This is a genomic window from Lentisphaera araneosa HTCC2155 (assembly GCF_000170755.1).
Lineage (GTDB): Bacteria > Verrucomicrobiota > Lentisphaeria > Lentisphaerales > Lentisphaeraceae > Lentisphaera > Lentisphaera araneosa.
On record NZ_ABCK01000015.1, the window covers coordinates 57,672 to 115,342 of the forward strand.

The 57,671-nt window shown below is 41.9% G+C and carries 49 protein-coding genes (2 of these 49 cut by a window edge); 21 read left to right on the top strand and 28 right to left on the bottom strand.

Translation table 11 applies throughout. The annotated features are described in order from the left end of the window. On the bottom strand, window positions 1-609 hold the 5' portion of the coding sequence (locus LNTAR_RS15240) for a tRNA threonylcarbamoyladenosine dehydratase (RefSeq protein ID WP_007279620.1). 183 nt of this gene lie to the left of the window's left edge; 609 of the gene's 792 nt are visible here — the first part of the coding sequence; its start codon is at window positions 607-609; its stop codon lies beyond the left edge, outside the window. Window positions 610-755: 146 nt separating this feature from the next. Further along, window positions 756-1,226, bottom strand: a complete 471-nt coding sequence (locus LNTAR_RS15245; protein WP_083800052.1) for a thioredoxin family protein — start codon at window positions 1,224-1,226, stop codon at window positions 756-758. 78 nt (window positions 1,227-1,304) lie between these two features. On the opposite strand from LNTAR_RS15245, the gene LNTAR_RS15250 reads away from it, so the two are divergent. Together LNTAR_RS15250 and LNTAR_RS15255 are read left to right on the top strand one after the other, a co-directional pair. Further along, a complete protein-coding gene (locus LNTAR_RS15250) occupies window positions 1,305-2,336 on the top strand; it encodes a Gfo/Idh/MocA family protein (RefSeq protein ID WP_007279622.1) in 1,032 nt (343 codons plus the stop codon). Window positions 2,337-2,345: 9 nt separating this feature from the next. Further along, window positions 2,346-3,293: a D-2-hydroxyacid dehydrogenase gene (locus LNTAR_RS15255; RefSeq protein ID WP_007279623.1), complete on the top strand. Its 948-nt coding sequence runs from the start codon at window positions 2,346-2,348 to the stop codon at window positions 3,291-3,293. Window position 3,294: 1 nt separating this feature from the next. On the opposite strand, the gene LNTAR_RS15260 is transcribed toward LNTAR_RS15255, so the two are convergent. Further along, window positions 3,295-4,899, bottom strand: coding sequence for a sulfatase family protein (locus tag LNTAR_RS15260; protein WP_007279624.1), 1,605 nt, complete (start codon window positions 4,897-4,899; stop codon window positions 3,295-3,297). Then, entirely contained in the window at window positions 4,886-6,433 is a 1,548-nt protein-coding gene (locus tag LNTAR_RS15265; protein ID WP_157473615.1) for an outer membrane protein assembly factor BamB family protein, read from the bottom strand. Before LNTAR_RS15265 ends, LNTAR_RS15260 begins: the two co-directional genes overlap by 14 nt. Window positions 6,434-6,688: 255 nt before the next feature. Here LNTAR_RS15265 and LNTAR_RS15270 point away from each other — a divergent pair, with 255 nt between their 5' ends. Together LNTAR_RS15270 and LNTAR_RS15275 are read left to right on the top strand one after the other, a co-directional pair. Next, a complete protein-coding gene (locus LNTAR_RS15270) occupies window positions 6,689-7,468 on the top strand; it encodes an IclR family transcriptional regulator (RefSeq protein ID WP_007279626.1) in 780 nt (259 codons plus the stop codon). Window positions 7,469-7,554: 86 nt separating this feature from the next. Beyond that, entirely contained in the window at window positions 7,555-8,304 is a 750-nt protein-coding gene (locus LNTAR_RS15275; RefSeq protein WP_007279627.1) for an AraC family transcriptional regulator, read from the top strand. A gap of 16 nt (window positions 8,305-8,320) precedes the next feature. On the opposite strand, the gene LNTAR_RS26695 is transcribed toward LNTAR_RS15275, so the two are convergent. The 3 genes from LNTAR_RS26695 to LNTAR_RS15290 all read right to left on the bottom strand — a co-directional run bounded on the left by LNTAR_RS26695 (window position 8,321) and on the right by LNTAR_RS15290 (window position 11,839). After that, window positions 8,321-9,595 (bottom strand): heme-binding protein, encoded by a 1,275-nt coding sequence (locus LNTAR_RS26695; RefSeq protein WP_007279628.1) that lies wholly within the window; start codon window positions 9,593-9,595, stop codon window positions 8,321-8,323. A gap of 293 nt (window positions 9,596-9,888) precedes the next feature. Further along, entirely contained in the window at window positions 9,889-10,854 is a 966-nt protein-coding gene (locus LNTAR_RS15285; RefSeq protein WP_007279629.1) for a beta-propeller domain-containing protein, read from the bottom strand. Between the two features lies 1 nt (window position 10,855). After that, window positions 10,856-11,839 carry a Gfo/Idh/MocA family protein gene (locus LNTAR_RS15290; protein ID WP_007279630.1) on the bottom strand — a complete coding sequence of 328 codons (984 nt, stop codon included), beginning with the start codon at window positions 11,837-11,839 and terminating at the stop codon, window positions 10,856-10,858. 132 nt (window positions 11,840-11,971) lie between these two features. On the opposite strand from LNTAR_RS15290, the gene LNTAR_RS15295 reads away from it, so the two are divergent. From LNTAR_RS15295 to LNTAR_RS15305, 3 genes are all read left to right on the top strand, one after another. Then, window positions 11,972-15,202 (top strand): DUF1553 domain-containing protein, encoded by a 3,231-nt coding sequence (locus LNTAR_RS15295; RefSeq protein WP_007279631.1) that lies wholly within the window; start codon window positions 11,972-11,974, stop codon window positions 15,200-15,202. A 10-nt stretch (window positions 15,203-15,212) separates the two neighbouring features. Beyond that, window positions 15,213-16,646 carry a DUF1501 domain-containing protein gene (locus tag LNTAR_RS15300; protein WP_007279632.1) on the top strand — a complete coding sequence of 478 codons (1,434 nt, stop codon included), beginning with the start codon at window positions 15,213-15,215 and terminating at the stop codon, window positions 16,644-16,646. A 67-nt stretch (window positions 16,647-16,713) separates the two neighbouring features. Beyond that, entirely contained in the window at window positions 16,714-16,977 is a 264-nt protein-coding gene (locus LNTAR_RS15305; protein WP_007279633.1) for a hypothetical protein, read from the top strand. A 557-nt stretch (window positions 16,978-17,534) separates the two neighbouring features. On the opposite strand, the gene LNTAR_RS27980 is transcribed toward LNTAR_RS15305, so the two are convergent. From LNTAR_RS27980 to typA, 3 genes are all read right to left on the bottom strand, one after another. Beyond that, window positions 17,535-17,954 carry a group II intron maturase-specific domain-containing protein gene (locus tag LNTAR_RS27980; protein ID WP_238527774.1) on the bottom strand — a complete coding sequence of 140 codons (420 nt, stop codon included), beginning with the start codon at window positions 17,952-17,954 and terminating at the stop codon, window positions 17,535-17,537. Then, window positions 17,881-18,876 carry a group II intron reverse transcriptase/maturase gene (gene ltrA / locus LNTAR_RS15310; protein WP_007279636.1) on the bottom strand — a complete coding sequence of 332 codons (996 nt, stop codon included), beginning with the start codon at window positions 18,874-18,876 and terminating at the stop codon, window positions 17,881-17,883. The genes LNTAR_RS27980 and ltrA overlap by 74 nt, the downstream gene beginning before the upstream one ends. Before the next feature lie 1,045 nt (window positions 18,877-19,921). Continuing rightward, window positions 19,922-21,721 (bottom strand): translational GTPase TypA, encoded by a 1,800-nt coding sequence (typA, locus tag LNTAR_RS15315; RefSeq protein WP_007279637.1) that lies wholly within the window; start codon window positions 21,719-21,721, stop codon window positions 19,922-19,924. Between the two features lie 184 nt (window positions 21,722-21,905). On the opposite strand from typA, the gene LNTAR_RS25875 reads away from it, so the two are divergent. Then, on the top strand, window positions 21,906-22,460 hold the full coding sequence (locus LNTAR_RS25875) for a TetR/AcrR family transcriptional regulator (RefSeq protein ID WP_007279638.1): 555 nt from the start codon (window positions 21,906-21,908) through the stop codon (window positions 22,458-22,460). A 109-nt stretch (window positions 22,461-22,569) separates the two neighbouring features. Here the strand turns inward: LNTAR_RS25875 and LNTAR_RS15325 are convergent, their stop codons facing one another. Then, the gene (locus LNTAR_RS15325; RefSeq protein ID WP_007279639.1) at window positions 22,570-23,961 is read right to left on the bottom strand and encodes a S1 RNA-binding domain-containing protein; all 1,392 of its coding nucleotides are present in this window, start codon (window positions 23,959-23,961) and stop codon (window positions 22,570-22,572) included. A 178-nt stretch (window positions 23,962-24,139) separates the two neighbouring features. On the opposite strand from LNTAR_RS15325, the gene LNTAR_RS15330 reads away from it, so the two are divergent. The 4 genes from LNTAR_RS15330 to dnaG are packed head-to-tail and all read left to right on the top strand — an operon-like array spanning window position 24,140 to window position 29,196. Further along, window positions 24,140-25,804 carry a sigma 54-interacting transcriptional regulator gene (locus LNTAR_RS15330; RefSeq protein WP_007279640.1) on the top strand — a complete coding sequence of 555 codons (1,665 nt, stop codon included), beginning with the start codon at window positions 24,140-24,142 and terminating at the stop codon, window positions 25,802-25,804. 14 nt (window positions 25,805-25,818) lie between these two features. Beyond that, window positions 25,819-26,541 carry a 16S rRNA (cytidine(1402)-2'-O)-methyltransferase gene (gene rsmI, locus LNTAR_RS15335; RefSeq protein ID WP_007279641.1) on the top strand — a complete coding sequence of 241 codons (723 nt, stop codon included), beginning with the start codon at window positions 25,819-25,821 and terminating at the stop codon, window positions 26,539-26,541. A gap of 7 nt (window positions 26,542-26,548) precedes the next feature. Beyond that, window positions 26,549-27,358, top strand: coding sequence for a tetratricopeptide repeat protein (locus LNTAR_RS15340; RefSeq protein ID WP_007279642.1), 810 nt, complete (start codon window positions 26,549-26,551; stop codon window positions 27,356-27,358). Window positions 27,359-27,360: 2 nt separating this feature from the next. Next, complete coding sequence (dnaG, locus tag LNTAR_RS15345) at window positions 27,361-29,196, top strand: DNA primase (protein ID WP_007279643.1); 1,836 nt, start codon at window positions 27,361-27,363, stop codon at window positions 29,194-29,196. Here dnaG and LNTAR_RS15350 read toward each other — a convergent pair. Next, window positions 29,183-29,779: an REP-associated tyrosine transposase gene (locus LNTAR_RS15350; protein ID WP_007279644.1), complete on the bottom strand. Its 597-nt coding sequence runs from the start codon at window positions 29,777-29,779 to the stop codon at window positions 29,183-29,185. The two genes, dnaG and LNTAR_RS15350, sit on opposite strands and share 14 nt — an antisense overlap. A gap of 200 nt (window positions 29,780-29,979) precedes the next feature. Next, entirely contained in the window at window positions 29,980-31,830 is a 1,851-nt protein-coding gene (locus LNTAR_RS25880; protein WP_007279645.1) for an MFS transporter, read from the bottom strand. Between the two features lie 208 nt (window positions 31,831-32,038). Here LNTAR_RS25880 and LNTAR_RS15365 point away from each other — a divergent pair, with 208 nt between their 5' ends. After that, on the top strand, window positions 32,039-32,815 hold the full coding sequence (locus LNTAR_RS15365) for a substrate-binding periplasmic protein (protein ID WP_007279646.1): 777 nt from the start codon (window positions 32,039-32,041) through the stop codon (window positions 32,813-32,815). Here LNTAR_RS15365 and LNTAR_RS25885 read toward each other — a convergent pair whose 3' ends face one another. The 8 genes from LNTAR_RS25885 to LNTAR_RS15400 are packed head-to-tail and all read right to left on the bottom strand — an operon-like array spanning window position 32,816 to window position 42,081. Next, window positions 32,816-33,805 (bottom strand): GntR family transcriptional regulator, encoded by a 990-nt coding sequence (locus tag LNTAR_RS25885; RefSeq protein ID WP_007279647.1) that lies wholly within the window; start codon window positions 33,803-33,805, stop codon window positions 32,816-32,818. 18 nt (window positions 33,806-33,823) lie between these two features. Beyond that, the gene (locus tag LNTAR_RS15375; RefSeq protein WP_007279648.1) at window positions 33,824-36,139 is read right to left on the bottom strand and encodes a PVC-type heme-binding CxxCH protein; all 2,316 of its coding nucleotides are present in this window, start codon (window positions 36,137-36,139) and stop codon (window positions 33,824-33,826) included. Then, window positions 36,129-37,037, bottom strand: a complete 909-nt coding sequence (locus LNTAR_RS15380) for a sugar phosphate isomerase/epimerase family protein (protein WP_007279649.1) — start codon at window positions 37,035-37,037, stop codon at window positions 36,129-36,131. The genes LNTAR_RS15375 and LNTAR_RS15380 overlap by 11 nt, the downstream gene beginning before the upstream one ends. Window positions 37,038-37,047: 10 nt before the next feature. Beyond that, entirely contained in the window at window positions 37,048-38,145 is a 1,098-nt protein-coding gene (locus tag LNTAR_RS15385; protein ID WP_007279650.1) for a Gfo/Idh/MocA family protein, read from the bottom strand. 8 nt (window positions 38,146-38,153) lie between these two features. Further along, a complete protein-coding gene (locus tag LNTAR_RS15390) occupies window positions 38,154-39,572 on the bottom strand; it encodes a sulfatase (RefSeq protein WP_007279651.1) in 1,419 nt (472 codons plus the stop codon). Beyond that, on the bottom strand, window positions 39,565-39,690 hold the full coding sequence (locus tag LNTAR_RS28255) for a hypothetical protein (protein WP_007279652.1): 126 nt from the start codon (window positions 39,688-39,690) through the stop codon (window positions 39,565-39,567). Before LNTAR_RS28255 ends, LNTAR_RS15390 begins: the two co-directional genes overlap by 8 nt. Beyond that, window positions 39,683-41,377 carry a divalent metal cation transporter gene (locus LNTAR_RS15395; protein ID WP_007279653.1) on the bottom strand — a complete coding sequence of 565 codons (1,695 nt, stop codon included), beginning with the start codon at window positions 41,375-41,377 and terminating at the stop codon, window positions 39,683-39,685. Before LNTAR_RS15395 ends, LNTAR_RS28255 begins: the two co-directional genes overlap by 8 nt. After that, window positions 41,377-42,081 carry a 3-keto-disaccharide hydrolase gene (locus tag LNTAR_RS15400; protein WP_007279654.1) on the bottom strand — a complete coding sequence of 235 codons (705 nt, stop codon included), beginning with the start codon at window positions 42,079-42,081 and terminating at the stop codon, window positions 41,377-41,379. Before LNTAR_RS15400 ends, LNTAR_RS15395 begins: the two co-directional genes overlap by 1 nt. Window positions 42,082-42,260: 179 nt before the next feature. On the opposite strand from LNTAR_RS15400, the gene LNTAR_RS15405 reads away from it, so the two are divergent. Then, window positions 42,261-43,388, top strand: a complete 1,128-nt coding sequence (locus LNTAR_RS15405; protein WP_007279655.1) for an AraC family transcriptional regulator — start codon at window positions 42,261-42,263, stop codon at window positions 43,386-43,388. A gap of 370 nt (window positions 43,389-43,758) precedes the next feature. Here the strand turns inward: LNTAR_RS15405 and LNTAR_RS15410 are convergent, their stop codons facing one another. From LNTAR_RS15410 to uxaC, 4 genes are read right to left on the bottom strand one after another with little or no spacing between them, the layout of a single operon-like run. Further along, on the bottom strand, window positions 43,759-45,018 hold the full coding sequence (locus LNTAR_RS15410) for a nickel-dependent putative hexonate epimerase (RefSeq protein WP_007279656.1): 1,260 nt from the start codon (window positions 45,016-45,018) through the stop codon (window positions 43,759-43,761). After that, window positions 45,008-45,487, bottom strand: a complete 480-nt coding sequence (locus LNTAR_RS15415; RefSeq protein WP_007279657.1) for a gluconokinase — start codon at window positions 45,485-45,487, stop codon at window positions 45,008-45,010. The genes LNTAR_RS15410 and LNTAR_RS15415 overlap by 11 nt, the downstream gene beginning before the upstream one ends. 2 nt (window positions 45,488-45,489) lie before the next feature. Beyond that, a complete protein-coding gene (locus LNTAR_RS15420) occupies window positions 45,490-46,317 on the bottom strand; it encodes an SDR family oxidoreductase (RefSeq protein WP_007279658.1) in 828 nt (275 codons plus the stop codon). Window positions 46,318-46,326: 9 nt separating this feature from the next. Further along, window positions 46,327-47,727: a glucuronate isomerase gene (uxaC, locus tag LNTAR_RS15425; protein ID WP_007279659.1), complete on the bottom strand. Its 1,401-nt coding sequence runs from the start codon at window positions 47,725-47,727 to the stop codon at window positions 46,327-46,329. A gap of 185 nt (window positions 47,728-47,912) precedes the next feature. Here uxaC and LNTAR_RS15430 point away from each other — a divergent pair, with 185 nt between their 5' ends. Beyond that, entirely contained in the window at window positions 47,913-48,257 is a 345-nt protein-coding gene (locus LNTAR_RS15430; protein WP_007279660.1) for a cupin domain-containing protein, read from the top strand. Here the strand turns inward: LNTAR_RS15430 and LNTAR_RS15435 are convergent. From LNTAR_RS15435 to uvrA, 3 genes are all read right to left on the bottom strand, one after another. Next, window positions 48,254-48,457, bottom strand: a complete 204-nt coding sequence (locus LNTAR_RS15435; RefSeq protein ID WP_007279661.1) for a hypothetical protein — start codon at window positions 48,455-48,457, stop codon at window positions 48,254-48,256. The genes LNTAR_RS15430 and LNTAR_RS15435 overlap by 4 nt on opposite strands. Before the next feature lie 381 nt (window positions 48,458-48,838). Beyond that, the gene (locus LNTAR_RS15440) at window positions 48,839-49,036 is read right to left on the bottom strand and encodes a TIGR02450 family Trp-rich protein (RefSeq protein WP_007279663.1); all 198 of its coding nucleotides are present in this window, start codon (window positions 49,034-49,036) and stop codon (window positions 48,839-48,841) included. Then, entirely contained in the window at window positions 49,033-51,852 is a 2,820-nt protein-coding gene (uvrA, locus tag LNTAR_RS15445) for an excinuclease ABC subunit UvrA (RefSeq protein WP_007279664.1), read from the bottom strand. The genes LNTAR_RS15440 and uvrA overlap by 4 nt, the downstream gene beginning before the upstream one ends. A 213-nt stretch (window positions 51,853-52,065) precedes the next feature. Here uvrA and LNTAR_RS15450 point away from each other — a divergent pair, with 213 nt between their 5' ends. The 6 genes in view from LNTAR_RS15450 to LNTAR_RS25890 are tightly spaced (at most 13 nt apart) and all read left to right on the top strand, a layout consistent with a single transcriptional unit that may run on beyond the window. Then, on the top strand, window positions 52,066-52,764 hold the full coding sequence (locus tag LNTAR_RS15450) for a hypothetical protein (protein ID WP_007279665.1): 699 nt from the start codon (window positions 52,066-52,068) through the stop codon (window positions 52,762-52,764). Window positions 52,765-52,777: 13 nt separating this feature from the next. Then, a complete protein-coding gene (locus tag LNTAR_RS15455) occupies window positions 52,778-54,019 on the top strand; it encodes an SH3 domain-containing protein (RefSeq protein ID WP_007279666.1) in 1,242 nt (413 codons plus the stop codon). Window positions 54,020-54,021: 2 nt separating this feature from the next. After that, window positions 54,022-55,128, top strand: coding sequence for a biotin synthase BioB (gene bioB / locus LNTAR_RS15460; RefSeq protein WP_007279667.1), 1,107 nt, complete (start codon window positions 54,022-54,024; stop codon window positions 55,126-55,128). Continuing rightward, entirely contained in the window at window positions 55,106-56,263 is a 1,158-nt protein-coding gene (gene metX / locus LNTAR_RS15465; RefSeq protein WP_040915057.1) for a homoserine O-acetyltransferase MetX, read from the top strand. The genes bioB and metX overlap by 23 nt, the downstream gene beginning before the upstream one ends. Then, on the top strand, window positions 56,256-56,852 hold the full coding sequence (metW, locus tag LNTAR_RS15470; RefSeq protein ID WP_007279669.1) for a methionine biosynthesis protein MetW: 597 nt from the start codon (window positions 56,256-56,258) through the stop codon (window positions 56,850-56,852). Before metX ends, metW begins: the two co-directional genes overlap by 8 nt. Further along, window positions 56,853-57,671, top strand: the 5' portion of a protein-coding gene (locus tag LNTAR_RS25890) for a CCA tRNA nucleotidyltransferase (RefSeq protein WP_007279670.1). 339 nt of this gene lie beyond the right edge of the window; only the first 819 of its 1,158 coding nucleotides appear in the window; it begins with the start codon at window positions 56,853-56,855; the stop codon falls past the right edge of the window. It begins immediately after the preceding gene.

The following is a 57,671-nucleotide window of genomic DNA, read 5'->3' on the forward strand; positions in this document are numbered from 1 at the left end:
TACTGCTTCAACTTTGAACTTTTTCTTTTCGTAACGGGTAAATCCATACTCGTTGCGAAGTTTCTTGCGCACTCGCGCTAAGAGCGGATCATATTTTGTGCGTGATAAATCTTCCACTTCGATCCGGGAAGGATCTAAACGACCACCTGCAGACCCCGATACAACAAGTCCAATTTTGCGTTTTCTACATTCCGCAATAAGGTGGCATTTTGGGCTCAAGCTATCGATGGCGTCAACGACATAATCAAAATCGTGGGTGAATATATCGTCAGCATTATCTTTTGTATAGAAATCGCGAACGGCGTGAACTTGGCATTCTGGATTAATAAGAGCAATGCGTTCTTTGAGAATATCGACTTTAGCTTTACCAGCCATGCCAGTCATCGCTTGTAACTGGCGATTAGAATTGGAAAAGCAAACATCATCCCAATCCACGAGAGTTAATTGTCCAATACCTGTACGGGCTAAAGCTTCTACAGCCCAACAGCCCACACCGCCAACTCCAACAACTAAAACATGCGCTTTTCGCACAGCTTCTGCACCTGCTTTACCATACAAGCGTTGGATCCCGCTAAAACGGTGCTCAAATGAACCTATTTCAAGTTCCATAAATCTTCCAATAAAAAAATTCTGTCATCTCAAATAGAATGACTCTAATGGCGACAAAATAAGCTCATTTACGAAAGTTCCAATTCCATCTGAGCACAAAAAAAGTGCTCAATAAATGAGCACTTTTAAAGCGAGCGGAATTAAGTTTATTTCATGGCAGCTTCAATATCTTTCCCAATACTTTTTGCATCGCGTCCTTCGACAACTTTTACCACTTTACCATCTTTATATAAAACCACATGTGGAATATATTTAATATCTTTTGAGGCTTTAGGGGCTTTATCCACATCCACTTTTACTATAGTAGCTTTGCCTTTGTATTTTTCAGCCAATTTGGTGATTTCAGGACTTAACTTTTTGCAAGGTCCGCACCAAGTCGCGTGGAAGTCAACTAAAACAATGCCTTCTTTTTTGATCACGTTTTTATCAAAGTCTTTATCTGTTACATCAATAATGTTCTTATCTGCAGCACTGAGGCCAAGGCTTAAAAGTAATGCACATGCGATTAAAATTGTCTTGAGTTTCATCTGTCTTATCCTTATTTGTTTTTTGTTGTTCCTACTGCTATTTCTAATTTTTGAGCTAATCATTACATACTTTTCTAAAAAAAGATCCATTTTTTTTATTCTGACTTCATAAATCCTCTTTTCTCGTGCTTAAGTAAGCGATCAATCAATTTCCAAAGAAGGACTCAAATGAAAATTCGCATTGGCATTATTGGCGCTGGAGAAAACACTCGCCTTAAACACATCCCTGGCTTTCAAGCCCTAGAAGATGTGGAAATCATAGCCGTCTCTAATCGTAGTCTTGATTCCGCACAAAAAGTCTGTGCACAATTTAATATCCCCCATGCCTATGATGATTGGACACAAGTAATCCATCACCCTGAAGTCGATGCGATTATGATTGGAACTTGGCCCAACATGCATGCCAAATTAACTCTCGAAGCTCTCAAAGCCGGCAAACATGTTCTTTGCGAGGCTCGCATGGCGCGGAACTTAGATGAAGCTCAGGCAATGCTTGATGAAGCGCGTTTGCGCCCCTCGCAAAGAACTCAAATTGTCCCTGCTCCCTTTAGCTTCAAATACGATGCTGAACTCACAAAACTTATTCAGGATAATTATTTTGGCGATATACTTGCCGTGAATGGTCGTTTTAATTTCAATACTTTCTATGACAAAAACGCTCCCATGCACTGGAGAGAAAATCGTGAGATCTCTGGTGATAATATCATGCTCATGGGAATCCTCTACGAGAGTATGTCGCGTTGGCTCGGCCCTGCCAAGTCGCTCTTGGCTTCTGGCAAAGTATTTAGTGATCGCAAATTTTATGAGGGCAAAGAAGTCAAAGTGAAAATCCCCGAGCACCTCAATATTTTGGCCGAACTCGAAAATGGTGCGGAAGCTCATTTGCAGTTTTCCTCGGTAAGCGCTCTTGAAGATACACCACAATCCGTGTGGATTTTTGGTTCGGAAGCTAGTGCCCATCTCGACTTCAAAAAGGATAAACTCTTTCTCGGGAAAAAGGGTGACACTGAACTTCATGAGCATCAGTTTACTCCCCCCAAAAACGCTGTATGGCGTGTGGAAGAAGAATTCATCAATGCGATTCGCGGTTTAGAAGAAGTAAAATTAACTTCATTCGAAACGGCAATTGATTACATGAAATTTACGGATGCAGTTCAACGCAGCCTGCAAAACCATAAAAGAATTAATTTAGTTAAATAGGACTTATACATGAAAACGATTATTCTCGACGCTTTTACTGCCAACCCCGGTGATTTAAACTGGGATGCAATAGATCAAATTACTGAACTCGTGCAATACCCTAGAACCGCTCCCAATGAATTACTCGAACGCATCCAAGGAGCCGAAGCCCTCTTGACCAACAAAGTAATTATTTCTTCAGAAACTATGGATCAGGTTCCAAGTTTAAAATATATTGGTGTCCTCGCCACTGGAACCAATGTGGTTGATCTTGAAGCCGCAACAGCTCGCGGTATCACTGTGACAAATATCCCTGCCTACTCAACTCCCTTTGTCGCACAACATAGCTTTGCTCTCATCCTCAATATTTTTAATAAAGTGGCTCAGCATTCGGAATCGGCTAAAGCTGGTGCATGGGCCGATTGCCAAGACTTTTCTTATACACATGGCGTGCTTAATGAGCTTCAAGGAAAAACTTTGGGAATTATTGGGCTTGGTTCCATCGGCAAAAAAGTTGCGGAGATCGCAAAAGCTTTTGGCATGAAAATTGTTGCGCTCAAATCTGCGCGCCCCGCAAAAGATCCGATCGAGCGTTTAGAGTTTAATGATTTCTTCTCCCAGAGTGATATCATTAGTCTTCATTGCCCATTGAGCCCAGAGAGCCAGGAAATTATCAATGCTAAATCACTCGCCTTAATGAAAAAGTCCGCCGTAATTATTAATACGGGTCGTGGTCCACTCATCAATGAGGCCGATTTAGCACAAGCACTTAATGAAGGTCAAATTGCCGCTGCGGGACTCGATGTTTTAAGTTCTGAGCCCCCTGCCGCAGACAACCCCCTACTCTCTGCAAAGAACTGCTTTATCACGCCACATATTGCTTGGGCAGCTCAAGAATGCCGCGAGCGCCTCATTCAAATTGCGGCCGATAACATCAAAGCCTTCTTATCAGGAGAAGTTTTAAACAAAGTCAATTAAACTACTTAATACCGTCAACTTTGACATTTTTATCCACTTTCCTTGGGAGTTTTGCAGAGAGCTCTGCAAAACCCTTAGGTAGGAAAGGAGTTTCACCAGTGTTCTTCTGGGCTTCACCTGGAGTGCTTCTGCCTTCATCTATATACTTCTGCATTTGAACGGTGAGGCGATCGACAATATGCGGGTATTTAGCATAAAGGTTCACGGTTTCAGCTGGGTCGGATTTCAAGTTATAGAGCTGAATAACGGGTAGCCCCTGAGCCGACGCCATTTCAGGTGTAAGGTCACTCTTAGGCCATCCGCCTGAACCCGCACAAAAAATCAATTTCCAATCACCTTGGCGAATCGCATAAGACCCATTGATTGAATGATGCACAGTCGCGGGACGTTTAAAGTCATAAGGCCTATTTATAAGCAAGGGTAAAGTAGAATAGGAATCCTCTCCTGCATTCTCTGGTAATTTCACTTCGAGGATATCCGCCAAAGTCGCCAACATGTCTGTGGTGCAAATAGTTTGTTCTGAAACAGACCCCGCTTGCACTCCGCCATTTGGCCAAGTGACGATATAGGGAACGCGATGACCACCTTCAAAAATATCGGCCTTGCGACCGCGAAATCCATTACTCGGAAAATGTCCGGCATTATTAATTTCTACGATATCCGCCCGAGGAGAAATTCCGTTATCTGCAGTAAAAACAAGAAGTGTGTTATCAAAGATATTATTATCTTTTAAAGTTTTGATAAGCTCCCCCATGTGGGAATCTATCTGCAAGATAAAGTCAGCGTACTCATTGACACCACTCTTTCCCTGAAATTTTTTAATGGGAAGGATCGGTGTATGCGGAGATGGCAGAGGTAAATACAGAAAGAATGGTTTGTCTGATTTTGCGTTTTTCGCAATAAATTGATTGGCTCGACGAAAAAAGTTTGGGGTCACATCCTCGATATCAAAATCGGCCGACATGGGTCCCCCACGCCAGAGACGTTTACCTTCTTCGCCTTTTCTTTCGCTAATATCCAAGTTTGTGACGCGACCGTTTTCCACATAAACATAAGGCGGGATATCTAAGGAACTCGGAATAGAATAGTAATAGTCAAAGCCATGAACATCAGGACCATTTTCCACTCCTTTAGCATAGTCAATTTTTGTCCCAGGAGTATACCCCCAATACAAGGGATCAATTTTTACACTATCGGGGTGAAAACTAAAGTCCCAGCCCAAATGCCACTTACCGATCATGCCCGTATGATAGCCCTGACCTTTCAAGAGTGAGGCTAGAGTCATGCGACCTGGTTTAATGAGAGATGGTGAGGTGCCGCCAATCACGCTCTTTTTCAGATGCGTGCGCCAAGCATAGCGCCCCGTAAGAATTCCGTATCGCGTTGGAGTACACACTGAAGAATTGGTATGGGTATCAGTAAACATCATGCCATTTTTTGCCAAGGCATCTATCTGCGGCGTATGAATTTTTGACGAAGGATTAAAACAGCTCACATCGCCCTGCCCCATGTCATCCATGAGTACATAAATTATATGAGGTTTCTCCATAGCCTGGAGACCAAGGATGAAAAATAGATAGGCGATTAAAAACTCACTTTTTTGCATTAACTTCTTCCTTATTTTCGATGCAGATAATTTCTTTCATTGTACGAGCAAAGAGTTTCCCTTGGGAATAGGTAAAGGAACTTAAAGTCCAAGTTCTTCCCGCTTCTCCTAAATCATTTATAGCGACCAAGGCTTTTCCTTTTTCTAAAGTTTTTGTCGTATCAATCACATAAACGGTCCCTGTAACAACAGGGAAGATGAGGTGCTTGCCAACAAGAATGGGACTTGCGGATTGCATGTGCCCAAAGCCTGCTGTGTTATGTCCTTTATGACCGACCGCAAAGCCTTTTTGATTAATAGGAATATTTTTCACTTCCTTAATTGAATTTTTGAATTGATCTTCGGATCTGGAATTCTTTCCTGGAATAACTTGAGCTGGCAATTCAAGGTACTCAACTGAACCGGTGCGGACATTAATTTTTCCCAAATGAGCTGAGGCATGTGCTAAAAAATAATGATCATCTCCCACAAGGATATTTGTTGAATATGTTGCGGGTTTATTTTTTTTGCTTTGTAAATCGGTTTCCTTTGAAGGCTCATCACTTTTATGAAGAATGACATTTTTAAGAAAATTAACTTTTTTAAAGATACTGCCATCTTTTGTGTTCAAAGTGTAGTGGTACTCCCCGGCAAAAAGCGGAATAAATTCACTATTCCAATGAAGATTTGTCTGAACAAAATGAGCAAAATCTTTCGTCCAAATTGCTTCACCCTCACGCCCTTTTTCTAAGCTCATCAAAGTTAAACCTGCGGGTCCTTCCACTGGAGCGTGTGGCCCTCCACGTACTTCTACGAGGGCTCGCTCACCATTTTTCAATGTATTGACAAGCGGATTACTGTGAACTGTAATTCCATGTTTATCGCGCCACAGAATTTCCCCAGTGTTTTTATCTATCCCGTGAATATAGGTCCAAAATTCGCGATTTTGACTGAACTCTTTTTTCTTCTTCAAATCCTTTTTTCCAAGAGACGTGTATTCCTCTTTTTTATTCGCCATTTCCACATAGAGAATCGCATCGCCTTCAATACGGGGTTCGGCCTGACGATTCGTGTGCATATAGCGCGGCTTGAAAGAACGTCGCCAAATCTCTTTGCCATCTAAATCAAAGCAAGCCATTTGACCACAGCGATTAAAAAACCACACTTTTTCTCCATCACATAAAGGAGAAAAAACAGTGCCATCAGAAAAACCACTTGATAATTGAATCGTCACTAAACCTGGAAGCTCTTTTTGCCAAAGTATTTCACCTGTCTTGCCATCTAGACATAAAGCTATCACATCTTTCACCGCCATTTTTTGATCTTCTGATTCAATCGCTTTATGCATGGTAGTAAAGAGTTTATCTCCCCAAACAATGACCGCTGATTGCCCTGCTTCAGCAAGTGCCCTACGCCATTTAATATTTTCATTGCGCACTAGGCTCCACTTAATGGGCGCATCACCTTCGACTTGGTAATTGCTATTAGGCCCCATAGCACTGGACCAATTTTGCGCAATGAGCACAGAGGGTAATAACAATAATAAAAATTTCATATACATAAATACTCCTAGATTTATTACACACCATACGGGTAAGCCTAAAAAACTTGACTCCTAAAAGCACTCTAAGTAAAGAAATACTTATAATAATTCTTACGACTAATTCCTAATGAAAATGTTAAGTTAAGAGCACAACAACGATTATCCTCTAAAAACACCATAAAAAATTACGTAAAAACACTCTTTTTTTCTATATATCAAAAAAAGTAGATTAAGTTATGCAAATTATAAATAGAAAGTGAACGCGATATGTCTGCCGAAAAAGAAATAAAAAGCTCTTACATCATCCCCAATCTCGACCGTGCCTTGAGAGTCATGGAATTACTTGCTGATAATCCAAAGGGCTTAACTATGTCCGAGATTTCCGATGCTTTAGAAATCCCAAAAAACTCCGCCTTTCGGATAACTGCCACAATGGAGCATCGCGGTTTTTTAGAACGTGACCCACTTAGTAAAGCCTTCATTCTAACCAACAAGATGACAAATATCTCCCATTCAACCATTGCCGAAAAAAGCCTCGTTGAAAACGCTTGGGAATCAATGCTTAAACTCAGGGACGAGAGTATGGAAACCGTACTCTTTGGTACTCTCGTCAATACTCAGGGAGTTGTTTTGGAGCAGGCTCCTGCACGCCATAGCTTTAAATTCACTGTTGATATTGGCACGCAATTTGATCTCCATACCGCTGCTCCTGGGAAAGCCGTCTTAGCCTACATGAGTGCTCGTGAACAAAGTCATTATATCAAAGCTATGAGCTTTGAACAATTCACCAAAAACACCATTTCTAATGCCGATGATTACTACGAAGAACTAAAAAAAGTTAAAGTCCAAGGTTTTGGCGTTGATTGCGATGAAGAACGTGAAGGCATGCGCTGTGTTGCCGCTCCAGTATTCAACTCTAAACGTCAGCCCATTGCTGCCATTTGGTTGACTGGCCCCTCCAGCCGCATTCCCATCAAGAACTTTCCAAAACTCGGCCAACTCTGCATCAACGCAGCCACCGAAATCTCCAAAAAACTCGGAGCTTAAGTTCGAGTAATTTCATTGCTTAAAAAAGGCATAATAAATACCAGGTTAGATTAAATCTGATTCAGAATATAATTCATTAAAATTTTATGAGCCCAGATAAAAAAGATAAACAAAAAGAATTTCTCAATCAATTACGTCCTGATTTGAACTTCTCCTTATTATTTCAGGATCTACCGCAAACGCTCTTTTTTGCGAAAGACGCCAATGCTCGTCTGATTATGGGAAATAAACTTTTTGTGCATCACTGCGGCTTTCGCGAAGAAGAAGAAATTATTGGATTAAGCGATGATGATATCTTTCCACCCGAACTCGCTGAACAGTACAAAAACGACGATATAAAACTCCTTAGTACTGGCGCAGCAAAAAATAATATCATTGAACTATTCCCCAATTATCTAGGTGATCCCACTTGGTTCTCCACAACAAAAATTCCGCTCTTTAATCAAGATGGAAAAATCATTGGTCTTTGCGGCACTTGCCAAAGTCTCGATGAATCCTCTCAATTCGTTCGTCCCTATAAAGAACTGGCTAAAGCTCTCGACTATATAAAAGAGAACTATCACAAAAAGATTACCGAGGAGCATCTAGCCCAAATTTCCTGCTTATCTGTTCGTCAATTTGAACGTAGATTCAAAGATACTTTTAAGACCACGAGTCACCAGTACATAATTAAACTTCGCATACTCAAATCCTGTAAGCAGTTGCTCAAAGCTAATAAATCTATTTCTGAGCTCGCCCTAGATCTAGGATTTTACGATCAAAGTGCTTTCACTAAAGCCTTCAAGAAATACGTCAAAACTACGCCTCTTAAATATCAGAAAAAGCATCTCAAATAATTACAACTCAATAAGTTTATTTAGAACTGACAGGTAGTTGCACTTCCCAATAGCGATTTTCTCGAGGTACCATAGGACTATTGTAACCCAGGAGTCGAGGCTCACCTGTAACTTCCCACTGATTTTTCTCGAGAAGATACGCTTCAATTTTCTCTATTGCCTCAGCAATTTTTTGTTTTGATTCACTCCCTCTAATTCCAATGCTTAAATAAGCTTGAGCTGGCAAGTCAACAACTTCGACTCCATTACCTTTCTCTCCTGTAGAACCTATGTTTTGATTGGCATAGAGAAAGGCCATATTTTTACGCGACTGGCCCTCTGTATCTAACTGCATTTCTACTGGCGCAGTCATAGAAATACCAGATTTTTTAATATGATAAAACAACTTCATAAACGTACTGCTTTGACCTGAAGAATCCGCTTGTGCTGCTCGATAAGCAGGATACTCTTTCAAAACCACTTGGTTCACTGGTCCAGGATCGGGAAAACCCTTAGGCAAGTTAGACTCAATAATTGGTTTAAATGAACTCGTCATTGTTTTTGTTTCCATTTCCTGGCTCAATACTCCATATGCTTTATTTAATAATTTTCTTAAGGCCCAAGCATTATTATCAGCTTTGTGGTGATTTTTACTCTCAGAAAGAGCCCTCTTGATAGATTTTTTCAGATCATTATTGAAAGTTCCTTGGTTCCAGTAAAGCAAGGATTCTAATGCCAAGCTATAGACATCTACGCAAGACTGATGTTCCCCTGAATTATATAAGCGAACTCCTTTTTCTATGGCAGACTCAATCAGCTTGGTCATTTTTTCTTTATTCGCCATTTCTGCTTGGGGAAGAAGAACTTGATCAATAACGTGAATGACCCCATTGGAAGTACTTATGTCATTGGCAATTATTTTTGCTTTATCGATGAATAGTTGACCATCTTTCACATTCGTTTTTAGACTTTGACCTTGCAGTGTGTAAAGTTCTTCAGCAAACAAATCATTTGCTTTGAAGACACCAGAAATAACATGAAACTTTAGGATATCGATCAGTTTTTGTTTATTTTCAGGTTTCAAGAGATCTTCAACAGTCCCAGGTGCTAAGCGTCCAAAAGCCTGATCCGTAGGTGCTAAGACAGTTAATTCACCCTCACCTTTTAAAACCTCGGATAAGCAAGCCGCATCTACTGCCGCCAAAAGAATTTTAAAATTACCACTTGCAGATGCAGTCGCATAAATATTGTTCTTTTCACTTGCCGATGCAGTCAAAACTGCCAAGCTTATCATTAATAATATTTTGTACATTTTTTTACTCCTTATTTGAAAAAATCGTTCAAAACGTTCACTGAATGATGTTCCAAAAAAATTGCTTAGCAAAAAAATTTATAAATATTATCTATTAAGTATTTATAAATGTAGCTCTTATTAAAATCTAAGAATTTTTATTGAGTATTAATGATCAAAATTTATATATACTTTTCATCTTAAATCTAAAAACTATGTCTAAATTTTACACGTCCTGTTATGTTGTCATGAAAATTAAAAACCCAGTAGAAATAAAATTCATACTGGGTTTAAAATAAGACTGTAGAGTAAAACTATTTAAACTCTAGAAGCTTATCGTTTACACGAGTTTCAGCGGGAATAGATTTGAGTTTGTTTAGAGTTTGCTGTGCTTGTGCTCCATCAAGTACAAGACCTGCGGCTAAACCATTACCAAAGTTCTTAAAGTCCTCCATCTCCCACACGAGTTTTTTATCACGAGTGATTTCAAACATCTGCGGACTTCCTTGGCCAGCGTGACAATTACCGATGATCAAATTACCATTATCACGTTCGACTAAAGTCGTCATCCATTTCATATTTTTATCTGTACCAGGAATTTTCTTCGAAATTTCCCAGACAATCTCTTTACCTTTATTAACTTCGATGACGCTATTACCCCCACCCGTTGCAATTAAGTAATTGCCATTTTTGAGGCCAATTGCACCGTAAACTTTGTTGCCTGTATCATACTCCCAGACTACTTCGCTCTTAGCATTATATTCACGTACAAAATGATCATTTTCGTGGCAGGCTAACCAATTGCCATTGGCGAGTTGGCGCACCAAGCGCGTATCGCGATGAACATCAGGCTTATCAACTTTTAAGTCAATTTTCTTGATCTGTTTGTTTTCTTTATCTACAAATACGAGCCTCTTCGGGCCACTCTCTGCAATCATTGTAATGCCATCATCTAAACGAACAAAGGCGTGTACTTCGACTCCTTTCCCTTTATTGCCATTCATATTCCCCGCATCATAGGACCACACAACTTTTTTATCGAGAGTGATTTCGACGATGCGACGCCAATCATCCTGTAATAAAATATTTCCGTTGGCAAGCATGTGAACGTCGTGTTGACCTGTACGAACTTTTTGCTTCCATAAAATCTCGCCCGCTTCATTGCGAATCGCCACGTGATTTTTACCATAAGATTCACAGAGTAAAGTCAGGCGTTTTGAAAAATCTTCTGCCTGAACGGAGAACAATAATAAACTAATTAATATCAATACTTTTTTCATCTTAAGCCTTCGTTCCTGTTTTGTAATTCACACCCATTATATCTCGTAAGTCATCCATGAGTTGCATCATATTCATCGTCCATTCAAAAGAGTTCACTGAACTTTCTTTCAAACCTTGCCTTAGGCACTGATTAACTTCTTCCACTTGCAGGAGGTAATCACTACCTTCATATGAAGTGTCAAAAGTTTTCTCAACGCCGTTTTTAAGGGTGATTTTCTGAAGAGTCCAAGCCTTCGCATGAATCGTGAGCGTACCTTCTTCACCCTCAATGATTGCCTGCCCTGGACTCTCCTTGACTACACTTGAATAAAGCTCAGCTTTTGCGCCATTCGCAAAATTCAAAAAATAAGTACTGGTCGCATCGACACCCTTATCTGTTAAATCAGCTTCAGCCTCTATTGATTTTGGGAAACCAAAAAAACTGCACGCTAGAGTCAGAGGGTAAATGCCCACATCAAGCAATGCACCGCCACCTAAGGCCGGCTCAAAGAGCCTTGGCTTATCTTCTGGGCTCGAAGTAAAACAAAAATCTGCGCTCATCATTTTAATAGGCCCAATGGCATTAGCGGCTAAAAGCTCTTGAACCTTTTTCATACCAGGTAACAAGCGGCTCCACATCGCCTCCATGAGAAAGACATTATTATCTTTAGCACATTGAATCATTTTTTGAGCTTCACCAGCATCCAGAGCAAAGGGTTTTTCGCACAGAACGTTGCGACCGTGCTTCATTGCCAACATTGAATGTTCACAATGATAGCTATGTGGTGTAGCAATGTAGATAACATCCAGTTTATCATCACTACAGAGTTCTTCATATGATGAATAGGACTGACTAGCCCCGAAACGTTTTGCGAAGTTCGCAGCTTTATCTAAACTTCTCGAACCCACTGCGTAAAGCTCTGCATTTTCGCTTTGTTGAATAGCTACTGCAAGCTTCTCCGCAATCCTGCCTGGGCCTAGTATTCCCCATTTTATCTTTTTCATATTTCAAAACTCCTTTTTTGATATCTAGAACTTTATTTATATTTTAAAAAATAGGTTTGATTTTTCAAAATACTAGCACTATTATTATTTAACTTTTAATATTTTAATTAAAACACACGGAGACGCCTAAGCATGAAGCTGAACTCACTACTCGCTTTCACCACCCTCAGTAGCCCTCTCTTTGCCGTCGACTTCCATAAAGAAGTTAAACCCATTCTCGAAGAGCAATGTATAAAATGTCACGGACCCAAAAAAGATAAGGGCTCTCTACGACTCGATACTTTAAGTGCTGCTCAAAAAGGAGGAGACGAAGGTGAAGCGATTATTCCTGGAAACATTGAAGACAGTCTTTTAATTGAAAGAATAGCTCTCCCTGCCGACCACGACGATATCATGCCTCCCAAAGGTGACCCCCTAAATAAAAAACAGATAGAGCTCTTAAGCCAGTGGATTAAAGACGGAGCTAAATGGCCCGCTGGAACGGTTCTACAGGATCGCTCAACTAAAATTAACGGTGGTAAGCTCCCCGTTCTCAAACAAATTAGAGATGACTTAGATACAGAAAAATTCTTTGCCGAAAAAGTTCACCCCATTCTTAAAAAGAATTGTTTTGAGTGCCATGGACATGACGAAAAACATATGAAATCAGATTTCTGGCTCGCTTCGCGCACAGATTTACTCAAAGGTGGTGACTTGGGCAATGTGGTCGACTTAGAAAAACCTCACATGTCTCGCCTCCTCTACTATATCAATCATATGGATCCCGATATCCAGATGCCCCCAAAGAAGAAGCTCAAGGATAAAGAAATTGCTATTATAACTGAATGGATTCAGCGTGGCGCTCCCTACAAAAAAGATCTTGAGCATGTATTGGTCAAGAAAAATGAAGTCAACGAACAAACTAAGCAGTACTGGGCTTACCAGCCTGAGAAAATGCCGACTCTTCCCCAAGTGCAAAATGAATCATGGCTTAATAATAATATTGACCGCTTCATTCTAAAAAAATTAGAAGACAAGGGCCTTAACCCAGCTCAAAAAGCCGATAAAAAGACACTTATCCGCCGAGCTTACTACGACCTCATTGGCCTTGCTCCTTCACAAGAAAAAATCAATACTTTCCTAGCCGACAAGTCGCCTCAAGCCTTCGAAAAAGTGCTTGATGAACTTCTCGCCTCAAAGCAATACGGTGAAAAATGGGGCCGTCACTGGCTCGACCTCGTGCGTTATGCTGAAACGAATGGTTATGAAAGAGATGGCGCCAAGCCACAAGCATGGCAATACCGTCAATGGGTTATTGATTCATTCAATAAAGATAAACCTTATGACCAAATGATCATGGAACAACTTGCAGGCGATGAACTCGACAATCCAACTCGCGAAACCATCACCGCCACAGGCTACTATCACTTAGGCCTTTTCGACGATGAACCCGCCGATCGACTCCAATCCGTCTATGATGGCTATGACGATATTCTCAAAACCACATCAGAGGTCTTTATGGGCATGACTGTGGGCTGTGCCCGTTGCCACTCCCATAAAATTGACCCTATCCCCATGAAGGATTACTATGGCATGTTGGCCTTTTTTCACAATATCAAACCTTATTCACGTGGCAACCATCAAAATAGTATCTTAAGCAATGTCATAAGTGATAAACGCAAGCAGGAAATCAATGCTTATAACGCTTCTATCAATGTCAAAAGGGCTCCCTTACTTAAAGAAATAAGTCGAATCGAGGATGAACTCTCTCGCATTAGTATGATTGAAAAGCCTGACATCAAGCAACTGAAATTTAAATTCTATCGTTCTTCTTGGGATAAGCTTCCCGATTTCGATATGATAAAAGCCGAAGAGGAAGGCGAGCTTGAGCATGGCTACTTTGATATTTCTCAAGCATCCAGAAAAACGGCCTTCGGCTATGTTTTTGAAGGTAAACTGCAAGTTCCTGAAAATGGGCTCTACACTTTTCACCTCAACTCAGATGATGGTTCTCGACTTTCGATCAACGGCAAGAAAGTATTAGAATTTGATGGCATTCATCGATTCGACAAAAATGATCATAATAATAGTATCACACTCACTGCTGGCGAGCACGATATTAAACTCGAGTACTTTCAAAACCTGCAGGGCTTAGGCCTTCGAGTTTTATGGAGCGGTCCTGGCTTCGATAAAAAACACCTCTCATTGCCAAACGTAAGCTTAAATTCAAAAAGCCTTGCAAAAATCATGCGTAGAGATGGTTCGAGGCTACTTGGTAAAGACACATTCGATCGTTATCAACAAATCAAACACCAACTCAATGATAAATTAAGACTCCGTACTGCAGCAGAATATGTTCTCGCAGTTAGAGAGCATGGAACCAAAGCACCCAAAACTCACCTACTCATTCGTGGCAGTGCCCATGCGAAAGGCGATATTGTTGAACCTCATTTCCCAACTATTCTCACCGATAAAAAACCAAACGTTCAAGCGACAGAAAACACTAGTGGACATCGACGTGCTCTTGCCGAATGGTTGGTACAAGAAAGCCCCATGACCGCAAAAGTAATGGTCAATCGCATTTGGCAATACCACTTTGGACGCGGCATTGTTCGTAGTACCAATGATTACGGCAACTTAGGCGACAAACCCACTCACGAAGAATTATTGCACTACCTCTCGGTCACTTTCAAAGAACAGGATTGGAGCTGGAAAAAAATGCATAAGCATATCATGCTGAGTTCAACTTATCAGATGAGTTCACAAGCCGACAACAAAGCTCTTCAAGTCGATCCACAAAATGACCTCTTCTGGAGATTTAATATGCGACGCCTTACTTCCGAAGAAGTTCGCGATTCCATCCTAGCGGCTACTGGTAAGTTGATGCTCAATTACGGTGGCCCTAGTGTCTACCCAAAAATCAGTGATGAAGTCCTAAAGAGTCAGTCTAAAATAACTTGGAATACTAAAGTCGATAAAGATCCTAAGCATCAGTATCGCCGCTCGGTTTATACCTTTACCAAACGCTCACTGATCCTTCCCGTTATCGAGAGTTTCGATGGGGCCACCACCGATACATCCTGTGCGGTGCGTTTCGAAACTACTACTCCGACACAGTCACTCAGTATGATTAACTCAGACTTCATCAATCAAGCTGCAGAAGACTTTTATCAACGCCTCAAAAAAGAAGCCGGCGACAATGAAACGGCTCGCATTAAACTCGCATGGCAACTGATCACCGCTTCAGAAGCGAGCCCCGATGAAATCAAAACTGCCCAAGATTTCCTCACTGCTTTCAGCAAAGAAAACGGCAATAAAGACAAAGCCTGGCAACAATTTTGCCTGATTATGCTTAACCTCAACGAATTTATTTACTTAGATTAAGGAGACCACGATGAATAGAAGAAACTTCCTCCGCGATATGGGCGCTGGCTTTACTTCCCTCGCCTTAGCCGATATGATGAGCCAAGATGGTTTTTTAAGCTCCACTGCCCACGCAGCCGATGGCTCAGCCTGGCAAAACCCCCTCAAAGCTAAAGCGCCCATGTTTGCGCCCAAAGCCAAATCAGTCATCTTCCTCTTTATGTATGGTGGCCCTTCACAAGTCGATACTTTTGACTACAAACCCCTACTCTATAAACTCGATGGTAAAACCATACCCGTAAAAACACATGGTCGTGGTGGCCATAAAAATACGGGTCGAGTTGTTGGCCCCAAGTGGAACTTTAAACAACACGGTCAAAGTGGCCAATGGGTTTCTGATTTATTCCCCCACCTCTCAAAACACGTCGATGACATCGCTTTCATTAAATCCATGCAAGCCGACTCGCCCATTCACGGCTCGGCCATGCTTCAAATGAACTCAGGTCAAATTATTTCCGGAAGCCCCACCATGGGTTCTTGGGTAAATTATGGCTTGGGCTCCGTTAACCAAAATCTCCCCGGCTACGTGGTTATGCTCGACTCAAAGGGCGGACCTATTAGTGGCGCTAAAAACTGGACTTCCGGTTACATGCCCGCCGCTTATCAAGGCACCATGATGCGCTCCAAAGGCAACCCAATCCTCGACCTCAACCCGCAGAAGGGGATGACGCGTGAACAACAACGCATCATGCTCGACACACTCAAAAAATACAATTCTCAGCATCTAGCTGATCGCGTTGACAACTCCAACTTGGCGGCAAGAATCTCTTCTTACGAACTCGCTTTCAATATGCAAAAGCACGCTCCCGAAGCAGTCGATTGGCAAAGCGAAAGTACCGCCACCAAAGAAATGTATGGCATCAACGATAATTATACTCGTGAATACGGTACTAAATGCCTCATGGCTCGTCGTATGGTGGAACGTGGCGTGCGCTTTATTCAACTCTATTCCGGTGGTGGCCACAATGACGATAATTGGGATGCCCACGGCGACCTCGTCAAAAACCATACCCATCATTGCCGCAGGACCGACATGCCCATTGCCGCCCTGCTTCAAGACCTCAAGCAACGCGGACTGCTCGATGAAACACTCGTGGTCTGGGGCGGAGAATTTGGCCGTCAACCCACTGCGGAATACGCTAAAGGAACTGGCCGTGACCACAACGCCAAAGGCTTCACCATGTGGATGGCTGGCGGTGGCATAAAAGGTGGTATTTCTGTTGGTCAGACCGATGAACTCGGTAACGAAGCCGTAGAAAACCCCTACCACGTCAATAGCCTTCATGCGACCATTCTTCAACTCATGGGCCTCGATCCCAATGCCCTCAGTTACTTCTATGGTGGCTTAGAACGCAAACTCGTCGGCGTCGAACACACCAAGCCCATCCACCAAATTATGGCTTAAACACTTTCACCCGTCTGCAGGGTAACACCTTTTTAACCGCCTCCCAAGGTGGGCACACCTCGCAGAGATGGGGACAGCGCCCCTACACTTCCAACTCAACCCTTTTAATTGGGTACGCCAAGCACCAGCTTGGCATCAACTCACTATTCAAAATCCCCCTCTCCCCTACTGCCCGCGGCGGCTGGCAAGCCTCGTAGGGATGGGGACAGCGTCCCTACACATCCTACTCAACCCTTTTAATTGGGTACGCCAAGCACCAGCTTGGCATCAACTCCAGCAAAAACTTCCTCACCCCTTACCGCCCGCGGTGGCAGCCGCAACCCGCTGTTAAGCGAAGCGATCCAACAAATTGTCTCATTTTATTGCGAACCATGCAACTTAAAATATCCTTCACCTCTTTCTTGGCGGCTTAGCGACTTGGCGTGAAAATTATCTATTTATTCCAACGAAATTGGTACAGGGCAATGATTTTTCGATTCTCTCGCGAAGGCGCCAAGACACGAAGTTTTTGTTCAGCAAATAATTTCAAAAAGTATTTCACCACAGAGTACACGGAGAACTCATAGAAAAGAGGAGTTTTAAGATTGTTCTTTTTGAACAGTTGGCAGATCGGCTTCGCAGGCTCGACTTGTTTTTATGCTGGGAGCGCGGGCATCTTGCCCGCAACTGCGGATAACTCTTCCTTTTCAAAATTGCCCTTCATGTCTTGCTTGGCGCAAAAAAGAGACTTGGGGTAAAATCCAAAAGATCAAGAATAAATAACTGTCTGAATTAGTTTATACGACAAGCCATGAGACTTTATCATTTAATAAGGGTAGGGAAGACTCCTTGCGGAGTCTCCCCTCCTTCCGAACCGTACGTGCGGTTCTCCCGCATACGGCTCTCCAGTCAGTGCTTACTCCGAAGAGACTGAAATTCCAGTTTCCAGGCTTCCTCCAGTGAAAAGAAGCCTAGATCTGTAAAGTAGGCTTTATTGTATTTACGAGTATCAATCATGCGATGAGAACCTTTCTTGCGATTATATTTGGCTATAATGCTGCGCAGTCTTCTGCGTGTAAATTCATCTATACCTCGCATTGCATACACAGTGGAGTGCTTGAAGTATTGATACCATCCGAGAAGATTTGGCCGAAGGTAAGCAATTATGTCCTCTATTGAGTCCTTATTGCTTCTCCTCGTTTTCTTGCGTATGGCATCTTTGCATTTCTTCAGGCTCTGCTTCCTTGGCCAACGTTTAATGCGATGTGTATTTCGCGTTCTCTCGAAATGGTATCCGAGAAACTCGAAGTACTCGCACTTCTCTGTCATGTCGGCAATTCGCGTTTTTTCTGGATGAAGTTTCAGCCCATTGGCTTTCATCCACCTTCGCGTTTTGCGCAATGCCCTTTTTGGCTGATTCTTTACTTTTACACATGATCAGGAAATCGTCTGCATAGCGCACTATCTCGAATCCAGCCTCGGTCATCTTGTGATCAAAGGGATCAAGATAGATATTTGCTAACAGAGGACTGATAATTCCTCCCTGCGGTGTACCTTCTTCAGGTTCCCAATGTTTGAGTCCATCAAAGATATTGGCTTTGAGGAATTGTTCGATCAGATCAAGAATTTTACCATCAATGATCTTTTCCTTGACTCGACTCATGAGTTTCTCATGTGGTATAGTATCGAAGTAGCTTTGGATGTCGGCATCCATAACATAGAGATAGCCCTGCTTTAACAATTCATTCACTCGTCTAAGTGCATCCTTGCAACCCAGCTTTGGACGAAATCCAAAACTGTAGGGCGAGAAGTCGATATCGAATATCGGCTCTATCACATGTTTCAGAGCTGTTTGAACTACTCGATCACGCACTGTGGGTATTCCCAGAGGTCTGGTCTTTCGACCATCACCTTTTGGGATTTCCACTCGGCGCACTGCACTGGGATCATACCTTCCATCTTGCAGTTCTTCGAGAAGCTTAGCATTATTATACTCCAGCTCTGATTCGTAGCGCTCGATTGATACCATGTCCACTCCATGTTTGCCCTTATTTGAGCAGACTTTTTCCCAAGCTTCCATGATATTATTCTTACGCATCAACTTATCTGATAAGCTGTACCACTTGCCTCTTTCAACTCCTCTATGAAGAGTTTTCAGCATCTGATCCGTCCAGACAGAAGGTGACGCCCACGCTTGTATTTCCACAAAGCGTTCATCTCGTCCTAATATTTGTTTAGCCATTTCTGACATTCTTATATTCCTTCTACTCTTTTCTTCTCAGTTTCACCTTCCTACCCCCCTTTGCTCCAGTGGCTTTCACCACCTTCATCGCTACTATGAGGGCTCTGACTCCTGCGTGGCGGATTAATCCGTACTGACCACACAGGTCTCCCTACTTAATCCACAACATCTTCATACCATTCCATCACCAATCACCTGTCAGCGTTTATACACCGCTTTTCTTTCCGTCTTTCTTCAGCGTGTACAACTTGAGCAGTTGGCTTACTTCGCCCTCAGGCTACGCAGCTCTTCCTCCCGCTCTCTGGTCTTCGCCATGACACAGCAGGCTCGACACCCTGACCGGCCGAAACATGTTCGTCATCCTACGGACTGGTATTTCGTCTAGGCCCTACTACCCACCCCGTTTCACAACGACGCAGTTGGCTTCGACTACAGGGCTGACGGCCAACCCTGACGAGGTCTTTCACCTCGCTGTTGTTGTGTACGCATAGGCGTACTGTACCGTTCCTTTAGAACGGAATGAAGGGGGAACTCAGGTCCTATGGTTGAAATCGTAGGCGCAGTTATGCTACGTACCTTCGGCACGACCAGGATCGTCACTCAAAATAAAGAACTACATAGTTAACATATATAAGTTATGTTGGAGCCACTAGACTAAAAATAGCTTAAGACAAAGAAATGAACATGAACCATGCCTATAGATATGGAACCAAGAAGACTATTTATGTCGTGTAGCTAAAGGCACACATGTTTTTACCCTTGTACTAAAACCCACATTACACGTGGGGCTATTTAAAGTGACATCGCTCTGCGATGTATATACATCTACAGCATATATAACTTATGGTGAAACCATTAAACTTTAAATAGCTTAGGGCAATGCCCTAAGACAAACGAAGGAAGAAACAGATAAGGCTATTTTAGTAGTGGGCCTAAGTGAAGTAACTTCACTCTGCGATGTCAGTTTTCTTTGTTAAGGGATAATCGCATGAAAATCATACTAAAAAAGCCCCTGAGTCGAAACTCAGGGGCTTTTTGATAAATCTATACTTTCTTAAGAAAGTTTTGATCCACGCTTACGTTCAACTTCTTTGAGAAGTTTTTTACGCAAACGGATATTCTTTGGCGTACATTCTACGAGCTCGTCGGCACCTACGTATTCGAGGTATTCTTCGAGACTCTTAACGCTTGCTGGAGTAATTTTAATTGCCTTATCTGTACCACTAGAACGAACGTTAGTAAGCTGCTTGTTCTTAAGTACGTTCACCATCAAATCACCTTCACGGCTATTTTCACCAACGACCATACCTTCGTATACGTCAATATTTGGATCGATGAAGAAAATACCACGCTGCTGAAGTGCATCAATGGCGAAAGCTGTTGATTCACCCTGAGCCATAGAAATGAGTACACCATTACGACGGTGTGGGAAATCACCTTTCATGGGCTCGTAAGCTTCGAATGAGTGACCAATGATTGCTTCACCCTGAGTTGCTGTAAGCAAACGGCTACGAAGGCCAATGATACCACGTGTAGGAATTGAGAAGTTGAGCATCGTTCTACCAGAACGAGTTTCCATGGTTTTCATTTCACCGCGGCGACCGCCAACGATTTCAATTACTTTACCACCAGATTCTTCTGGAACTTCAACTGAAAGGTTTTCGATTGGCTCATGTTTTACACCATCGATGTCACGCGTGATAACTTGTGGCTGAGAAACTGAAAGTTCATAGCCTTCACGACGCATACTTTCGATAAGGATTGAGAGGTGAAGAATACCTCGACCAGAAACTCGGAAAGCTTCGCCATTCACATCTTCAACTTCAAGTGCCACGTCTTTTTCAACTTCTTTAAAGAGGCGATCAGAAACCTGACGACTCGTTACGAGCTCACCTTCTTGGCCGAATAATGGGGAATCGTTAACACGGAAAAGCATGGATAAGGTTGGTTTATCAAGCTCTAATTTAGGAAGTGCTTCAGGCTCTTCGGCATCACAAACGGTTAAACCGATATCACAGTTAGTTAAACCAACGATTGCACAAATATCACCGCACTCAACTGACTCAACTTCACGACGACCAAGACCATCGAAAACAAAGAGTTGTTTGATGTTGGCACGAATTTGCGTTCCATCATCTGCAATCGTCATAACTGGCTTATTTTTATCGAGTGTACCACGGTAAACACGACCAATACCAATACGACCAACGTAAGAGCTGTAGTCAATTGTTGTGATTTGAAGCTGTACTGGACCTTCGATTTGCGCAGGAGGCTTAATATCATTTACAATGCAATTAAGAAGTGGCTTGATATCTTCCTGTGATCCTTCTGGAGAGTCGGCGAACCAACCATCACGGCCAGAACCATAGAATACTGGGCAGAAAACTTGTTCTTCACTAGCACCGAGTTCAAAGAAGAGATCGTGGACTTCATCGAGAACTTCGTCACAACGCGCATCATCTTTGTCCACTTTGTTAATAACAACAATTGGCTGAAGGTTAAGCTGAATCGCTTTATTTAATACGAAACGCGTCTGAGGCATGGGGCCTTCTGCCGCATCCACAAGAAGCAATACACAGTCTGCTTTTTTGAGTACGCGTTCAACTTGACCACCGAAGTCGGCGTGACCAGGAGTATCAATGATATTTAACTTACATCCACCGTAGTTTACGGAGATGATTTTTGAAAGGATTGTAATACCACGCTCACGCTCTTGATCATTAGAGTCGAGTACGCATGTTTCAGTTTCTTCATTTTCGCGAAAAACTTGTGCCTGCTTGAGGATCTCATCTACAAGTGTTGTCTTACCATGGTCAACGTGCGCAATGATCGCGACATTTCTAATTTGGCTCATTTAATTTCTCTTTAATTATATATAGTTATAAAAATCGTCGCTAGATTAGTCACCTCACGCCAATAATCAAATCAAACATGAATAAAAAAAAGGCGGGTTTTCGTCGTAAGCTATTGAAAATCAGATTTTTCCTTTTAAAATTAAACTTATATGTACAAAGAAAAACTAACAATTGAGTCAGATTATGCGCAAAAACAGTAAGTTGAAGTATGACAAAATTCTTCATACAACTATTGCTCTCTTTAATGAGCAGGGGATAAATATTAGTGGTGTGGACCTAATAAGTGCACGTTCGGGCGTGGCTAAAATGACTCTTTATAAATATTTTGAATCGAAAAATGGTCTCATTAAGGCTTATTTAGAGTTCATTTCAAAGCAAAGCATTGATAAGTTTAATGAAATTTGCGCTTCTCGCGAAACGCAAGAGTGTATAAACAACTTCTTCACACTTGCGATAGAGAAAAGTAAACTAGAAAATAATCGAGCCTGCCCCCTGCTCTGTTCTGCTTTAGAACTGGGCAATGAGCACCCTGAATTCGTTAAAATTGTTCGTGATGCTTATGAGAACATTCGTCACTCCATAGATATGAAGCTCTATGACTTTCAGCACCCGAGTGCCGATGCAACTTCAAAGTTAATCATGAGCCTCTACCAAGGTGCTGTGGTCTCGTCTTACATTAATAAAACGAGTGAACCCCTAGAGCTTGCCAAGCAACAAGCCCTGGCTTTCTTAAAGTAAGAACCCACTTCATTTTAAAACTGTCCGCATTTTTGCGGACTTTTTTTTGCTTGGACACAAAAAAAGCGAAGTCAAACTACCTCGCTTTTTTATGAGTGGCAAAGAAATCTTAGAGATCTAAACCATCAAACATACCACCTAAGCTACCAAAGCTTCCAGAGTTACTCTTCTTGTGAAGGTCGTTAAGGAGCTTTGATGTATTTTCTGCTGCAGCTGCTTTACCAGGTAAACAGAGAGAAATCTTGCCAGCTTCTACTTTGAGAATTTCAATCTTATGTTCAGAACCTTTGGCGTAGTTCTTTTCTAAAGTTTTTGTGGCATCACCGCTCTTTGGTACATCTAATTGACTAACATGAAGTAAACCACTACGACCATCTGAGAGTCCCATGAAAACGCCATAAGGCTTGATATTTTCAACTGTACCGGTTAGTTCTTTAGCTTCCACTATTTCAACTGCTTCACCGACTTCGCCTTTGTGAAGGCTTAAAGAAATGCGGTGTTGATCAAAGTCAACGGAATCAATTTTCACTTTGAGCGTTTCGCCAATTTGTGGTTGAATACCTTTAAATTGACTGATATGAAGAAGTCCATCAACGCCCTCAATTAACTCGACAAATGCGCCAAAATCTTGAACCGAACTCACTTTTGCTTCGAACGTTGCACCATTAAAGAGTTCATCAGAATCCCATGGGTCTTGTAAGCAAGCACGGAGAGAAAGAGTAATTCTACCTTTTTCCCAATCGAGGGCCAAGATCTTGCAACTGACCTGGTCGCCAACAGAAACAAATTCATTAAGGTCAACATTGCGCTTCCAAGAAACTTCTGATGCAGGAACAAGTCCGTCAACGCCACCTAAGTCGACAAAGAAGCCAAAGCGTTCTATGCGGCGGATCACACCTTCGATTTCGTCGCCTTCTACGAGTTCTTCTTGGAGTTTCTCTCTTTGTTTTTCCGCGAGGATCTTGAGATAATCGCGACGAGATACTACGGCGCCGCGATCGTCAATTTTTGTGATTAAGAAACTAAAAGTTTGACCGAGATACAGTGAGGCATCACCAGGACGTGAATCCATTTGTGAGTAAGGACAAAAGGCCATATTACCGCTGAGATTTACTGTGTAACCACCTTTGCGCTCTTCGATAACTTTACCTTCTACCGGGATTTTCTCAGAGTATGCTGCTTCAAAAGTTTCGTTAAGAGCATCGCCAGAGAGCTTCACTGTAAGGCTAATTTCACCACCGCGGTCATTAAGCACCCATGCTTCAATTTCGTCGCCAACCTTGAGTTCGAGTTCGCCTTTATTATCGAGTACTTCTCCGAGTGGGATTATACCTTCGCAACGAGCACCAAAGTCAACAAAAATAGAACTTTTATCAATTAGAGTAATTTTTCCTTTAACGGCTTCGCCCGATTTAAATTCAATTTTCATACTTCTAGAATTTTCTTCAAAGAGAGAAGCAAAATCTTCATCAACACTAATAAAATCAGGTATATCGTTCATTTTGGATACTTTTGTTTAATTAAAATTATTTTCGGCTCTTACTATCACGCAAGGCATTTATTTTTAAAGTCGGCAAACAAAACTCCTTAGATAAAAAATTCTCGGCTTGATGGTCGCTTTTACTCATATAAATTAACGTACTATAAATTACAATTGAAAACCTTTCTATGGAGTACCAATGGCGAACTTAATTCGACTCGACAATGGGCAAACTTATTCACTTAAAAAAGAAAATATTATTGGCCGCTTGTCAGCTGCCGATATCTTTGTCGACGATGTAAGTGTTTCTCGTCATCACGCACAAATCAACCTCCATGGAACTGGCCAGTATCAACTCGTCGACATGGCAAGCTGCAATGGTGTAGCTATTAATGGTTCAAAGCTTGCAAAAGGCTTAGTAAGGACTGGAGACAAAATTACCATCGGTAAAGTTGACCTCATTTTCTCCGATGACTCGTACCCAAGCTCACCACCTACCCAAAATACTTCTGCAGGAAATAAAACTTTAGCTATCGGCGGAAAGATTCCCACGCCCTCGAGTTCCTCAACACGTTCAGGTTCCTCCAATCGCACGGCGACTTCAGTGGAAGACTTCATTGAACTCACTCCGAGTGCCTCAATCAATTCTGCGATCCACGACGACTTCAGTAGTGAATGGCTTAAAAAAGTTGTCCTGACAAATCTAGCTGTAAACGCCGCTAAAAATGAAATGGAGGTCTACGAAGCTCTCAATGACGCATTGCAATCCTCTATTCAATGCAGCCAAATTTATCTCACCGTCATCAAGGATGATAATGAAGGTAACATTGCCCTAGCAACTGGTGATGATGATAACTTACGTATGAGTTCAGACCTCATGAGAAAGACCTTGAATGAAGGTTGCTCTTTTATGATCCGCGACGTCTCCAACTCAAAACTTGTCGACTCGAATCAACTCATGCGCCACGGAGTGCGCTCCATCTTAACTGCACCCTTATTCAACTCACAGAAGAAGCCTATCGGTTTCATCTATATTGATAGCAAGCTCGACCAAGTCATCACAAATACTGAATTTGCTTTTGCACGCCTTATCTGTATGCACGCGGGTCTTCTACTTTGCAAACTCCTTAACACAACTGTCACTGCAGATTCCGAAGGAAGTAAAATCCTTGCACTTCCAGGTCACTCAGAATACGTTCAAAAATTGATGAAAAAGATCGAGATCTACTCGAGTCTTGACTCACCCATTCTCGTTGAGGGTCACGAAGGCAATGACTTTGCGGAAGTCGCAAATATCATTCATGGAAATAGTAGTCGTCAACACATGAGACTCATAAGCCTAAATTGTGAAGACACGAGTGGTCTTCCCATTTACGAACAACTTTTTGGTGCCGCAAGTAAAATCACTCAAGCCAATCAAGGCACGCTACTGATTGAAAACATCGATAAACTCGATTTGGCTAGCCAGAAAAAGATTTACGAATTTATTGCCTCTGGAAAAATCAATGAACACGATAGTAAGCCTATCGACACGCGCTTAATTTGCACGACTAAGGTAGCTTTCGAAGAAGCCCTTGCTCAAGGCATTCTACATCCTATGTTTAGAAGCATCTTCCAAAACAGTATTTTGCAATTGTTACCTGTACTTCAGCACCACGAAGATATTGCCGATATTGTGGAACACTATTTTATAGAAGCCTGTAAACAGTCGAGTAAGAAAGACCTCCAACTCGAAAACGGGGCTCACCTCGCATTTTATGATTGCCAAGGCAACGAGCTAGAAATTGCCTTTATTCTCAAATTCGCCGCTATGAAAGCAAAAACAAATATAATCACGAAAGAACAACTGGAGAACTTCATTTGAAAGGAAAACTAATCATGGCTTCTGGGGCCATCGGAAATAGCGACGACATACCGAAGCGCACCCTAGATGCTGTAAGAGATAGTGACATGCTCGTATTCGAAGAAGATCGCCCTGCTCGTGCCGTTTTAAAAGCTGCCAAAGTTCACCGTGAATACTGGAAATACTCTGAGCAAGACGAAGTCCACACTCTTCGTGAAGTTGAAAAAGCCCTCAAACGTGGCGAAACCGTTTGTTACATGAGTGACCAAGGTTGCCCCACACTAGAAGACCCTGGTTCACCCGTACTCAAATCCGCTTGGTCGGTGAAAGCCCAAATTCAGGTTATCCCTGGACCCAGTTCGGTGACGGCAGCCATTTCTGCCTGCCCATTCACCGTCAAGGGTATCGTCGTTGCAGGTTTCCTTTCTCGCGATCAAGAACTTCGAGAAAAAGAACTTCGCAAACTCTCCGGTTCAGGTCACCCTTTCTTGATCATGGATACCCCCTACAGAATCAAGCATATTCTCGAGAGCTTGAAGACAGTTTTAGACGTTCAAAAGAAGTTTGTTCTTGCCATCGACATTAGTGGTGAACACGAATGCTTTTTTTATGATAATGCGACCACTATTCTTGCTGAAGCAGAGAAACTACCTCCTAAGCTCAACTTCGTGATTATTGTTGAAGGTAAAAAAGAAAAGAAGCAACTCAAACAAGCTGTGCGTGGCAACGGCTACAAACAAAACCGTAGGAGAAGGTAAGGCCCTCATGAATTCACCTTCAAGAAAGTTCTTTCTCGCTTCGAAGCTTTTCGCCCTAAGTCTCCTCAGCACAATTTTCTTTGCTTCGTGTCAACGCCCCGATGCAACAGAAGCTTTAGCTGAAGTTGAAAAGCTTTTCGAAGAGAACAACTGGGAAAAAGCTGCCTACCAACTCAAAAGCATGCTCGACCTCGGCGAGGAACACCCACGCATTTACGCTCTTTATGCCTATGTGCAAAATCGCCGTGGCCTAAACCAGGAAGTGGAGAAGTTCATTCTCAAGGCCTACCCAACCGATTCAACTCCCGACCCACAAATCATGGCCATGATTGGCAGAATCTACCTCGAACGAGGCGATTATCCCGAAGCCATCAAAGCTCTTGATTTAGCTTACAGAAACGATTTAAATAACCCCATCCCCTTGCGTTTACTGATGCTTGCAGAAATCAACAACTGCCGAAAAGCTGATGGTTCCTATGATATTGAGAAATACATCAAATCTGCCAAGGGACTCAAATACCTCATGGGTAGAAAACAACTAAGAGACGAAGTTTTTTATAATCATGTGGCAATCAAAGAAATCACCCGAGAAGGTAATAAAAATTATATCATGCCCTTTTTACAAAAAGCAGATACCCTCGCTCCAGGAAATCCTAGTACCACACTCAATGCAGCTATTGCCCTCGACACGATTTATAAGGTCCCTAAACTGGCTCGCATTCGTTATGCCAAATTCCTCAAAATGACTGAGGGAACAAAGGATCCACAGATACCCGCCGTTGAACGTCGCTTAAGGCAGCTACAGGGCCTGCAGTAAGAATGTCTCAGGATTTCGAAAGGGCTAAACAACAAGTTAAAGACCGCAATGATATAGTCGATATTATTGGCGCTCATGTTAAGCTAAAGAAAAATGGCCCGACTTTCTTAGGCCTATGCCCCTTTCACAACGAAAAAACGCCCTCTTTTAACGTCAACCAAAACGATCAATTCTACCATTGCTTTGGCTGTGGCGCGAGTGGTGACGTACTTAAATTCGTACAAGAATATGAGAGCTTGGACTTTCGCGATGCACTAGAAAAACTCGCCTCGCGGGCCAATGTCATTTTACCAGAATGGGGCAAAGGACAAAGCCCCGAAGAACGTCTCAAGCAAAAAAATGAAAAAGAAGCGCTTTTCGATGTCCTCGATAAAGCCACAAACTTTTTCAAGCAGCAACTTTTATTACCTCAGGGTGCAGAAGCCCTAAAATACGCTCAAAATCGCGGACTCAATCAAGAAGTCATCAATAATTATCGCCTCGGTTATGCTCCCAATTCTTGGGATGCCGTAATGAAATGGGCCAAGCAACATTCGATTTCTGATGAACTTCTCGCTACTGCGGGCCTCACTAAGCAAAATGAACAGGGAAAAACTTACGACCGCTTTCGCAATCGCCTCATGTTCCCCATCCAGGACATCAGTGGACGCGTCATTGCTTTCTCGGCACGAGTACTCGAAAAGGATAGTAAAGCCGCCAAATACATCAATAGCCCCGAAACTCCCGTTTTTCACAAAGGTAACGTGCTCTACGGGCTTCACATTGCCCATAAACACCTGAAAGAAAGCGAGCATTTTGTCATTTGCGAAGGTCAGCTCGACGTCATTGCCTGCCACCGTGCGGGAGTCAAAAATGCGATTGCCGCACAAGGCACAGCTTTTACTGATCAACATGCCTCGATGATTGCGCGTTACGCAAAACACGTTAAGCTCTGTTTTGATGCCGATAATGCAGGAAAAAAAGCTGCCGTCAAATGTTTAAATATTTTACTTCCCAAGGGCGTCATTCCCGAGATCATCTCACTTGAAGAAGGCGAAGACCCCGACACGGTTTTAAGTGAACAAGGTGCCGAAGTCCTCAAAGAAAAACTTTCGGGTGGCATGAATTTTGTGGATTTTATCCTCTCTGATTACGGGCCTTCGAGTCCTTCACAAGAAAAAGTCAAAATCAGTGAATTTCTTCTAGACATTTTAGCTAAGATGCCCAACGTCCTCATGGGTGATTGGCACCTCCGCTTAGCCAGTAAACTTCAGCTCGACGCTCAAGCGATAAGTGAACAATTGCGCTACCTCGTTTACAACAAGCGCGATCATAAGCAGTATATGAAGCCCCAGGCGGAATTCCAACAAGCTCCCCAAAATGTCGCACCCCCTCCTCTCAGACTTAACAAAATATCAAAGCGCTCCGTTGCCGAAATTGAGCTCATTGCCTTGGCCTTAAGTCAGGAAGTTTTTGCGAATTTGGTTTTTGAAAATACCATGGATCTTGAACCTGAGACAAGCGAATCTTCTCTAGCCCTACACTTTATCAATTCTCATATTGAGATGGGCAATTGGAAAGATTGCTCACAGGATCTCGCCAATTCATACCCCAATGTTTATGAACTTGTTATAAAACAAAATAAAATATCTTCTTATCACTCTAGGAGTACCGAGGGTGATGACTTTGATGAACTGATGCAATTAATCAATGATTGCCTCAATCAAATCAGTAAAGCATCGATTGAACAGAAGTATGAAGTCATCAAAGAAAAATTATTAAGCGAACAAGATCCGCAAATCAAGCAAGACTTACTGAAAGAATACATGGCCTTAAATCAAGATCTTAAAAGCCTTTAAATCCTTGTTTATTAACTAAAATAGCTGACCAATTCCATCCATTAGTTCTCTTACATAAACCTGCTTTTACTGGATTATTCATTATATATTCAACTGCACGGTTTAAATGATTTTGATCACGAATAAACCGATCCCAATACTCTTCTTGCCAAACCTTGCCCTTTAAATATTTCTTGTCTATAAGTTCCAAGGATTTATCTGCTGGGAGCGCGGGCGTCTCGCCCGCACAATCATCTTTTAAAATTTTATATATCTCATGTGAAGTAAAAGATTTCCAAGAATGTACAATGTCTTTTAAACTATAAGCTTCATATGTTTTTATTAAGACATGTACATGATTTGGCATCACCATGTATGCCAATAAGTTATAACGTTGACCATCAAAATATCGCCATGCATCAATAACTAGCTGAGCACACTCTGGCTTTTTCAAAATACATGAATCATAACTTTGATCTAGATAATTTTCTAAACACTTTCTTTTTTCTATATTTCTTTGTGCGGGCGAGACGCCCGCGCTCCCATCACCCAAATCCCTCAGCACAGATTTGGGTAAAGCATCTGCCAAACGATAAGTTATCATTTGATACTTATCACTAGCGTCATAGTTCGGTAAATAGCCTCGGCTACGCTAATTTTTATCATCCTCAAATTCAAGTCGATTCATTTTTCTCTCCATACACTCAGAACTTACTCTTCCTTATGGTGATAACAAAATTAGTTGAGTAAAAACAAAAAAGGCCGAACTCATGAGTTCGGCCTTTAAAATTTATGTGAGCTTAATTAGGCTTCGGCTGTTGCCTCTGAAGCTTCACTTTCTTCACGACGCTTTGTTAAGTCTTCACTTATGCCTTTAAGCTTCTCATCTGTGAGTGGGTAGAAAAGCATGAGGACAAAGCCGAGTACACATGGGATTGCCGACATCCAGCTCACCATACCGGAAATACCATCTTGGGCTTCTTGTGACTGAACTGTATTAGCTTCAAATCCGATCCAAACGAGAACCGCCATGGTGAGCATGCCACCAAGTGTGTAACCAAATTTTTGTGCCATTGTACAAGCCGACATCACGAGGCCTGTTGCACGACGTCCCGTCTTCCATTCCGAGTAATCGGCCGCATCTGTATACATCGCAAAGACGAGTGCTGCTGTAGGACCAAACATGAGGTTAATTGCGATATTAACGGCAAATAACATGCCGATATTTTCTGGAGAGATCATGCCAAAAACAAATGTTAGGATAGCCGTCATAATCATTAACAAGGCAAAACCTTTTTTCTTCCCTAGTTTACTTTCGAGGAAGCCGACCGCGGCGAGGGAAACAAGGTTGGCAATTGTGCCTGAAAGCATGAAGAGAGGCACAACACCCGTATTACCCACAACATATTTGAAGTAGTACATAATCGCACCATTTCTTAAACAAACGTGGAAAAGTGTGATGATACCTAGTGCAAAGAGAATGAGCCAAGGTTTGTTTGTCAGTAAATCTTTAATATCAGTCTTCAGTGGAGTCTTTTTCTCTTGCTTAGGTGGTTTTACACGTTCTTTGGTTGTCGAGAAAGTAATTAAGAACATCAATGTTGCCGAGATACCAAAAACCGTTGTCGCCCATTGGAAACCATTTTGTTCATTAATCACTTCAATGGAAATGTCGGCACCGGTAAGATCTACAGGAACCATTTCATCAGAGATGGTATCTTTATTTTTCTTAAAAACTGTACCCATATCAACAGATGTGGATTTGAAGCCTTCTAGGCAATATTTAATTTGGGCAAAAGGTTCTGTATCGCTGCCTGCTTTGTGCGCGTTCTTTAAATCTTTATCGAGGAAGAGCTGATCTTGTTCACCTTTGTGAAGAATCTTTGATTCTAAGAAATAGGTTTCGTTATTGATGTAATAAGTTTTCTTACTTTTGTAAATTTTACCTTCATTTTTTGAGTCAGGTACATTGGCAACTTTCATAAGGATTTTCTGGAAAGTACTGGGCTCTTCATAACCTGGAAGCTTTGCAGTCGCTTCAATTCGCGATGCACCATTCCCCACTTCATTAACTAAAATCACTTGCTTATTATCAATTGTTTCAATCTTTGCTTCAATTACTGATGTATCTCCACTCCCAAAGTGGGCCACCATAGGAAGAGTCGTTGCTTGAACAATAATACCGCCAGAAAAAGCCATGATAAAACGCCATTGAGAAAAGCTTGTTCTCACTTTTGAATCCGGGGAAACAACTCCCATAAGTGATGAATAAGGAATATTTACCACAGTATAAATGAGCACAAAAGCCCCGTGAGTAATGTAGGCCCACGTGAGTTTCCCTCCCGCAGAGAGGTTGGGTGTCGTGAACATAAGTATACCAATGATGCCGAATGGAACAGCACCAAAAAGTAGATAGGGGCGAAATTTACCCCAACGCGACTCAGTACGGTCAGCAATGATACCGACAGCTGGATCATTAAAACCATCCCAAATACGAACGACGCCCATAAGAGTAACTAGTACGGCTGGGGCAAGTCCAAAAACATCTGTATAGAAGTAATTCAGGTACCAAATAAATTGCATCCAGAAGAGGTTTGAAGCCAAGTCACCAAGTCCGTAACCGAACTTTTCTTTAAAAGTAATTTTGTCGCTCATATTGATCCTATCATTAATTTAAAACTGTGCGCGAAATTTATTTCTGCTTATTAAACTAATTAATAGCCATGCCACGCTGCTAATTGACATGTTCTAGGAAAAATCTTTCAATTAAAGTCCATGAACTAAGAACTTTATAAAATCGAGCGATCTCCGAATGACATTTTCTTGCCTCAGAGTAAACTAAAGTCACTAATAGGAGCTCTTCATGAAACACTTTATCCCCCTCATTTTCTTTCTGTCCGCCCTCTTGCTTACTTCTTGCCAATCATCGAAAGAAAACGTCGCACCGATTCGCGTCGGCACCTCAGCCGATTACTACCCCATTATCTTTAAAAAGGATGGTCAGTATCAAGGAGTCGAAGCCGATTTGGCCGAGGCTTTAAGTATTGAACTCGGACGCCCCATTCAATATGTGGAACTGCCCTTCTCCTCCCTCATCCCTGCACTCAATGGCCGCCGCATCGATATCATCATGGCTGGCATGTCGATCACGGAGGAACGCAAACGCAATGTAAAATTCATGGATTCCTATATGGACATCAGTCAAATGATGCTGATTCGTACAGCGGAAATGGGACGTTTTCGCAAACCCGGAAATAATTATTACGTGAATTCGGGAATGATCATGGGCGTCATTGGTGATACAACTGGTGAGAGCCTGGCTCAAAAATACTTAACAAAAGATAAAATCAAAGCCTATGCAAATATTGATGATGCCGTCAAAGCTTTGAAATCCAAACAAATTGATTGCTTCATACACGACGCACCCTATATCTGGTCCTACACCAATAACACCAAGGACCGTAGCTTAACAGGAGTTTACTGGGATTTATCCAAAGAACACCTAGCCTGGGGGGTTAGCCTCACAAACTTTGCTCTCCAAAAAGATCTTGAAAAGATTTTGCTCAAATGGAAACTCAGTGGCTTCACTTCTCGCATCGTGCAGAAATGGGTCCCCTACAGAGTGAATTACGCCTATTAACTAATAGTGAATGATTTCTGGCATGACGAGTACCTGAGGGCTCAGAAGCTCGTCATCTGACGCCCAAGAAATCGCTTGTTCAAACATTGCCTTCCAATCTTGACGTATGGTCATTGAGCCCTTGTAAAAAGGATCAAGTTCACCATCAAAGGAAATGATTTTCACTCTTTCTGAGTGACCTTTTTCAGCCATATAGGTCAAAACAACGGGCAACATATCGTGATCGGGAACGAAAAGGTAATCTAGATCGGTACCTTTGAAAACTGAGCTCAAAATACACGTGACATCATTAATTGATTTACTCGCCGTTCTTTGATGAATCGCGAGTGGCAAGTCATGTTTATGAAGGGATTCTTGGAAATAGATTTCTCTCACAGCAAGAAAGGGCTCTTCTTCGCTAAGTGGCGGAACTAATAAGCCAATTCGCGGCGATTCTTTTTGCCTTTTCATAAACTGACTCACTTGCTCGATCGCTTGATAAGTATCTGTTGCAAAATAATTAAAATTAGGATCTGAGCGATTGATTAAAATCTGAGCAATTTTGCTTTCTTTTAATTTCTTGATGTAGTAGCGAGCTCGTATGGAAGGACGGCTCCAAATCACCCGACTACTCGGGTTGAGGATGATCTCTGAAAAGTATTCTTCTATATTTGAACTGCAGTGAATACTGTAGTCCAAATCATTAATTTCCGACAACATCATCGAAAGGATGCCATTAAACTTGTTGGACTCTGCACATTCTACATCATTATTTAAAATGATGTAGATATGATGCTTATTGTCTTGCGATCGCACATAAGTTCCAGAACCTTGATGCGATTCTAAGACTCCCTCTTCCACTAATTGACGAATAACTTTATCAATTGAACCACGTGAAATTGAGTACTTTTCCATCAAAGCATGACGCGTAGGCAACAGGCACCCACCGGGATATAAACCCGAATTGATATCGACTCTTAAGTCCTGCTTTACTTTTTCTGTTATACTCATGAGGAAGTCCTTTACTTCTTATTCCAACTCTTTTACTGCGTAAGGAGTTTTTTGATCTTTTGTTTCCTGACGAACCTTTTTGAATAGTGATTCCTGCACTGCACCCGACTTATTACCAAAATGATTGCGAATAAAAGTGGCGATAGCCGCAAGATCTTTATCTTTAAACATCGGGTTGGCACCAAGACCTGGCATTGGCATGGGAGTGTTATATTTCTTCTTGTTGACTGTAATCGGTCCATACAAACCATGCAACATGACTTTGGCTAAACGTTCGGGAGAATCATTAACCCATTCACTTTTGACAAGTGGCGGTCCCATATTAGGCAAGCCTTCGGCATCTGGTCCGTGACAACCAAAGCAGTTGGCATGTCCAAAATAAAGTTCTTTACCTTTATTGAATAAATCTTTATCGTTTTTCTTTAATTTTGCATAGTTACTTTGAACCTTCTTTTTGCCTATTTTTTTATAAGTCGCCAAAGCCTGTTTATCTTTAAGCTGTTCAGCATAGCTTGCGAAGTTTTTGTAATCATTGCCCAAACCACTCAATAAACTTTCCTTAATAAATTTCTGACCCTTGAATTTATTAGCCAAATCTAGAGCGAACTTAAGATCATCTCCTGCAAAAAATGATGAAGAAACTAGAAGTAATTGAAGAGCTTCTTCGTATTGAACTTTTTGACCATGTTCAATCAGTGCCTTTGCCAAAAGATCACGATCTGATTTATTCATTGACTCGGCAACTGCTATTGCTGAAACTCTCACTTTAACATGTGAATTCTGCAAGGCCGATTTAATGAGGCCTAGTCTTACTGCACTTAAACCTTCAAGAGTCCACAAGGCATTGATCACTGCTAGGTGATTTTTATCGCTCGTGATAACTTTTTCAATCAGAGAAACAACGGAGGCGTCTTGCTTAAAAATGATTAACTGACGCGCCTTATCGCGGATGATACCATTTGTATGAGCCAGGTATTTGACTAAGTCTTTTGAGCTCAAGTTATTTAATTTTGGAACCGTGGATAAGTTATTTTCAGTAGATTTTAAACGATAAATTCTACCCCGGTCATTATTACCTTTATCCAATGAACGGGATAAAATTTGACGACGTAAATAAGAAGTCACAAACACCCGGTGCTGAAGAATACCATGGTAGATGTCTATAATATAAATTGATCCATCTGGAGCTGTGTAGAGATTTACTGGACGAAAACGTTCGTCTGTGGAGGTTAAAATCTCCGATTTTGGAAAAACTTCTTTACCGTAGAGTGAACCTTCTTTTTCTGAGATAAAACGTGCTGAAATCAAATTACCTGCAGGCTCGGGGGTTAAAGCCATGCCATAATATTTTTCAGGGAATTGATCGCCGCGATAAACGAGTGAGCCCGATGCCGCTGTGAAATTCTTCAATTTACCTTCACCATTAAGCGTTCCTTTCATATAAGCACGGTTAACACCAGGATTTATACGACTTGAGTAAACTCCATTAGCGCCGATTCTAGCTGAACCCATTTTTGTTGAATATAAAGAATTTTTTAAAAGTGAACCAGGTCTTAAGTACTCTCCAGTTATGGGCGAACTATTACCATTGTGATAAAGGCGACCATAATCATCCATGGTCAAACCCCATTGCCCACGGTTTTCGGTCTTACGCTTAATGAGTTTAAAGTATTTATTTTTATAAATTTCTGTCGAATTTACAGGTAGTTCTCTATCCAATGGCAGAGCTCGATAAGAGGTCGATGATTTAGCATTATAATACCAGTTGTCTAAGGCATAAAGCATGGTGTTGGGCTTGTGCTCAACACTGCCGCCTTTGGCATAATCTTTATCAACAACTTCATGAATCCCCAGTTTTAAACCCGGAAGAACTTCTGCGAAATACAGTTGATTATTATCGCCATAAAGTATTCCCCCTGGAACAAAAGTGATGGCACGTGGTAGAATAATCTCATCCAAAAAAACTGTTCTTTTGTCTACTTGACCATCGCCATTGCTATCTTCTAAAATAACAATTTTCGAGCCTTTTACTTCTTCATCTTTCCCGTCAATATTCGGCATATAGGTATTCATTTCACAAACCCACATACGGCCGTCACCATCAAATACCATCGTCACAGGATTGATCACATGTTGATCACCGGCCACAAGATCTAAAGCGAAACCATCTTGTACTTTGAAAGATTTCATTGCTTCCGAAACTTCTAAAACTGGCGCAGCTGGAATTTGATCTGCGGGAATGGGGTCAGTCATCACATGACCTTTTCTATCTCCTGACTGACCAAAAACTGCAAGAGATAAAGACACACTTATTAAAAACGCACTAAACTTCATTAAAAACCTCTTTATTTAGAGAAAACTTATTCCACTTATAATCAATTGCTTGTAAAAGCTCCATTAATTTCTGCCCGTACTGAACATAAACCTTATAATTCCAATCCCAGTCGATATCACCTTTATCTTTAGCGTGAAAAACTGTCGCCATGTGAGGTTCAATTGAAATACCGCCATCGTAATTTCTTGCTTTGAGATCCGAAAGAATTTCTTTGACGTAACCCTGACCCTCACCTGGAAGAGTGTACTTTTCTGGAGCGCCACCTACTGGGTTGAGTGAGTCTTTGATATGAATATAAGCAATATGCTCTTTGATATTGGAATAAAACTCCCAACTATCTTGCCAAACATCACCACCTTTGGAGTAATCCTTCATGAAAGGACTATTGCCCGTATCATAAATAAGCTTGAGACCTGGAACATTTTCCATGAGTTCAAGAGTGTGTTTCCAGCTCATACCACCATAGTTCATGCAGTTTTCGTGAACGGGCTGTATACCACCCTCTTTAAAAAGGCGAACGACTTCAGTCAAACGCTTAAAACGCTCTTCTTTGTATTGTTCTTCACCTTCGCAGCGAGCATAGGACATGATGCGGATCATCTTTGTTCCTAGACGCTGCATGCGGGGAATCGCACGTTCCACTTCCTCTAAAGTAATAGAAAAGTCATCTTTGATATTTTTTGCCCAGTTGGCAACCGCCGATCCAAAGCAATTAATAAAGACGCCTTCTTGATCGAGAAGAGCTACGGTTTTCTCAAAATCTTCTTCACTGATATCATGAATATTTTTGCCATTGATATTTCTTGATTCAATCGCGTTCCACCCCAATTCTTTCGTGACTTTAATCTGTGTGGCTAAATCTTGTGCAGCTTCGTCTGCAAATCCAGTTAAATACATAAAACTTTCCTTATCTAAAACTTCTGAGTTCTGGCGCTTTTTCGAGTGGCAAAGTCACTTTGGCTCCACCGTTAAGTGCCGATTGATAGATCGCTTGAATCAACTCAACTGACTTGCGCCCTTCGTAGGCATCGGCTGGAATTTTGCGACCTTCGCGAATGGCGTCGAGAACTTCTTCAAAATTCTTTTGGTGCCAAGAGAAGTCAATTGCGGAAGGATCCGCAGCCCCTGCACCACCCGCATCGGGGTCAAAACCAAACTCATTCATAAATTCCTTGTCACCCGCTTGTTCTTCTCTGAATTCCCAATGAGTGAATTTATCGTCTTTCAGGAAAGCTGAGCCATTTACGCCGCAGATGTTCACTTCTGCTGCGTGTCCCTCTTCCGAGTAACAAGCCGTCGAACCTTGAATAATACCCTTAGCTCCATTTTTAAAATTGAGGATGGCTACTGCCGTATCTTCCACTTCAATATTTTCATGGGCAAGAAGATCCGCAAAAGCACAAACTGAGTCAACTTCACCTGCCACATTGAGGAGCAGGTCAATGGTATGAATCGATTGATTCATCAAGGCTCCGCCGCCATCGAGGGCCCACGTCCCACGCCAAGCACCAGAGTCATAATACTCTTGAGTGCGGTACCATTTGGTCACAGCCTCAATTAAGCTTAACTGACCGAAACGGCCCGATTCTACTGCTTCTTTTAATTTGATTGTACCGCCATTAAAACGACGAGGGAGAATACTGGCTAATTGAACACCATTTTCTTCTGCAGCTGCAATCATGGCGTCGATTTTATCGATGCTCACATCTACAGGTTTTTCTACGAGAATATGCTTACCTGCCTTCGCCGCTGCAATCGCAGGATCCATATGAGCTCCACTTGGCGTACAGATGGTCACCACGTCAACTGCAGGATTCGCAAGCATTTCATCGAGTTCTGCATAAGCTTGGCATCCGTAAGTTTCACCAAACTCTTGTCCACGCTCAGGATTTCTTTCAAAACAGGCAAGGACTTCCGCACCTTCCATTGCGGCAATGGCTTTCGCATGAAAATGCGCAATCATACCGCAGCCAATAATTCCAATTCCAAATGTTTGTTTACTCATAATAGTTCCTAGAGTTTATTTTCTTTTTTAATGATTTTTAAAAGTTGATCCACCACTTCCGGATTTTGCTGGGCAATATTCTTGCTTTCATTGGGATCTATTCGGTGGTCATACAACTCAATTTTGCTGTACTCGTCTTTTTTGCCTTTTGTGGCAATCAATCGATAATTTTTATTTCTGAGTGAAACTGCCTTGCCCCAGAAAGAAAGGGCTGAGTCTCGGCCGAGAGTATCAACTGAATTTAAAATTGGCACGAGACTCTGCCCTGAGAGTGGTTGTGAAAGTTTATTAAAAGTGAGTTGGCAAAGCTCTATGAGTGTGGGGAATAAATCGGTCGTTTCTACAACTGCCGAACTCATCTTGCCTTTAATGTCTGGCACGCGAATCATAAAGGGGGATTTCAGAGCCTGTTCATGTAGGTTGTGCTTACCCCAAATCTGATGATCGCCCAAGTGCCAACCATGATCTGACCATAAGACGACGATAGTATTTTTATCTAAGCCTAAATCTTTCAATCTCTGCATAACTTTACCGAGCTGAGCATCCACATAAGAAATGCACGCGTAATAAGCACGACGATGTTTCACTTGTTCTTCAGTACTTAAAGGCTTGGTTTTATCACCCTGATATTTATAAAACTCACCACTTCCATGCCAGTACGCAGTCTCACCTTTTTTATCGTGTGGAGCTAAGTTAATATCTACTCCATCATACATATCCCAGTACTTTTTAGGTGCCACAAAAGGCAAGTGGGGTTTATAAAAACCTAAGCTGAGAAAGAAACGTTTATCTTTGAGTTTATCTAGCTGACGAATGGCTTCATTTGCACTCAGCCCGTCGGGAAGTTCCTCATCTTCGAGGTCTTTAAATTCCATCCGGGGTTTATAGCCTGAGCCATCTTCGCGGTGCTTTCCGTCAGCATAGGCAAAAAACACACCCCAACCGCGCTTCCAAGGGCCAAAAGGTGTTTTCTTCCAATCCCATGCAAATGGCAATTCATCGCTACCATTGCCTTTGCCATTATAGGCATAATTACGTCCATCTGCCGTATGAGAAACCTTACCAATTACTGAAGTTAAGTAATTACTTCTTTTGAACAACTCGGGAATCGTTTGAGCTCCATCGAGCTGAGTCCTGCTCAATTGCTTAAAAGCACCATTGCCCATACTTTGTTTATTCTGGGGACGCAGCCCCGTCAACAGAGCATAACGTGAAGCTCCACAAGTGGGAACCTGAACATAATGGTGGTCAAAAGCTACAGACTCACTCGCCAACTTATCAAAATTTGGGCTAATGACATCTTTATTGCCGTAACAGCCTAAGGAATTCCTTAAGTCATCAACGCAGATCATCAGTACATTATATTTATTTTCAGCACAGAGATTTGCGATCATCGCAAAAATACATATGGCGAAAACCTTATTCATGTGATGAACCCGATTGTTTTACGGCAAACAAAATAAGTAGGCCTAAAGCTAAAATTGATGCGACAGTAGCCTCGTGAAAATGATGCTGCATGGCATGGCTGAAAAGAGAATTATTCACTCGCAGGTGTTCCTTCAATAGCAGCTTCCTTGCGATGTTTGCTCATGGTGTAGAACTGTCCGGCGACAACTAAGATGATAAAGAAAATTAAGAAATACTTACCAAAGGCCACATCGTCACCACCAATATTCATTTTCTTATGCCAGGCCGTATGACCTGCTGCCACACCGGTAATTAGTAGAGAGATTCCCGTTAGTGAGTTCCAAATGACACGATTTTTCCCTTTAGGGATATTCTCTCCTAAGACTTTTTTCGAATTCATCATCATAAAGAATGCGAGGAATGCCACAGGTAGGAGAATGTATCCAAAAGTGGAGGTAACAATCGCTAAATATGTACCCGAACCTGAGCCCCAAATAAAGGGCCATAATACGCCTGTTGTCGCTAGAAATGTTCCTTTCCGATGAGCTGATCCACCATGCTCAAGGTTGAACATCTCACAAACGACAAAACCACAAATCAACATCAGCATCGAAATAGTTGACAATGCCATTGCCAAAACGCCAAAACCAAAAATGATATGTGCCATTTTAGGACCCACAGCTACTTCAAGCGCCTTGGGGAACTCTTTGGTGTCTCGCTTAACAAGCATGCTCGCTAATAAGACTTCATCATTATCGATGGTCGCCTCGACACCAGCATTTCTTTTTTCGAGAATCGCCTGAACTTTAGGTGCTTGTTTATGACCCTCAACTAACTGCACAAGTCCAGCCTTATTTTCTGTTAAGCCTTCAAAGGGTTTTGCGTGAAAGGTTACTGCCGCAGCAATAGCTACACAAGAAGTAGCCAAAACGTAAGGAATCACCATGCCCGTGGATAAGTCAAAAATTGCTAGACCACGATGTTTCTTACCCCAACCCTTATTGAGCATAGAGAAAGGTAAAAGAAAAGTCATGTTAATCCCCACGGCAGTCGCAGCTGCAGAAACCATGATATCTCTTTGAGTTTTCACTACGTTCTGAGTCCAAAATTCACGTGCTGCGGGATCTGCAATTTGATCAATTACCAATTGGATTTCTGAAGCTGGTTCGAATAACTTTTTAATATTTGGAATAAAACCTTTTAAAATTTCACCAAAGCCTATATTCCCTGCTGCAATAAGCTTGCCCGCTACAATCATAAAACAGAGAACAATTGCTGCAACAATTAACTTAAGGACATTTTCATAGATTTTCATACCCTTACCCTGCTTACCATAACACATCGTAATAAAAGCAGAAAACGCAAATATAACGGCCGTAATAAGCAATTTGGTTCCAGTACTATCTGGATTAGGAATTGACGGGAAAAGATTTTGTGTCATTGCTGAGTACGCAAGTGAGTACTGAGGTAAAACCCAAATCATATTTGCCATCAAAGAAGCGAGTAACCAACCCCATGCTAAGACAGGGTTAATATTTTCTTTCATGGCTTTAAAAGGTGATTTCTCTGTACTTAAAGTTATATAAGAAATAGCCGAAAGCATGATCACTCCCATTGCCATAGCTATAAGTTGAACCCAGAGGAATTCAACACCACCAATTACCCCCAGAAATAAGGCACTCGCTAATGAACCACCTCCGAGAGTGATCGCCGATTGTAACCATCCGGGGCCTGACAACTTCATATACGTCTTGAGTGTTGCCCCCTTACCTGCTGCATGTGCCTCATCCAACATTTGAACTTCTGTATTTATTTTGTCGCTCATTATTTCGCAGGCTCCAATTCTTGAATTGTGATGTTTCTAAATTGTACCATATTTTTAGTCTTAGCCGTTTTAGCAAACTCTTTACTTCCGTGATGCTGAATCGCGATGTGACCCTCCGCATCTTTGGTATCAATCACATGGGTCATGAGCGTGCCATTTAAGAAAATTTTGATATCAGAACCACGGCATTCCACACGGTATTTGTTCCACTCGAGGTGCTTGTAAACTTTTTTCTTTTCTTCAGTCCAAGGCTCTAATTGACTTCCTTTAAAATCTTCATCATACTTTGAGCGTGTAGCGTGCTTAGGATAGAGCCAGCCTCTACGACCTTGGTCATAAAGACCTCCGCTCCAAGCACGTTCACTAGGATCTACTTCGGCTTGGTAACCAATAACAGTTTTACCTTTCTTACCTTCTTTAATTTGAGCTCTGAAAATCAAACCTGAATTGGAGTACTCTTCCACATCCGGCATTTTCACTTCATACTCAAGAATGAAATCAGCATAGCGTTTCTTAGTCGGGAAGAAGAAATTCTTTTTAGAGGTCATGTGAACCACGCCATCTTTAAGTTCGTAGTGTCCGTCATTATAGACATTCATACAGTCTTTAAATTCTGGATCTGAATAAAGAGCTTGTTTTTGTGGTGTGCTAACACATGAGAAGACTAAGCCTGCGATTAACATAAGGAGGATTTTGTTTTTCATAATTTGCCTATTTTTAGTCATTATTATAATATTTGATCAAAAATAAGGCCTCAAGAAACCTAAAACAATTTTGTTACAGCTTAAATCAAAAGGAACATTTGACTAATTTGCTCGTTTTTGAGCTAATTTGCAAAAAATCATAAGTTCATTTATATTTTGCAAAATCAAGGAAATTGCAAATGAACAAAAAAAGGATTGCCTTAGCCTTCCCCATGGGCTCTAGTCATTGGGAAAAAACAGCTTACGGAATTCGTTCCTACTGCAACCAAGAACGCGACAAATGGAAGTTGATTACCAATCCAGAAACTCACGACTTAAAAATCTCCGAAATTAATCTTGATGCCATAGATGGAATCATTGCCGTCGTGCGCAATAAAACTGATCTCGACCACCTCAAAAAACATTCGGTTCCCTGCGTCAACATTTCTGGCACTCTACAGAAATCGGATTTACCACGTGTTTGCCCTGACTTTTATCAGATGGGTCAATTAGCTGCCCAACACTTTTTTGAACGCGGATTTCAAAACTTTGCCTACTTTGGATTAAGTGAAACCGTTTTTTCTGAACGCATGTACCAAGGATTCCATAAGGAGCTCTCTAAGAAAACAAAAACATGCGAAAAACTCGAGGTTACTTTTGGCGCCAACTTCCTGGAGCAAGATGAACTGATTCATGAATTCCTTAAAAGCCTCAAACTTCCCTGTGCCATCTTAGCTGCGCACGATCCTCGAGCTCAAATACTCTTAGAAGCTTGTGAAGAAATGGCTTTGCGCGTCCCCGAAGACATCGCCATCCTCGGCTCTAATAATGATACAGTGAGTTGTGAGTTCTCCTCTCCTCCCCTCTCGAGCATTGAACGAGATGACCAGAAAATTGGTTTTGAAGCGGCAAAAGCTTTAGATATGTTGATGCGCCAAGAAGCCTGCCAACATGAGCTCATTATTCCTCCTCTCAAAGTCAAAACCAGAAAGTCCACCGAAATCTTCACCCCGAAACACCCTGAAATCAAACGCGCCCTCGATTTCATTGAAGAACAATTTGATCAATCACTCAATGTACAAATGATTTGTGATTACTTGGGCAGATCAAGACGATGGCTCGAATACGCTTTCCGAGAAGAACTGCAGCAGAGTCCCAAACATTTTATTGATGAACGACGCCTAAAAAAAGCCTTGCAATTATTACAGGGCTCATCACAGCTCAATTTATCACAAATCTCACAGCAAAGTGGTTTTTCATCCGTGGACCAAATGAATCAACTTTTCATTAAAAAACACGGACGTCGCGCCATCTTTTTTAAGAAATAGCTTGCAGGTTGGAGGTTGGAGGTTGCAGAAAAAATCATTGATTACATCAACAATCGTTCATGGTCTGTGCGCCGTTCCTTCAGAACGGGACTTACTTTTTAATTAAACTCCTATGGTTAAAACCATAGGCTAAATTATGCTTAGTACCTTCGGCACCTCCACTATTATCATTAAAAAAATCAATTTATATATTATCTATGAGTTTCTCTGAAAATGTTAAAACACATGGGAACACCGAGCTCCTGTCCGGCATACCGCCTCAAACAGTTGGGATCGCCGGGCTCCTGTCCGGCATATGTCTTCCATATCTTTAGAAATATTCAACCCTCCAAACTGCACGCGAAGTGTACTGCGAACTGACGACTTCCCCTTAAACCGTCCAGAGACCTAAAGCTGGATTAGAAACGAAAAAGACTTCTTCACCGTCCACATCATTCCAACCATCTTTGAGTTTGTTTGGGTCATATTTTTTTGAAGCTTCTTCGTAAGTTTGATAATCAAAACCAACTGAACAAATCTCTTCACGACTCACGTCAGGCCCTGGGCAATAAGTGATTTTGAAACGCCCATCTGAAGTCCCGTGGATGAGGTGTGCCGCTGCAGATAAATTATTTGCGAGTTCCGCATTCTCCGCCACGTCTTTTAATGTTTGATCCGTTCCTATATAACCATACTTTCTAATGAGGCGATCAATTTCACTATCTTCACCAAAAGTATGCAATTCGGGCGCTAAAACAATGAGCTCACCATTATCAGCCATAGCTTTGCGAGTACGATAAACGGCCTTATTACCAAGCCAAGTTGAGTTAAATTCCTCTGGATCGAGGTAAACCACACATTTATTTATGGGTTTCTCAAGCTTGTCGAGGTTAACTTCACGACTGAGTTCACAAGCGGTTTCAAAAACATCATCGTTCTCTCCGGAGTAGAGACCTCGTAGGACAAGTTCATCATCTTCTTTAGCAATGACGGTAAGGATGAATTGTAGGTTAACGCGAGGACGGACAAATTGGTCGTAGCTTTCATTGAGCGCACGACGAACAGGACTATCTGTCTCACCCATAATGCGCTCCATTCCGTAGACTGCACCAAGGTAATGAGATTTATTAATGGTATCGCCACCGCCCACACCAATCATCACGTTTTTGGTGTAATTGGCCATACCAATCACTTCGTGAGGAACAATTTGTCCAATAGAAATGATTAGGTCATAATTATTGAGAACTTCTTTATTAACCGCGACCTCCATAGGAAAGTCTAACTTGCCTTCCGAGAGTTCTTGAATTCTTTGGGCAGATAATTCACCCAAAATTTCTAGGGCATTGCGCCAATCGTGAGGCATATAAGAATCTAAAGGTATGTCCTTGCCAAACATTAAATGCAATTGTTCAGGTGTCATCGGAACATGAGTTCCTAAAGCAGGCATAATATTGATTTCACAGCGGTCTTTGAGTTGCTGGTATAAATAGGCCGTAATCTCACCTGCACGGGAATTCAAACGCGTATGATCGGGTGGCAGTAGAAGCAAACGACGAACACCCTCGGCATGAACTTTAATAAATTGATCAAGATGAGCGTGAAGTTCATCACGGCTAATCACTCTCTCTGCTGAACCATCATTAATTAACATTGATCTTCTCCTGTAATTCTTTTATAATCTCATCCGTACTTTGACTAATATCAACCGTAAGTGCCTCTTGAGGCTCCTCTAATGTGGCAAATTGACTGTCGAGCATTTCGGGCTTCATAAAGTGATCGCGTTGCTTCATTCTTTCTAAGATAACTTCGCGACTTCCTTTGAGATAAACAAATGTCACCTCACCAAATTTCGATAAAGTTTCGCGGTATTTTTCTTTGAGTGCTGAACAAGCCAAAACCGCACCTTCGCCACGGTTCCAAAGTTGGATATTAACAGCTAAAATATCTAACCAAGGTTGACGATCATCGTCATTAAGAGCTTGCCCCGATGACATTTTGTCAATATTCGCTTTGGGGTGGAAGTCATCACCATCATGAAAAGGGAAATTGAGTAAGTCTGCCAAAGCTTCTCCAATGGTAGATTTTCCACAGCCGCTCACCCCCATTACCACGAAAACCATGCTTAAACTCCTGAGAAAGCTGAGAAACCGCCGTCAACTGGCAAGACGATACCCGTGATAAAACGCGATCCTGGCCCTGCTAAAAACTTCATTGAACCCTTGAGATCTTCAGGCTCACCGAACTCATGCATCGGCGTATTATTAATAATTTTTTGTCCACGTGCTGTAAGGGTTTCACCATCTTGTTCATAGAGTAGGAAACGGTTTTGATCGGACACAAAAAAGCCCGGCGCAATAGCATTGACACGAATATTTTTCTCCGCCAAATGAACCGAGAGCCACTGAGTGAAACTATCCACGGCGGCTTTCGCATTTGAATAAGCGCCTACTTTTGTTAGCGGACGCGATGCCGACATGGAGGAGATATTGATAATATTTCCCTCACCCACTTCGATCATGTCTTCCCCAAAGATTTGTGCCGGGATAAATGAACCCTTGAAATTCAAATCAAAAACCTGAGAATAAGCATCGGCATCAAGTCCAAAGAAGCTATCTTCCATGGCTGTGTCATCGCCCATTTGTTCTGCGGGTGCAGTTGCTTTTGGATGATTGCCACCCGCTCCATTGACGAGAAGGTAAACCGGACCCCAATTCTTGTTGATACTTTCTTTGGCTAGTTTTAAACTTTGAGGATCGAGCACATCGGCGGCTACTACTAGAGTTTGATCATAGCCCTTATCCGCCAAACGATTCTTAAGATCAATTAATTTACTTTCTGTACGACCGAGAAGTGCGACTTTTGCACCCTCTTCCAATAAAGCTTCCACAAGTGCTGAACAAAGAACTCCAGCCGCGCCAGTCACTACACATATTTTATCTTTTAAACTCATTGTTTTCTCCTAAAATTTAAAGTAATTTTTCGCATTATTATAACAGATATCTTCGATCAACTGAGCCAAGAACTTGCGGTCATCAGGTAGTTTCCCCTGGGCCACATCTCGCGCAAATAAGTCGCAGAGTAAGCGACGGAAGTATTCGTGCCGAGGAAAGGACAAGAAAGAACGCGAGTCCGTCAACATGCCCACAAATTTACTAATGAGGCCGAAGTTAGAGAGGTCATTCATTTGCTTCTCCATTCCGTCGAGTTGATCGAGAAACCACCAACCTGAACCAAACTGGATTTTACCGGCTTGTCCACCATCTTGGAAATTGCCAATCATTGTTCCGAGAACGGCATTGTCTTTCGGATTGAGGTTATACAAGATCGTTTTGGGAAGCTCATTTTTCACATCGAGACTATCCATAAAACGCGAGAGTTTTTCAGCAATTGGTAGGTCATTCATGGAGTCAAAACCCGCGTCTCGTCCCACAGTTTCAAAGCGGCGAGTGCTATTGTTTCTCATGGGGCCTAAATGCAATTGCATTGCCCAGCCCTTCTCGGCATTCCAACGTCCAAATCCCTGCATAAAAGCTGTACACAGAATTTCTTTTTCTTGATCACTCAGCTCCGTCTTGGCACGAGCTTTTGCGAAGGCCGCATCAAGTTCACTCGCCGTATAGTCCGTGTAATAAGCTCTTGGTAAACCATGATCCGAGAGGCGGCAACCGCGTTCGTGGAAATAGTTGTGGCGATCTTTGAGCACCTGTAAGGCACCGTCAAAACTCTTGACTTCTTGATCCGCAATCTGTGCGAGTTTATCAATCCATTCATTCCAAGCATATAAATCATCCAGAGCTAAAGCTTTGTCAGGTCTAAAAGTTGGCAAAGCTTTAAAGTCTTCGATTTCTTCACTGCAAACTTGGTGAAACTGCAAATTATCCGCTGGATCATCAGTCGTACATAAAACCTCGACATTTTGCTGTCTTAGCAAATTCCTACAGGAATGCGATTGATTCGCCAGTTGTTCATTACATGTCTCATAAATTTTTCGGGCCTTATCACCATTGAGTAAATCATTAACACCAAAATAACGTTGCAGTTCAAGGTGCTGCCAGTGATACAAGGGATTGCGCATGGTGAAAGGAATGGTCTCAGCCCATTTCTGCCACTTCTCTTCTGGCTTGGCATCGCCAGTGATGAAGCGCTCTTCAATGCCATTGCTGCGCATTCCGCGCCATTTATAATGGTCACCTTCTAAAGTCGCCTCTGCCATATTGGCAAAACAACGGTCGCTAGCAATATCTTCTGGAGGTAAATGGTTGTGGTAGTCAATAATAGGCATTTTAGCCGCATGATTGTGATAGAGGTCTTCTGCCACCGCGTTACTCAGCAGAAAATTGTCATCCATAAATTTTTTCATTTCTTAATCCTTACTTGTTTGAGCTAAACTAAAGATAGTGGGACAAATTCACAATTTGCAAAATACGAAATTATATAGGTTTTTACGCAATTATTCCTTTTAGGCAAATTTATTCAAAATCCAGTATTTGAATTATTTGCATGCAATTAAACACCATTGTACCTTAAAAACAAAAAGGTTGATTTATGGATAAAAATTATTCTGTGGTGAATTTTGATGAGCTCTATACAGTGAATTGCCCTTGCGGGACCACACGTCGCGCCTTTACAGATGACCCCGATCAAATTGCCAGCATTCATATGGTTGACATTAAGCAAGATTCAGAATTGCACTACCACAAAAAGATGACCGAAATCTATCTCATTTTAGAAGGTGAAGGTCACATGGAACTCGATGGCGAACTCATCCCCGTTCGCAAGGATTCAACTATACTAATCAAACCAGGTTGCCGTCATAGCGCCATTGGTAAAATGAAAATAGTCAATATCCCCGTTCCCGCTTTCGACCCCGACGACGAATACTTTGATTAAGACTTAGGTTTCCAGCAGGCTGCATCCCAAATTGACCAAATGTGGACAATCCAACCCAACAAAATAATCCAAAGTAAAGAACATAAAACAAAATGGATGGCGGCTTTCATTAAGCGCCCTTGGACTAATTGACCTAGTCCGGGGATAAAAAAGCTACAGATCGCAGCTAAAACATTTCCTGTAGAACCTTGATTGGACATATCTATTTCCTCATAATTTAAGTCAATCTAATCCATTTCTTTTGGATCTCAATGACTTCTTTTCAGCGAGGATAAATATAATTATTAAGATATATGATAAATAGATCTATAATTATTGACTAGATCAATGATCTCCAAAGAAAATAACTTCTGTCTCATTGAGCTTTATTGAAGTACACTCAATTGATTACTTATGATTAGGATATTTAGTGTATGAAATTGAGCGTAAAAATAATATTGGCCTTACTATTTATCTGCTTTCTTTGCTTTTCTTGTGTTAGGGAAGAGCAAGACCAGTTAAGCCATGAGGATCTTGATGACAGATTTTATATAGAGAAAATCTACGTTAACACAAATTTTGAAGTCGTCCCTTTTTAATTTCTAAAGCCAGCCACTCTGCCATTTTTGCGGATTGCGCAACTCAACTAAACTAACGGCGCGGCTCTTACCTTTTAATAAAGGTTTGAGCTGAGCCGTTTTTGCTTTCTCATTCGTAGCAATCACCGTAAAATGCTTTTGACGATCAATAATTTCGACCGCCGTCCACTTGGAGTCTAAAAGGTGCTTAAAATCCATCATTTCAGTATGGGCTTCAAATACTGACCCGTAAATGATGCTGCGCACTTCGCAACTTTTTCAGGTGTCCCACTGACCATAACTTGACCGCCGCCGGCACCGCCTTCAGGTCCCATATCTATAATCCAGTCCGCAGTCTTGATAACGTCTAAATTGTGCTCGATGACAATCAAACTATTACCTGCATCACGCAAACGATGAAGTACTTGTAAGAGTCGATCAATATCGGCTATATGCAAACCCGTTGTCGGTTCATCCAAAATATACATCGTATGACCACGTGGAATACGACAAAGTTCAGAAGCTAATTTCACACGTTGGGCCTCACCACCCGATAAAGTCGTTGCCGCTTGTCCCATGTGTAAGTAACCCAAACCGACTTCTTCTAATGTCCCCAAAATCTTTTTGAGCTTCGGCACCTTATCAAAGAACTCGTAGGCTTCGTCAATGGTCATTTCTAAAACATCGGCAATACTGCGACCTTTGTAGAGCACACTCAAAGTTTCGGTATTGTAGCGACGCCCGCGACAAACTTCGCATTCCACAAAAACGTCCGGAAGAAAGTTCATTTCAATCTTGCGATAACCATCGCCTTTGCACTCTTCGCAACGGCCACCTTTGACATTAAAACTAAAGCGTCCCGGTTTATAAGCCCGTGCCTTTGCATCTGGTGTGGAGGCATAAAGAGTTCGGATTTGATCAAAAGCTCCCGTGTACGTCGCAGGGTTTGATCGAGGAGTTTTGCCAATGGGTGACTGCGTAATTACGATCTGCTTGTCGATTTCTTCTAGACCTTCAACCGAACGAACTTTTCCTGGACGTTCACGCCCAATGCCTAAATGCTTGTTGATACTTTTCTTGAGAATTTCGTGAACAAGTGTTGATTTACCCGAACCCGAAACACCCGTCACACAGACAAATTTACCTAGCGGCACGCTCACATTCACTTTCTGTAAATTATTCTCTGCCGCAGCCTTAATTTTAATACTCTTACCATTGCCCTTTTCTCGCTTTGCGGGAATCGCGATTTCCTTCTTGCCACTCATGTACTGGCCCGTAAGTGTATCGGCTTTCATAATTTCTTTTGGCGGACCTGCAAAAACAATTTCACCACCTAAGCGACCTGCCATGGGCCCCATGTCGATGAGATAATCCGCACGTAAAATGGTGTCTGTATCGTGCTCGACAACAACAACGGTATTTCCCAAACCACGTAAATGTTCTAGGGTAGCTAAAAGTCTGTCGTTATCGCGTTGGTGTAAACCAATGCTCGGTTCATCTAGAATGTAGAGAACTCCCACTAAGCCCGCCCCCAACTGAGTCGCTAAGCGAATTCGCTGCGCTTCCCCACCAGAGAGAGAAGAAGATTCACGATTGAGGTTGAGATAATTAAGACCTACAGCGTTAAGAAAACCTAAGCGTGAATCAATTTCGCGACTCACTTCTCCTGCAATGACTTTTTCGGTTTCATTAAAGTCTAGATTCTGGATGAATTCTGCGGCGTCCGCAATCGACATGCGTAAAAAATGGTTAATGGGCATATCTTTGACAGTGACCGCCAATGATTCCGGTTTGAGGCGATCCCCGTGACATGATCCACATTCGCGTCGAACCATGAGGCTAAGAATTTTTTCACGTTGACGATCTGAACCCGTTTCATTCATGCGCCGAGTGATATTTCGCGCTACACCTTCAAAAGGTTTATTGACATCATACCAACGTCCAGCATTCTTATACACCATGCGGATAGCTTTTCCGGTACCGTAAAGCAAGACATCACGTTGTTTCTCGCTTAAGTCTTCAAAGCGAGTGGTCAGTTCAAAGTCATAGGCCTTGCCAACTGACTCAAGTAAATTCTTGTAGTAGAAAACCAAGCGGCGAGGACCTTTTTTCCAGAATGGGAAAGCATCTTTCACTGGCTTGCGTTTATCGGGAACAATCATGTCGATATCAAGAGTCTGAACAGACCCTAAACCATGACATTCTCCACAAGCACCATAGGGACTATTGAATGAAAAGTCACGTGCTTGCAGTTCCGAAAAGCTTATATTGCAGGCATCACAAGCTAAATGTTCTGAAAGCTTGTGTTCATCCCATTCCCCCTGCTCATTTTCTACTTGAAAAATAATCGAGCCGCCACCATAAGTGAGCGCAGTCTCCACTGAATCAGTCAGACGACTACTCTTTGAGCCCGTTTTGATACGGTCCACAACAAGGTCGACATTGTGCTTGAAATTTTTATCTAAATTGGGCACGTCTTCTAAACGACACATTTCGCCATCTACGCGAACGCGAGCAAAACCGTCGCGCACGGCTTTTTCAAAAACTTCCTTGTGTTCACCTTTTCTTCCCTCAACTAAGGGAGAGAGGATAAGCATTTTTTTCTCTTCAGGAAAACTTTGCGCTTTGCGCACAATCGCTTCGGCACTCTGACTCTGAACTCGTTCACCGCATTGAGGACAATGACGTTTACCCACATGCGCATACATCAATCGCAAGTAGTCATAGATTTCAGTACTTGTTGCGACAATCGAACGTGGACTACCCACGCCCCCACGCTGCTCAATGGCAATAGCGGGTGAAAGCCCCGTGATTTGCTCTACTTCCGGCTTTTCCATCTGATCCATGAATTGACGTGCATAAGATGACAAGCTCTCCACATAACGTCTTTGCCCTTCAGCATAGAGCGTGTCAAAAGCGAGAGATGATTTACCTGAACCACTCAGGCCGGTGACAACCACTAGCTTATTTCGCGGAATTCGCACATCCACATTTTTTAAATTGTGGTGGCGAGCCCCTTTAATAAAAATATCTTCCATTTGAAGTCCTTTAAATTTAATTCACTAAATATGGAAGACTGGCTGAATATATCAATTCTCCAGCGCAAAAAGGCCATGTAAAGATTAATTTGTCATCTCGAAGTGATTAGACTGCTGACTTTCTAGGCTTTTTTCAATAAAGCGAGAAATTCTTTAGGTGATAAAAAAGCTCTTCGTGCTAACTTAGCCGAAACATTATGGAGATAGCAAATCTTGAAAACCTTCGAAAATAATAGCCACCTAGAAGCACTACAGCGCGCATGGGCAATCTTCTCTGGACACAAACGCGATCAAGTCAGTGAATTTAACTGTGAAAACTGTGTCTACCTTCCCATCGCTGGATTTATCAATGGCCTTGCGCTCTGGCTCTGTGCGCAGATTATTTTATTTTTCCAGCAACAATCCAATGCTGGTGCCGTGATTCTTGGAAGTTTTATCATCAACGCCCTCTTATCTTGGTCAAATAATTTCCAAATACTCAACTTTGGCAACTCCATCAACAAAGCCCATGACCTGAAGCTTTCTCAAGCCCCCGTCGCCATCACTCAAATTGTTATTTTATTCCGCTTAGCCGCCATTGCCTATCTACTCCATAAAGGCTTAAGTTGGTGGCTCATTCTCGTACCTCTTTTTCCTGCATATACTTTAAGTGTTAGATTCTTAGCAGAACTCAAAAACAAAGATGCCAACATTCAAAATATGTGCCTCTACCTAACGATTGGCTGTGCCGTCATTCCTTGTTTATTTACTGAACAGATCGTTCCCGTAGCCCTCTGCTTTGCAGGCATCTATTTCCTTTCTCCCTACCTTAAAACTAAACTGCAAAACTTAGAATTCGAAGACCAAATCAATAGTCACCGAGAATACCTTGAGCTCGCGACTCTATGCTTTGCCTTACTTATCCTCAAATAGGATTCCCTAAACCATGAAATATATTTTATTATCCATTTGTCTACTTTTAAATTTATTTAGCCTTGCCAACGAACAGCCTGTCATTGAAGGTATTGAAGCTCCAAAGACTGAGCCAAAAGCTGTAAACGAAGTCGCTCCAATAAAAGAAAAAGTTGAGCCTCCTGCTAAAATCGTCCTCGAACGTCAACAGGGGGTGGTTATTACAAATCGCCTCAATGTTCGCGCCCGCCCTTCTGTTCGTTTTGAAATTATTGATCGCATCAAACGCGATAGCAAAGTTGAAATTATTAAAGAAACTGATGATTGGCTACAAATTGTTGCCCCCGAACACAGCTCAGCGTGGATTGCTGCCAAGCACGTTGATGAAGAAGGCAAAGTAAAGCCTAAGAATGTTCAAGCCTATGCAGGAGCAGGAATTGAATTTTCTCCACTGGGCACGGCGCCCGTAGGAGCAAGAGTTGAAGTCCTTTATCGCAAAAATAATACTTGGTTAAAAATCAAAGCTCAACCCTGGATGAACGCTTGGGTCAGCAAACAATTTGTCAAAATAGATAAAACTGAAACTAAGACCGCAAAAGTCGAAGAAACTGAAACTCAGGATATTAAGGCTATCCCCATAAAACCAGCGAATCCAACTGCTGACAATGAAGTTAGTAAAGAGGTTAATGCGGCCATTAAAAAGAGTTATAACTTTGATGAGCGACGTGCTGAACTCGCAAAAATCGAACAACAATTTCGTGATGAGATCGCACAAGCCGAAAAAGAGCGTGACGAACTTGAGAAGAAATTAACTGAGTTAAAAAAGAATAATGAAAACAAAATCAGCGAAATTAACCAAGCTGAAAAAGAAATTTATGAGAAAAATGAAGATATCCTAAGAGGCAAAGAAAAAATCGAAGTGGTCAACAATGTTGAAAATGACATCAGCCGAGATGAATTCGAAATCCAAGCCTCAGAAGAAATCACTGCTCAATTAGGGAATATCGATGAGATTGAACTCCTTGTCCAGCAAGGGCAAACGGCTATCAAAGGTATCATCATGCCAGTTCGAGAAGAAGATAGACAAATAGTTGATTTCGCTTTGGCTGTAAAAATTGACAAAGAGTATTATCCTCTGTGCTATGTAATCGGCAAGGTAGAAAACCTGCACACTTTGTATGAGCAGGAGATCGCCATGACTGGAATAAAAAAACGTAAGGAAGGCTGGTCTCGTCCTGTTTTCCATATGGACAAATATAAAATCATTAGGAAGTAACAATGACTTCAGAGTCAAATAAATACCAACTTTGGACAAGTAAAGCTCTCGCTAATGAGGACTTTAGCCGTGAAGAATGCTTAGAAATTCTTGCATCCCCAGAAATTGACCTTCTCAAACTCGCCTCTGCTGCTGGCGATGTTCGCATGAAAACTTTTGGTAAGAAAGTTAAAATCCACCAAATCAACAATGTTCAAAATGGCCTCTGCCCTGAGGACTGTGGTTACTGTGGACAATCAAAGGATTCAGACCTCCCCGTCAATAAATATGCTTTAAAGCCAGAAGACGAGATTGTTGAAGAAGCTCGTCAAGCCAAAGAGCGCGGTGTCTACCGTTATTGCATGGTTTCGTCTGGTACGGGTTTAAATGACAAACGAACGGATCAGTTCGCAAATATCATCCAGCGAATCCAGGATGAAGTGGGAATTAAGACTTGTTTATCTGCCGGTTTCGTTGAATACGAACAAGCAAAAAAACTCAAGGATGCTGGTCTCGATCGCCTCAATCACAATCTCAACACTTCTGAATCTCACACACCAGAAATCGTCACCACTCACACTTATGAAGATCGTCTCGAAACTTTGCGCAATTCGCGCAAAGCTGGTTTAGAGAACTGTTCTGGCATGATTGCTGGTATGGGTGAAAGCGATAATGACGTCGTCGATGTTGCTCTCGAAGTCCGTCGCTTGGGCGTTCCTTCTATCCCCGTGAATTTTCTCGTTCCTGTTGAGGGCAATCGCATCTTCGACTTCGACCAACTGGACCCAATTCGTTGCGTTCGCATCCTCTGCTTGTTCCGCTTCCTCAATCCAAAAGCTGAAATCCGTATGGGTGGTGGTCGTGAAGGTCATTTACGTGGACTCCAGAGTCTTGCACTCTACGCCGCCAACTCAGTTTTTGTGGAAGGTTATTTAGTCACTCGCGGAGATCGCAAAAATAAAGTTTTCCGTCTCATTAAAGATGCTGGTTTTGAAATTGAAAATGAAGCAGCCTTCAATATCGAAGATGATGAAGCTTCCTCTAAAAAGTTTTCGATTGATGATAATCCTTCAATCCTAAATCCAAAAACAACTAAACCCGAAGGTTGTGCCCCAAGCACCTGCAGCTAAAATGCTCGTCAAAGAACAATTTTTCAGCTTCGCTTCAAAAGAGGAGCCCTTTCGACTTCGTTGTGGCAAAAATCTCAACGAAGTTCAAGTCTGCTATGAAAGCTATGGTGAACTCAATGCTGAAAAAAGTAATGCCATTCTTATTTGCCATGCCCTTACGGGCTCAGCACATGTAGCTGGCCGACATTCAGAAGATGACCGCAAGCCTGGTTGGTGGGACGAAATGGTTGGCCCGGGAAAAAGCTTTGACACAAATAAGTATTTTATCGTCTGCAGTAACATCTTAAGTTCCTGCTATGGAACTACGGGTCCCCAGTCTACTTCTCCTGAAACTGGAGAAAGCTATAATTTAGATTTCCCCATGACAACTATCTACGACATGGTCAACGTTCAAAATGAACTTATGAAACATCTAGACGTTGAAAAATGGTTGGCCGTTGCAGGTGGTTCTTTAGGTGGCATGCAAGCCTTGCAATGGGCGGTAACTTACCCTGAAAAAGTTCATTCATGCATCCCTATTGCAACTGCTGCTCAATGTTCTCCGTTGAGTATTGGTTTCAACTGGGTTGGACGTGAATCCATCATCAAAGACGAAAACTTTGATGACGGCAATTACCCGAAAGGAACTCAACCCGAAAAAGGCCTCTCTATTGCCCGAATGATTGCGCATATGACTTATCTATCTGATGTTTCGATGCAAAATAAATTTGGTCGTAAACTCCAAGAAATGGATGATGTTAATTACGAATTCACCCACAATTTCCAAGTGGAAAGCTATCTTAATTACCAAGGTCGCCAATTCGTTAATCGTTTCGACGCCAATTCCTACCTGTATATCACCCGTGCAATGGATTATTTTAATTTAGCTGAGGAAGGTGAAGACAAAAGCCTTGCACAAGCTCTAGCTAAGAGTCTTTGTCAATTTTGTATCATCTCCTTTTCTAGTGATTGGCTTTTCCCGCCGTATCAATCAGTTGAAATCGTTAACGCTTTAGCAGAAAATCATCGCACAGCAACTTATTGTAACATCAAAAGCGATGCAGGTCATGATGCTTTTTTGCTAGAAGTTGACGTACTCGCTCCTATCATTGGCAATTTCCTTGAACAACAACTCGAGAGTTGCTCCAATGCATAAACAATTACTTGATGCCAACTTCTCGATCATCACATCTTTAATCAAAGAAAAATCTCGTGTCCTAGACCTTGGTTGCGGCAAAGGCAAATTACTCAAACACCTTAAACTTGAAAAATCTTGCGAAGTCCAAGGGATTGATGTGAGTCAGCAAGAAGTCATCGACTGTATTGCCAACGCAGTTCCCGTCCTACAACTCGACCTTGAAGAAGGCATGAGTTTTTTCCAGGATAAGAGCTTTGATTTTGTCGTAATTAGTCAAACAATGCAACAAGTTCACAACCCTGACAAACTCATTCGAGAAGCACTACGAGTTGGGAAGAAAGTTATTGTTTCTGTGCACAACCTAGCTTACTGGAAGTCACGACTCCAAATCACTCTCAAGGGAATGATGCCCAACACTAAACATCTTCCCTATGAATGGTATAACACTCCCAATATTCACCTAGGCTCTATCCGCGATTTTTATTCCATGTGTGAAAAAGAAAGTTTTCGCATTACTCATGTGTATCCTGGCGGCGATCATTTTTTAAAGTCATTTAACAAAAATTTATTCTCAGAATTCAGTGTCTTCACCCTGGAGAGCCACTAAATGTATCCGGACTTTTGTGAAATCTTCGGCAAAGACATCTACATAGTTGGCGGCGCTGTACGAGATCGACTCTTAGGTATTGATGTAGTTGACATTGATATTGCCTCAGCTATACATCCTTACGATTTTAAAGACCTAAGTAAATCACTTGGGTATAAAACTTTTGACACCGGCATAGAGCACGGAACCGTAACCGTGTTAATTGATGGTAAGCCTTATGAGCATACAACTTTTCGTACTGATGTTTCTTGCGATGGTCGCAATGCCAATGTGAGCTTTTCAAAAACGATTGAAGAAGACCTCTCTCGTCGCGACTTTACGATCAATGCCATTGCTCTTCTTGGTAAAAAAATCATTGATCCTTTTAATGGACAAAATGATTTAAAAAATAAAATTTTGAAAACAGTTGGCACTGCAGAAGAACGTTTTTCTGAGGATTACCTGCGAATTATACGTGCGGCTCGTTTCGCCTCTCGACTTAAGATGTCAATCGATACTGATTTACTTATCGCTGCAAAAGAACTGGCGCCTAAAATAACTCAGCACGTTTCAGTAGAGCGTATAAGTGATGAATTCAAAAAAGCTCAAGGTCACGCCGAAGAGTTCCTAAAAGTTCTTTACTCAATGAATATCTTGGATGTTCTTTTCGACAGCACCAAAGATCATTACGCCAATGAACTTTGGTGGGAAGAAGTTGGTCGTGCAGCTCAATATGATGGCGAGACTTATTTTGCTGCCCTCGTTAGACCTAGTGGTGATAAAAACAAAGTCGAAAGTATTTGTAGAGAATACAAACTTAGTCGATCCATCATTCGCTTT

What these genes read in the sequence shown, in the direction of transcription:
- LNTAR_RS15245 (WP_083800052.1), bottom strand. Translation starts at nt 1,226, where the DNA reads ATGGATCTTTTTTTAGAAAAGTATGTAATGATTAGCTCAAAAATTAGA.
- LNTAR_RS15250 (WP_007279622.1), top strand. Translation starts at nt 1,305, where the DNA reads ATGAAAATTCGCATTGGCATTATTGGCGCTGGAGAAAACACTCGCCTT.
- LNTAR_RS15255 (WP_007279623.1), top strand. Translation starts at nt 2,346, where the DNA reads ATGAAAACGATTATTCTCGACGCTTTTACTGCCAACCCCGGTGATTTA.
- LNTAR_RS15260 (WP_007279624.1), bottom strand. Translation starts at nt 4,899, where the DNA reads ATGCAAAAAAGTGAGTTTTTAATCGCCTATCTATTTTTCATCCTTGGT.
- LNTAR_RS15265 (WP_157473615.1), bottom strand. Translation starts at nt 6,433, where the DNA reads ATGAAATTTTTATTATTGTTATTACCCTCTGTGCTCATTGCGCAAAAT.
- LNTAR_RS15270 (WP_007279626.1), top strand. Translation starts at nt 6,689, where the DNA reads ATGTCTGCCGAAAAAGAAATAAAAAGCTCTTACATCATCCCCAATCTC.
- LNTAR_RS15275 (WP_007279627.1), top strand. Translation starts at nt 7,555, where the DNA reads ATGAGCCCAGATAAAAAAGATAAACAAAAAGAATTTCTCAATCAATTA.
- LNTAR_RS26695 (WP_007279628.1), bottom strand. Translation starts at nt 9,595, where the DNA reads ATGTACAAAATATTATTAATGATAAGCTTGGCAGTTTTGACTGCATCG.
- LNTAR_RS15285 (WP_007279629.1), bottom strand. Translation starts at nt 10,854, where the DNA reads ATGAAAAAAGTATTGATATTAATTAGTTTATTATTGTTCTCCGTTCAG.
- LNTAR_RS15290 (WP_007279630.1), bottom strand. Translation starts at nt 11,839, where the DNA reads ATGAAAAAGATAAAATGGGGAATACTAGGCCCAGGCAGGATTGCGGAG.
- LNTAR_RS15295 (WP_007279631.1), top strand. Translation starts at nt 11,972, where the DNA reads ATGAAGCTGAACTCACTACTCGCTTTCACCACCCTCAGTAGCCCTCTC.
- LNTAR_RS15300 (WP_007279632.1), top strand. Translation starts at nt 15,213, where the DNA reads ATGAATAGAAGAAACTTCCTCCGCGATATGGGCGCTGGCTTTACTTCC.
- LNTAR_RS15305 (WP_007279633.1), top strand. Translation starts at nt 16,714, where the DNA reads ATGGGGACAGCGCCCCTACACTTCCAACTCAACCCTTTTAATTGGGTA.
- LNTAR_RS27980 (WP_238527774.1), bottom strand. Translation starts at nt 17,954, where the DNA reads ATGACAGAGAAGTGCGAGTACTTCGAGTTTCTCGGATACCATTTCGAG.
- ltrA (WP_007279636.1), bottom strand. Translation starts at nt 18,876, where the DNA reads ATGTCAGAAATGGCTAAACAAATATTAGGACGAGATGAACGCTTTGTG.
- typA (WP_007279637.1), bottom strand. Translation starts at nt 21,721, where the DNA reads ATGAGCCAAATTAGAAATGTCGCGATCATTGCGCACGTTGACCATGGT.
- LNTAR_RS25875 (WP_007279638.1), top strand. Translation starts at nt 21,906, where the DNA reads ATGCGCAAAAACAGTAAGTTGAAGTATGACAAAATTCTTCATACAACT.
- LNTAR_RS15325 (WP_007279639.1), bottom strand. Translation starts at nt 23,961, where the DNA reads ATGAACGATATACCTGATTTTATTAGTGTTGATGAAGATTTTGCTTCT.
- LNTAR_RS15330 (WP_007279640.1), top strand. Translation starts at nt 24,140, where the DNA reads ATGGCGAACTTAATTCGACTCGACAATGGGCAAACTTATTCACTTAAA.
- rsmI (WP_007279641.1), top strand. Translation starts at nt 25,819, where the DNA reads ATGGCTTCTGGGGCCATCGGAAATAGCGACGACATACCGAAGCGCACC.
- LNTAR_RS15340 (WP_007279642.1), top strand. Translation starts at nt 26,549, where the DNA reads ATGAATTCACCTTCAAGAAAGTTCTTTCTCGCTTCGAAGCTTTTCGCC.
- dnaG (WP_007279643.1), top strand. Translation starts at nt 27,361, where the DNA reads ATGTCTCAGGATTTCGAAAGGGCTAAACAACAAGTTAAAGACCGCAAT.
- LNTAR_RS15350 (WP_007279644.1), bottom strand. Translation starts at nt 29,779, where the DNA reads ATGATAACTTATCGTTTGGCAGATGCTTTACCCAAATCTGTGCTGAGG.
- LNTAR_RS25880 (WP_007279645.1), bottom strand. Translation starts at nt 31,830, where the DNA reads ATGAGCGACAAAATTACTTTTAAAGAAAAGTTCGGTTACGGACTTGGT.
- LNTAR_RS15365 (WP_007279646.1), top strand. Translation starts at nt 32,039, where the DNA reads ATGAAACACTTTATCCCCCTCATTTTCTTTCTGTCCGCCCTCTTGCTT.
- LNTAR_RS25885 (WP_007279647.1), bottom strand. Translation starts at nt 33,805, where the DNA reads ATGAGTATAACAGAAAAAGTAAAGCAGGACTTAAGAGTCGATATCAAT.
- LNTAR_RS15375 (WP_007279648.1), bottom strand. Translation starts at nt 36,139, where the DNA reads ATGAAGTTTAGTGCGTTTTTAATAAGTGTGTCTTTATCTCTTGCAGTT.
- LNTAR_RS15380 (WP_007279649.1), bottom strand. Translation starts at nt 37,037, where the DNA reads ATGTATTTAACTGGATTTGCAGACGAAGCTGCACAAGATTTAGCCACA.
- LNTAR_RS15385 (WP_007279650.1), bottom strand. Translation starts at nt 38,145, where the DNA reads ATGAGTAAACAAACATTTGGAATTGGAATTATTGGCTGCGGTATGATT.
- LNTAR_RS15390 (WP_007279651.1), bottom strand. Translation starts at nt 39,572, where the DNA reads ATGAATAAGGTTTTCGCCATATGTATTTTTGCGATGATCGCAAATCTC.
- LNTAR_RS15395 (WP_007279653.1), bottom strand. Translation starts at nt 41,377, where the DNA reads ATGAGCGACAAAATAAATACAGAAGTTCAAATGTTGGATGAGGCACAT.
- LNTAR_RS15400 (WP_007279654.1), bottom strand. Translation starts at nt 42,081, where the DNA reads ATGAAAAACAAAATCCTCCTTATGTTAATCGCAGGCTTAGTCTTCTCA.
- LNTAR_RS15405 (WP_007279655.1), top strand. Translation starts at nt 42,261, where the DNA reads ATGAACAAAAAAAGGATTGCCTTAGCCTTCCCCATGGGCTCTAGTCAT.
- LNTAR_RS15410 (WP_007279656.1), bottom strand. Translation starts at nt 45,018, where the DNA reads ATGTTAATTAATGATGGTTCAGCAGAGAGAGTGATTAGCCGTGATGAA.
- LNTAR_RS15415 (WP_007279657.1), bottom strand. Translation starts at nt 45,487, where the DNA reads ATGGTTTTCGTGGTAATGGGGGTGAGCGGCTGTGGAAAATCTACCATT.
- LNTAR_RS15420 (WP_007279658.1), bottom strand. Translation starts at nt 46,317, where the DNA reads ATGAGTTTAAAAGATAAAATATGTGTAGTGACTGGCGCGGCTGGAGTT.
- uxaC (WP_007279659.1), bottom strand. Translation starts at nt 47,727, where the DNA reads ATGAAAAAATTTATGGATGACAATTTTCTGCTGAGTAACGCGGTGGCA.
- LNTAR_RS15430 (WP_007279660.1), top strand. Translation starts at nt 47,913, where the DNA reads ATGGATAAAAATTATTCTGTGGTGAATTTTGATGAGCTCTATACAGTG.
- LNTAR_RS15435 (WP_007279661.1), bottom strand. Translation starts at nt 48,457, where the DNA reads ATGTCCAATCAAGGTTCTACAGGAAATGTTTTAGCTGCGATCTGTAGC.
- LNTAR_RS15440 (WP_007279663.1), bottom strand. Translation starts at nt 49,036, where the DNA reads ATGATGGATTTTAAGCACCTTTTAGACTCCAAGTGGACGGCGGTCGAA.
- uvrA (WP_007279664.1), bottom strand. Translation starts at nt 51,852, where the DNA reads ATGGAAGATATTTTTATTAAAGGGGCTCGCCACCACAATTTAAAAAAT.
- LNTAR_RS15455 (WP_007279666.1), top strand. Translation starts at nt 52,778, where the DNA reads ATGAAATATATTTTATTATCCATTTGTCTACTTTTAAATTTATTTAGC.
- bioB (WP_007279667.1), top strand. Translation starts at nt 54,022, where the DNA reads ATGACTTCAGAGTCAAATAAATACCAACTTTGGACAAGTAAAGCTCTC.
- metW (WP_007279669.1), top strand. Translation starts at nt 56,256, where the DNA reads ATGCATAAACAATTACTTGATGCCAACTTCTCGATCATCACATCTTTA.